Raw genomic sequence first — 57,671 nt, 5'->3', positions numbered from 1 at the left:
TGAAGATTTTCGTCACTCCACCAGCAATAATTTATAAAGCGGTTGATTCTCTTCAACCAAATCGGCAAGCGTGTAGTTATCCAGTTCCGTAAGAAAACTTTGCACGGCCTTAGAAAGTGCCTGTTTCAACCTACAGGCAGGTGTAATGTGGCAAAACTCACTGCTGCAATTCACCAGCGATAAGGGCTCCAGCTCGCGCACCACATCACCAATACGTATCGCACTCGCCGGTTTACCCAGGCGAATGCCGCCATTTTTTCCACGAACAGCAGTCACGTAGCCGGCACGACTAAGTTGATTGATTATTTTGACCATATGATTACGGGAGACGCCGTAGACGTCAGTCACTTCAGAAATACTGGTCATCCGCCCTTCTGGCAATGACGCCATGTAGATCAGCGCACGTAATCCGTAATCAGTGAAACTCGTTAACTGCACATCAACCTCAAAAGGGAAATCGGGAAAAAATACATTTATATTGATGATAAACCAGCCACAAGCTGTGTCGCTAATTTATTTCAGTTCGGGGAAGGAAAAAAGCGAGGATTTAACACTGTGTCGGATAGCGTAATGGCTTACCCGACACAGCAATGTATCACACTGTTCGCCCGGCAGGCAAAATATCTGCCAGGCGTACCAGAATTACGCGTCGAACGGGTCGCGCAGAATCATGGTTTCAGTACGATCCGGACCGGTAGAGATGATATCGATCGGCACACCAGTCAGCTCTTCAATACGCTTGATATAGTTCAGCGCCGCCTGCGGCAGGCCGCTACGATCTTTCACGCCGAAGGTGGATTCAGACCAGCCCGGCATGGTTTCGTAAATCGGCTCTACACCTTTCCAGTCGTCAGCTGCCAGCGGAGTGGTAGTCACTTCGCGACCATCCGGCATACGGTAAGCCACGCAGAGTTTAACCTCTTTCAGGCCATCCAGAACGTCCAGTTTAGTCAGGCAGAAGCCAGACAGGGAGTTCAGCTGTACCGCACGACGAACGGCAACGGTGTCCAGCCAGCCGGTACGACGACGACGCCCCGTAGTTGCGCCGAATTCGTTACCCTGCTTGCAGAGGAACTCGCCAGTTTCATCAAACAGTTCGGTCGGGAACGGACCTGCACCTACACGAGTGGAGTAAGCTTTGAGGATACCCAGAACGTAATCAACATAACGCGGGCCCAGGCCGGAACCGGTCGCCACGCCACCAGCAGTGGTGTTGGAAGAAGTTACGTACGGATAAGTACCGTGGTCGATATCCAGCAGCGTACCCTGCGCACCTTCAAACATGACGAAATCGCCACGCTGACGCGCCTGGTCGAGCAGGTCAGAAACGTCAACCACCATAGAAGTCAGGATGTCGGCAACAGCCATCGTATCATCCAGAACTTTCTGGTAATCAACCGCTTCAGCTTTGTAGTAGTTAACCAACTGGAAGTTGTGATATTCCATCACTTCTTTCAGTTTTTCAGCGAAGGTTTCTTTGTCGAAAAGGTCGCCAACACGCAGACCGCGACGTGCTACTTTATCTTCATAAGCAGGCCCGATACCACGACCGGTGGTGCCGATCGCTTTCGCGCCACGCGCTTTCTCACGCGCGTTATCCAGCGCAACGTGATAATCAAGGATCAGCGGACATGCTTCAGACAGCAGCAGACGCTCACGAACGGGGATGCCACGGTCTTCCAGTTCTTTCATCTCTTTCATCAGCGCGGCCGGAGACAGCACAACACCGTTACCGATGATGCTGGTTACATTCTCGCGGAGAATACCTGATGGAATAAGATGGAGAACGGTTTTTTCACCGTTGATTACGAGAGTATGGCCTGCGTTGTGACCGCCCTGGTAGCGTACAACATATTTAGCCCGTTCAGTCAGAAGATCGACGATCTTACCTTTACCTTCGTCACCCCATTGGGTGCCCAGTACGACGACGTTGTTACCCATTTTTCAAAATCACCGTTTGCTTAAAAATGGATTCTACCATCGCTTTTTCAGAGTTACAGCACTTTTTGCACTCAAAAATGACCTCGATCAGTCTGTTTTTTGTTCAGCCAATCGTTTTCCTCAACATGTAGTAGACCACAACGCCCGCAACCACAAGTCCACCGCCAAAACGACGTAAAATATTATCGGGCAAATTGGTCATCGCAGAGATCATCTTCTTCCATGCCTTCGGGTAAAGCATCGGCCCTAAACCTTCCAGTACCAAAACCAGGGCAAGCGCCAGCCAGATTGTCGAATTCATTCATTATCCTTATAGAAAAAGAAAACCACCGACATCCCTGAGGATGCGGTGGCTTTATTGACCTGTGCCGCAGTCGTTATATTAACGCGTTGCGGAAGTCGGCGTCTTCATGTAGCGGAAGAAATCGCTATCCGGGCTCATGACCATCACGTCCTGATTGCCAGAGAAGCTGTTCTCATAAGCACGCAGGCTACGGATGAATGCGTAGAAGTCCGGATCTTTACTGAATGCATCAGCAAACAGTTTGGCTGCTTCGGCATCGCCTTCACCACGCATGATGCGGCCCTGACGCTCAGCTTCTGCCAGCGTTCTGGTCACTTCATAGTCGGCAGTCGCGCGCAGTTTTTCCGCTTCTTCCTGACCTTGTGAACGGTGACGACGCGCTACCGCTTCACGCTCGGCGCGCATACGGTTGTAGATCGCTTCAGACACTTCGGTAGGCAGGTTGATCTGCTTAATTCGCACATCGACAACTTCAATACCCAGCGCCGCCATACTGTTCGGGTTGATGACCGGAACTTTGCCCTTCGTCTCAGCCGTTACGCGCTCTGCCGCTTCGGCAATGGCGTTATCTGCCGCCGGAGTAGTAACTTCATCTTCTGTACCCGCAGAACCGGAGTTCAGCGCGTCACGTACTTCGAGGGTCAGACGACCACGGGAATCGGTGACGATATCTTTCACGTCCAGGCGACCAATTTCAGAACGCAGACGGTCAGAGAACTTACGTTTCAACAGCACTTCCGCTTGCGAAATGTCGCCACCACCCGTTGCCAGGTAGTAACGGCTGAAATCGCTGATGCGCCATTTGATGTAAGAGTCGACGATCAGGTCTTTCTTCTCTTTGGTCACAAAGCGGTCGGCCTGGTTGTCCATGGTCTGAATACGTGCGTCGAGCATTTTCACCGTTTCAATGAACGGTATCTTGAAATGCAGACCCGGCTCATAAACCAGAGGTTTGTTGTCATCGTCACGCAGTACCTTACCAAAACGCAGCGTAATACCGCGCTCACCTTCTTTGACGACAAAGACAGACATGTAAAGCACTACCAGCACGATGATGATAATCGCGATAACTGACTTACGCATCGTTATTCCCCCTGACGCTGGTAGTCGTTACGCTGCGCGTTGGCGCGGCGTTGGTCCATAATATCGCCCTGACTGGTGGACGACGTGTTGCTTGCTCCACTGGTTGTGGAGGAAGAGGCTGGCGGCAGACGCAGCAGATTGCTGGCACCGTTATCGCTCTTCGCCGCAGGGGCGTTACCACCTTTCAGCATCTGGTCTAACGGCAGAACCATCAGGTTGCCACCTTTATCGTTAACCAGCACTTTGCGGGTGTTACCCAACACTTTTTCCATCGTCTCGATATACAGACGCTCGCGAGTAATTTCCGGCGCGGCTTTATATTCCGGCAGAAGTTTAGCAAAGCGCGCCACTTCACCCTGAGCTTCCAGGATGGTCTGGGCCTTGTACGCACGCGCCTCTTCGAGGATACGTTGCGCCTGACCGTTCGCACGCGGCTGAACTTCGTTGGTATACGCTTCTGCTTCACGAATGTATTGCTGTTCGTTTTCACGCGCGGCAATCGCATCGTCAAACGCCGCTTTTACTTCTTCCGGCGGACGAGCAGCCTGGAAGTTGACGTCCAGCAGCGTGATACCCATGTCATACGGACGAATCGTCTCTTCCAGTTCGCGCTGAGTATCGCTACGAATCACGGTACGACCTTCCGTCAGAATGCGGTCCATGGTGTATTTACCGATAACTCCACGCAGGGCGCTGTCGGTAGCCTGACGCAGGCTGTCATCCGGGCTGGTCACGCTATACAGATATTTTTCCGGATTGGTGACGCGGTACTGCACGTTCATCTCAACGCGCACTACGTTCTCGTCCGACGTCAGCATCACACCAGAAGCGGCCAGTTCACGCACGGCTTCCACGTTCACCGGTTTGACTTCGTCGATAAACGTCGGTTTCCAGTTCAGACCCGGCTCAACCAGATGGCTGAATTTACCAAAGCGTGTTACCACGCCGCGTTCGGCTTCTTTAATGGTATAGAAACCACTGGCCGCCCAGATAATGACAATCGCTGCCGCTGCGATGGTAACGACACGACCGCCAAGCTGCGGGCGCGGGCCTTGCGATGAACTGCCACCGCCAGATCCGGTGCCTTTACCGCCGCCCAGACCACCGAGCTTTTTGCTCAGTTTGCGGAAGATATCATCTAAATCAGGTGGCCCTTGATCGCGACCGCCTTTGTTTCCATTTCCCTCAGAGTTGCCGCCAGGTTTGCTGCTTCCCCACGGGTCGCGGTCTTGTCCGTTATTACCGGGCTGATTCCACGCCATGTTTGTGCTCCATATTTGTTATGCGGTGATCCCTGTTGTCTTTCGACGCCAGAGGATATGACTCCACGCTTCAGACGCTACGCCGTTAGATCAGGTAATCGATCAACGCCGGTTCTTGTTTACAGAGGCGACGCCAGTCAACGATCGGCATACGAACTTGCAGACTTACGCTGCCGTCCTCCTCCATCCACTCTTTTTCTATTGCCTGAAGCTGATAAAAACGACTTCTCAGACGCCCTTCCTGCGGTGGCAGACGCAATGTATGCTGCGCCACCTCGCCGGAAAGCCGCTCCGTCAAAGCCTGAAAAAGCTGTGGTATCCCCGCTCCGGTCTGTGCGGAAAGCCAGACACGGATCGGTTTGTTCTCTTCGTCCCGATCAATACGCGGTTCGAAATCTTCCAGCATATCGATCTTGTTCATCACCAGCAGGGTTGGGATCTCGTGAGCGTCGATCTCTTCAAGAACCGTATTCACCGCTTCGATGTTTTCTTGTACACGCACATCCGCCGCATCAATGACGTGCAGCAGTAATGTGGCTTGCCGCGTCTCTTGTAACGTGGCTTTAAATGCCGCCACCAGATCGTGCGGCAGGTGGCGAATAAACCCTACGGTATCTGCAAGTACGGTTTCACCGACATCTGCAACGTCAATACGCCGCAACGTCGGGTCGAGGGTGGCAAACAACTGGTCTGCCGCGTAGACCCGCGCTTCGGTGATGCGATTGAAAAGGGTAGATTTACCGGCGTTGGTATATCCCACCAGCGAAACAGTAGGAACGTCGGCTTTGATACGCGATTGCCGCCCCTGCTCACGCTGCTTTTCAACTCTTTCCAGGCGCGACTGTATCTGCACGATGCGATTACGCAACAAACGACGGTCGGTTTCGAGCTGGGTTTCACCCGGACCACGCAAACCTATCCCGCCTTTCTGTCTTTCAAGGTGGGTCCAGCCACGCACCAGGCGCGTAGCCAGATGGCGCAGCTGCGCCAGCTCAACCTGCAACTTACCCTCATGGGTACGCGCACGTTGGGCGAAAATATCTAAAATAAGGCCGGTGCGGTCGATAACACGACACTCGCACAAACGCTCCAGGTTACGCTCTTGCGCCGGGCTCAGGGCATGGTCAAAAAGAACGACCGAAGCACCCGTCGCTTTGACAGCTTCCGCAATTTCAACTGCTTTACCTTCACCTACAAAATACTTTGGGTGCGGCGCTTTACGGCTACCGGTAATCACCTGCAATGCTTCGACACCGGCGGAAGAGACCAGAGATTCAAACTCCTGGAGGTCTTCCATATCTTTGTCTTGCGTAAAATAGATGTGTACCAGTACCGCCTGCTCACCAGCATCATAACGGTCAAACAAGCGTATAACCCTCTAAATAGATCAGCGGGGAACGCAGGATCGCTGGCTCCCCGTGTAAAAAAACAGCCCGAAACCTTATTCGGTTTCTTCGCTGTCCTGTTGCGCGGAAGTATTCTGCGCGCTGCTACCATGATGGTAGTTACTGCTGGTACCGCCACCGGCGTTGTTACTGTGATGAGAAACCGGGCGAGACGGGACAACAGTAGAAATCGCGTGCTTGTAAACCATCTGGCTGACCGTGTTTTTCAACAGGATCACGAACTGATCAAAAGACTCGATTTGCCCTTGCAGCTTAATACCATTCACCAAATAAATAGAAACTGGAACACGTTCCCGACGCAGTGCGTTCAGGAACGGATCTTGTAAAGATTGCCCCTTAGCCATTCTCTCTTTTCCTTATATGCTTATTTGTACTTTGAACCTTTCGATTCTGAAAAAATTGCGCACGATACGTCTCAATTGTACACATTCAGCCTGCGATAGCACCAACAACCTGTAATACTTCGTCACGCGCCTGTTCTGGTTTTTCACTGTCAAGCCAGTGAACCCCTTCCCAACCACGCAGCCAGGTTATCTGCCGCTTCGCCAACTGTCTCGTGGCGCAAACACCTCGATAAACCATTTCATCGTATGAGATTTCGCCTTCAAGGTAAGACCACATCTGGCGATAACCCACGCAACGAATGGAAGGCAAGTCCGTATGCAAATCTCCTCGGGCAAAAAGCGCCCGGACTTCTGCTTCAAAACCTGAAGCCAACATCTGATGAAAACGCTGCTCAATGCGTTGATGGAGCAGTTCACGGCTCGCCGGGGCGATGGCGAACTGATGCACCTGATACGGTAGAGCGTCTCCTGACGTTTGCGTCAGTTCCGTTAAAGTTTTACCCGAAATGAAAAAAACTTCCAGTGCCCGGGAAAGCCTTTGTGGATCATTTGGATGAATCCTTGCTGCCGCAACCGGATCTACCTCCTGAAGTTGACGATGCAATGACTCCCAACCTTGCTCTGCCGCCTGTTGCTCAATTCTGGCCCGTACTTCCGGGTCTGCCGACGGTAGCGGCGACAACCCTTCCAGCAATGCCTTGAAATACAACATCGTACCGCCCACTAACAGTGGGATCCGCCCCGCCGCGGTGATATCGGCCATTTCCGCCAGCGCATCGCGGCGAAAATCAGCAGCCGAGTAAGCCTGCGACGGATCGCGAATATCCAGCAATCGGTGCGGCGCGGCGAGTAACTCTTCAGCGTTCGGCTTCGCCGTCCCGATATCCATCCCTTTGTAAATAAGGGCAGAATCAACGCTTATCAACTCTACTGGTAAAATTTTACGCAGCTCAATGGCTAACGCCGTTTTACCGGAGGCCGTCGGCCCCATCAAAAAAATCGCCTTAGGCAGGCTCGCCTTACTGATATCACTCATCTTTCAGGGCTTTTATCGCCGGATGTAAATCAACAGATTGTAACAGACCACCCGGCGGCGTTTTCACAAGTTGCGGACATAACCGTTCCACGTCCGCCAGCAGGGTTATGGCCTGTGCCATTGACCACTGCGCATGTTCGCTCATCAGATTTCGTGCAATCCACTGCGCAATATTGCCAGGTTCGAATACGGACTGCTTCGCCAGGTAGCCTATCAGTTCAGGAATCAAGATTTGTAAATTTTGTTGGCGTAAGGGTAAAGGCACTGCCCTGATGGTCACATGCTGTGCATCTGACTGGAAATCAATACCCAATTCCGCCAGGGCAGACTGCGCTTTTTCTAATGCCGATTTTTCTTCGGCAGAAACTTTTAGCCGCAACGGAATCAGCAGCGGCTGGGCGCAAACGGGCGCTTCACCCGGCGTCAATTGTGCCTGACGCAGCCAACGTTCTGCCACTGGCAAGGATAAAAGTGAAATGTTGCCGTCGCGCTCCAGCAACGCACAGTCGGAATGGACGATAGTCAGTACCCGACCAAAACTCTGACTGTTCGCCGCAAGTGCAGGTTCCTGCGGTTCCGGCGCTTTTAATTTTTGCATCGGCGCGGGCGTTTGCAAAAGCTGGCGATACACTTCACCTTGCTGTTTCTGGTAGCCTGGCTGCGCATTCGGCCAGGGGGCAGCCGGACGACTGCCTGATGCTGGCGCAGGAGTGTAGCGCGGAGCTACCGGCTCACGAGCTGCCGGTTCTGCAAAGTGATTGCGCCCCGCCGCCACGCGGTTTTCCGGAATGGAACGCGGTGCAGGTTGGGGTTCATCGTCCAGCGGTAGCGGCGTTTCCAGTTGCTGTTGTAGCACGCTCAGCACGCCCTGATAGATAAAATCATGCACCAGACGCGACTGATGGAAACGCACTTCGTGTTTGGCGGGGTGCACGTTGACGTCCACCTGATGTGGGTCGATCTCCAGATACAACACAAATGCCGGTTGCTGATCGGCCCCCAGTTTGTCTTCGCAGGCCTGGCGGATCGCGTGATTGATCAGGCGATCGCGCATCATGCGACCGTTCACGTAGCAATACTGAATTTCTGCCAGTGCGGGCGTGGTGTGATTTGGATCGGCCACCCAGCCGCGTAGCGTGAGATCGCCGTGTTGCCATTCAATCGCCAGCGCTTGTTCAAGAAAAGCGGTGCCGCAAATCGCGCCTAAGCGCCGTTCTTTTTGCCCGCCTTCCGGCACTGCGCGGTACTGACGCACAATTTTACCGTTATGCGACAGGTTGATCGTGACGTCGAAACGCGCCAGCGCAATGCGGCGGATGATCTCATCAATGTGGTTAAATTCGGTTTTCTCGGTGCGCAGGAATTTGCGCCGCGCCGGGGTGTTGTAGAACAGATCCAGCACCTCCAGCGTCGTCCCCACAGGATGCGCCGCCGGTTTTACCGTCACGTTCATATCGCGCCCTTCGGCATAGGCCTGCCAGGCTTCCTGCTGTTCTGCGGTGCGTGAAGTGAGCGTCAGGCGGGAAACCGAACTGATACTCGCCAGCGCCTCACCGCGAAAGCCCAGGCTGATAATGGCTTCGAGATCGTCCAGAGAGGCGATTTTACTGGTGGCATGACGAGCCAGCGCCAGCGCCAGCTCATCTTTTTTGATACCGCAGCCGTTATCACGAATGCGGATAAGTTTCGCCCCACCGCGTTCGATATCAATATCGATACGCGTCGCACCTGCATCGAGGCTGTTTTCCACTAGTTCTTTGACTACCGACGCAGGTCGCTCGACCACCTCACCTGCGGCAATCTGGTTCGCCAGTTGTGGCGGTAAGACCTGAATTGGCATCAATCGTCCTTAGTTTGGCAGCGTGCGATCTGGCGTCGTCACCGTACTGGCAGTTTGTGCCGTTGCACCCTGCGGCGCAGATTGCATCGGATGCGCAAGGAAGTAATTGCGCAGGCCTTTGTAAATGGCTTCTGCCAGCTGTTGTTGGTAATCGTCGCTCGCCAGCAAACGTTCTTCGCTGTTGTTGCTGATAAAACCGGTTTCGACCAGTACTGATGGGATATCCGGCGAGCGCAGAACGCCAAGGCTGGCGTGTTCTGGTCGACGTTTATGTATTTCGCCAATGCGTTGCAACTGACTGATCATACTGGTCGCTACATCATACCCTACCCGCTGGGAATGACCGAACTGTAAATCCAGCACCGCCTGGCTTAAATAGGGGTCAGACTGACTGTTCGCCAGCACATCACCCGCCCCACCCAGCAGCTCCGACTGTTTCTCGTGCTGCTCCAGCCAGCTGGCCATTTCACTGTTGGCGCGACGGTTAGAGAGCACCCATACGGAAGCGCCAGTCGCACTGCGGTTCGGTGCGGCATCAGCGTGAATCGACACGAGGAAATTGGCGTTTTGCTTACGTGCCACATCACTGCGCCCCATCACCGAGATAAAGTAATCCCCGTCACGGGTTAAAACGCCTTTAAACATCGGATCGTCATTGAGCAAAGTACGCAATTTACGCGCGATGGCGATGGTGACATTTTTCTCCCGCGTACCACCGGGGCCGATAGCGCCAGGGTCCTGACCGCCGTGTCCGGCATCAATAGCGATGATAATTTTATCGCCAGTGTTAGCCGTCGCGCGCGCTGCCGGACGCGTTACCGTATTACTGCTGATAACACCCGTAGTGCGGTTACTTTCCGTTTTAAACGGATTGCGCGCCGGTTCGCTGACGCGCGGTGCGACAACCGCAGGCGTTTCAACGCGTTTCGCAACCACGGGCGGCGGAGGAGGCGGTGGCGGCACATCGGCGTTAATCGTAAAGACGACAGTGTAATTGCTGCCATTCTGCCGCTTCACCGCTTCGGTTTTACCGTTTTCGGTAAGATCGACCACCAGCCGTAGCGTTTGTGCATCTTTAGGCGTTCCAGAGCGAATCGCCTTCACCAGATTATTGCCGCTGAACAACAACGGCAGTCCCTGAATCACGCCCGTTTGTTTGATATCGAGCGCCACGGTGCGTTTGCTTTGATGGCTAAACGCATAATCAGGATCGCCAATAAAACTCAACGTTATCCGCGCCTGTTGATTACCGTTAGAAACCTGAATATCAGAGAGCGTCGCGGCACCCACCGGCGTGCACAGCAGCAGCAGCGTCGCTACCAACCAATTTCTGATGCGATACATCATCCCGCCACCTTTCAAAGGTTAACCGGCTAAACGCGCCAGCAACAATTCACCCGCAGAGGAAACCGCACTCACGCGCGCCTCACGGCCTTGTGCCTGATAATCAATGTGTATTTCGACATCCGGGTCAGGAAGAACACCTGTACCTTGTTGTGGCCACTCCACCAGGCAGATGGCATCGTTGGCAAAATAATCGCGGATCCCCATAAACTCCAGCTCCTCGGGATCGGCAAGGCGGTACAAATCAAAGTGATAGACCATTAAGTTGTCGAGCGTATAGGGTTCGACCAGCGTATAAGTGGGGCTTTTGACATTACCCTGATGACCCAGAGCCTGTAAAAAGCCCCGGCTAAAGGTGGTTTTACCTGCGCCTAAATCGCCATACAGATAGATTACGGTTGCGCCATCGCAGGCTTTCGCTACCCGCTCGCCCAGGTCTAATGTTGCCTGCTCATCAGGGAGCGGAATTACTCGATTCATCATGGTTTTTATCAGTCACTTCCGGGTTAACAATACGCTGTAGCGTGGAAAAGAGATCGGTTGCCAGCATCCCGCGCGTTCCAAAACGCGCCGCCAGTACGTCAGCTGCCGCACCGTGCGCGACACAGCCTGCACAGGCTGCATCATACGGCGACAGTTTTTGCCCAAGCAATGCGCCAATAATACCAGAGAGCACATCGCCCATGCCGCCGCTCGCCATGCCTGCATTTCCGGCATCAATAATGCCTAAAGCGTCAGGATGGGCGGCGACCACGGTTCCGGCACCTTTCAGCACCGCTACGCCGCCATAACGTTGTACCAGACGTTTGGCGCAATGTAAGCGGTCACTTTCAATTTCAGCGACGGAACAGCCTAACAACCGTGCGGCCTCGCCAGGATGCGGCGTGATCACGCGATTGTGACGCTTATCGGGATTGATTGCCAGCAGGTTCAATGCATCGGCATCCCACAACATCGGTTTGCGAAAATTCTCAACTTTTTGCAGTGCTTTTTTCCCCCACTCTTGCTGGCCCAGACCGGGACCAATCACCACCACATCGGCCCATTCCAGGCTTTCGGTAAGAGAGTCCATCGTCAGTTCATGCACCATCAATTCCGGTCGTGCAGTCAGCAGCGGCGCAATGTTTTCACTGCGGGTCAGTACTCGGACTAAACCAGCACCAGCACGCAGCGCCGCTTCCCCCGTCATACGAATAGCCCCCGCCGTGCCGTGATCGCCACCGATAATTACCAGCCGCCCGTGATCGCCTTTATGCGAAGTCGGGCGACGCGGTTTTAGCCAGTGAGAAAGTTGTTCTGCTGAAAACCGCTGAATTTTCGTCTCCTGACCTGCCAGCCAACTATCCAGCCCCAGTGAGTCAAAATGCAGTTGTCCGGTAACATCCCGCGCTTTTCCAGTGAGCAAGCCTGGTTTCAGCGCAATAAAAGTGATGGTGTGATCGGCGTTGATCACCGCGCCTGGCGTAGCGCCAGTTTCAGCCAGCAGGCCGGAAGGGATATCAACCGCCACAATCGGCGCAGGATGGGAATTAGCGTGGTCGATTAACTGGCTAATGGATTCGCGGGGCGCTTGCCGCAAACCGGTACCGAGCAGCGCATCAACAATCAGATCTACCGATTCGAGCCAGACAATATTCGAAGCATGGATCTCGCCACCCGCGTTTAACCATGCTTCGCGTGCCAGCGCGGCCTCTTCCGGCAACGGTTTGTCGCTCTCCTGGGCCAACAACGTGACCTCAATGCCGACCGCTTTGGCCAGTCGCGCGACCACGTAGCCATCGCCGCCGTTATTACCATGACCGCACAGCACCAGCCAGTGGCGGGCGTCAGGATACGCCGAACGACACACCTGGAATGCGGCCTCGCCAGCGCGAAGCATCAGCTCATAGAGTGTGAGCCCCAGCACATCTGCCGCCTCGCGTTCTCCGCGGCGGATATCGTCGGCGTACCAGACGGTGTGTGGTATACTTACGGGGTTTTTCTTCATTGTATGGTCCGTCATGTCAGAGCCCCTCGATCTCAATCAGTTAGCGCAAAAAATTAAACAGTGGGGGCTGGAACTGGGCTTTCAGCAGGTAGGTATTACCGATACCGATCTCAGCGAGTCCGAGCCCAAACTGCAAGCATGGCTGGACAAACAATACCACGGCGAAATGGACTGGATGGCACGTCACGGTATGCTGCGCGCTCGCCCTCATGAGTTATTGCCCGGTACGCTGCGCGTGATCAGCGTGCGGATGAATTACCTTCCTGCTAACGCCGCATTTGCCAGCACGCTGAAAAACCCCAAACTCGGCTATGTTAGCCGTTATGCGCTGGGCCGTGACTATCACAAACTTCTGCGCAACCGACTCAAAAAGCTGGGCGAGATGATTCAGCAACATTGTGTTTCGCTGAATTTTAGACCGTTTGTCGATTCTGCGCCTATTCTCGAGCGCCCGTTAGCTGAAAAAGCTGGGCTCGGCTGGACAGGTAAGCACTCACTTATCCTCAATCGCGAGGCCGGTTCGTTCTTCTTTTTAGGCGAATTGCTGGTCGATATTCCGCTGCCCGTGGATCAACCAGTCGAGGAAGGATGCGGCAAATGCGTGGCCTGTATGACGATTTGCCCGACCGGTGCCATCGTCGAGCCATATACCGTCGATGCTCGCCGCTGTATCTCTTATCTCACCATCGAACTTGAAGGGGCGATCCCGGAAGAGTTGCGACCGTTAATGGGAAACCGTATTTACGGTTGCGATGACTGCCAGCTTATCTGCCCGTGGAATCGCTATTCACAACTCACCACAGAAGAGGATTTCAGCCCGCGTAAGCCGCTACACGCACCGGAACTCATTGAGTTATTCGCCTGGAGCGAAGAGAAGTTTTTAAAAGTCACGGAAGGATCGGCGATTCGTCGTATTGGTCACCTGCGTTGGCTGCGTAATATCGCCGTAGCATTAGGCAATGCCCCTTGGGATGAAACGATTTTGACAGCGCTGGAAAGTCGTAAAGGTGAGCACCCACTTCTCGATGAGCACATAGCGTGGGCGATTGCGCAGCAAATAGAGAGACGAAATGCGTGCATAGTCGAAGTGCAATTGCCGAAAAAACAGCGTCTGGTTCGGGTGATTGAAAAAGGGTTACCGCGTGACGCCTGATTCATCCACAGCTTGTGAATAAAAATAAAAACGCATTGCAATTCAAGACGAATAAAATCGTCAAGTGATCGACTCGACAAAACGGAATCTTAATTTTTAACTTATCTATCAATAGGTTAAAAAAATACTATTCACCGTGCGAAGTTTCTTTGAAATTAAGATTACAGCCTGAGGCTGTGGATAACTCTGTTTACAAGAGTTTGTCAGAGACAACAAAAACCAGCAATAACGCATCGCGTCGCTGTGGATATTTTATTGAGAGAAGAATTTGGAGCGGGAAACGAGACTCGAACTCGCGACCCCGACCTTGGCAAGGTCGTGCTCTACCAACTGAGCTATTCCCGCTTGGGTGGTCTGTGCCTTACAGCACTTTCAAATTTTGGAGCGGGAAACGAGACTCGAACTCGCGACCCCGACCTTGGCAAGGTCGTGCTCTACCAACTGAGCTATTCCCGCTTGGGTGGTCTGTGCTTTGCAGCACTTTTCAAATTTTGGAGCGGGAAACGAGACTCGAACTCGCGACCCCGACCTTGGCAAGGTCGTGCTCTACCAACTGAGCTATTCCCGCGTACTACTTAATTTTGCTTTCGTAATTTTCGCATTTCTGCGTCGTTACGGGAGGCGCATTATACGAGAAATCTTTCCCTCTGCAACCCCCCAAAAAAGTTTTTTTTGCGTTTTTATCTCAAGTGCTGAAATTATCAGCAAGACGTTCAATTTAGCGTCAAAATCACGCCGCCGCAAGTGGATTCCGGCGCTTACGTGACCAGGAAAAATTTTACAGCTTGATAAAATGCTCGCGGTAGTAAGCCAGCTCCGCCACCGATTCACGGATATCATCCATCGCCTGATGCGTCCCCTGCTTGGTAAAACCATCCAGAATTTCCGGCTTCCAGCGGCGCGCCAGCTCTTTCAGGGTGCTGACATCGAGATAACGGTAGTGGAAGTAGGCTTCCAGCTCCGGCATGTATTTAAACAGGAAACGACGGTCCTGACCGATGCTGTTACCGCAAATCGGCGATTTTCCCGCAGGCACCCACTGTTTTAAAAATTCGAGCGTTGCCAGTTCAGCTTCCCGATCGCCCATCGTGCTCGCTTTCACGCGCTCTACCAGCCCGCTGGCGGTATGGGTGCGCACGTTCCAGTCATCCATCAGCGCCAGCTGTTCATCAGACTGGTGTACTGCAATGGTCGGCCCTTCTGCCAGAATATTCAGGTTGGCATCGGTCACCAGCGTGGCAATCTCAATAATGCGATCGCGCTCGGGATCCAGACCGGTCATCTCAAGATCGATCCAAATCAGGTTGTTTTCATTGGCACTCATGCTATTTTCCACCCATTCACAGTGACTATATTGATCCACAATTGCGTGTATCATAGATGTTTTGCCCATCAGGGGCGACCAGGAGTCTGTACGATTGAGTAAAAATAAACTCTCCAAAGGCCAGCAGCGCCGCGTGAACGCCAATCACCAGCGTCGTCTTAAAACGTCTAAGGAGAAGCCCGACTACGACGACAATCTGTTTGGCGAGCCTGATGAAGGTATCGTCATCAGCCGCTTTGGTATGCACGCTGATGTGGAATCCGCCGATGGCGACGTTCACCGCTGCAATATTCGCCGTACCATCCGTTCGCTGGTAACCGGCGACCGCGTAGTCTGGCGTCCGGGTAAACCGGCGGCGGAAGGCGTAAATGTCAAAGGGATCGTGGAAGCGGTGCATGAGCGTACCTCGGTGTTGACGCGTCCGGATTTCTACGACGGCGTAAAACCTATTGCCGCCAACATCGACCAGATTGTCATTGTCTCCGCCATTTTGCCGGAGCTGTCGCTCAATATTATCGACCGTTACCTGGTGGCCTGCGAAACCTTGCAGATTGAGCCGATTATTGTGCTCAACAAGATAGACCTGCTGGACGACGAAGGCATGGCGTTCGTCAACGAGCAGATGGATATCTACCGCAATATCGGTTATCGCGTATTGATGGTTTCCAGCCATACTCAGGATGGGCTAAAACCGCTGGAAGAGGCGTTGACCGGGCGCATCAGCATTTTTGCCGGGCAGTCTGGCGTCGGCAAATCCAGCCTGCTGAATGCGTTGCTGGGGCTGCAAAAAGAGATCCTGACCAACGATATCTCTGACAACTCGGGGCTCGGTCAGCACACCACGACCGCCGCTCGGCTGTATCACTTCCCGCACGGCGGTGATGTGATTGACTCCCCAGGAGTGCGTGAGTTCGGCCTCTGGCACCTGGAGCCGGAACAAATCACTCAGGGCTTTGTCGAATTCCATGACTATTTAGGTCTGTGTAAATATCGCGATTGCAAACACGATACCGATCCGGGCTGCGCTATCCGGGAAGCGGTTGAGGAAGGGAAAATCGCGGAAACCCGTTTCGAAAACTATCACCGTATTCTGGAAAGCATGGCGCAGGTAAAAACGCGTAAAAACTTTTCTGATACGGATGACTGACAATTAAGCTAACCATCGTTAGAATCGTCCCCTTTTTTTCAGGATCCGGCATGTAGGCCGGATCAGGAACGACAAAACAATGGCCTGGAGGCTACCTTGTTAAATTCATTTAAACTTTCGCTACAGTACATTCTGCCGAAACTATGGCTTACTCGCCTGGCGGGTTGGGGCGCAAGCAAGCGGGCAGGATGGCTGACAAAACTGGTTATCGATCTGTTCGTTAAATACTACAAGGTCGACATGAAAGAGGCGCAAAAGCCGGACACCGCCAGCTACCGCACCTTTAACGAATTCTTTGTCCGTCCGCTGCGTGACGAAGTACGCCCAATCGATACCGATCCGAATGTACTGGTCATGCCTGCCGATGGCGTTATCAGCCAGTTGGGTAAAATCGAAGAAGATAAAATCCTGCAAGCCAAAGGCCACAACTACAGCCTCGAAGCCCTGCTGGCAGGCAACTATCTGATGGCGGACCTGTTCCGCAACGGTACGTTTGTGACCACTTACCTCTCCCCGCGTGACTACCACCGCGTACACATGCCGTGCAACGGTATTCTGCGTGAGATGATCTACGTGCCGGGCGATCTCTTCTCCGTTAACCATCTCACGGCTCAGAACGTGCCGAATCTGTTTGCCCGTAACGAACGCGTGATTTGCCTTTTCGATACCGAATTTGGCCCAATGGCGCAGATTCTGGTCGGAGCGACGATTGTTGGCAGCATTGAGACGGTCTGGGCGGGCACCATTACGCCGCCGCACGAAGGTATCATCAAGCGCTGGACCTGGCCTGCCGGGGAAAACGACGGTTCTGTGGCACTGCTGAAAGGCCAGGAAATGGGTCGCTTTAAACTCGGTTCCACCGTTATCAACCTGTTTGCACCGGGTAAAGTGAATCTGGTTGAGCAACTGGAAAGCCTGTCTGTCACGAAAATTGGCCAGCCGCTGGCAGTATCTACCGAAACCTTTGTTACGCCAGACGCTGAACCTGCCCCGCTTCCTGCTGAAGAGATCGAAGCAGAACACGACGCCAGCCCATTGGTTGACGACAAAAAAGACCAGGTCTAATCCATCAAAGGAAACGCTGACGTGCGCCTGATTATCACTTTTCTGATGGCCTGGTGCCTCAGTTGGGGGGCGTACGCCGCGACGGCCCCCGATAGCAAACAAATCACTCAGGAACTGGAGCAGGCAAAAGCGGCGAAACCCGCACAGCCGGAAGTCGTAGAGGCGCTCCAGTCTGCCTTAAATGCGCTTGAGGAACGAAAAGGTTCCCTTGAGCGCATCAAACAATATCAGCAAGTTATCGATAATTATCCGAAACTCTCCGCTACTCTGCGCGCACAATTAAACAACATGCGTGACGAGCCGCGCAGCGTGTCGCCGGGAATGTCTACCGACGCGCTGAATCAGGAAATTCTCCAGGTCAGCAGCCAGTTGCTGGATAAAAGCCGTCAGGCCCAGCAAGAGCAGGAGCGCGCCCGCGAGATTGCCGATTCGCTGAATCAACTGCCGCAACAGCAAACCGACGCCCGCCGTCAGTTAAATGAGATCGAGCGCCGCCTGGGAACGCTTACCGGCAATACTCCGCTCAATCAGGCACAAAATTTCGCGTTGCAGTCTGACTCTGCACGTCTTAAGGCGCTCGTTGATGAACTGGAGCTGGCGCAGCTGTCTGCCAATAACCGCCAGGAATTAGCGCGCTTACGCTCAGAGCTGGCGGAAAAAGAGAGCCAGCAACTGGATGCGTATTTGCAGGCCTTGCGTAATCAATTAAACAGCCAACGTCAGCTTGAGGCGGAGCGGGCGCTGGAAAGTACCGAATTGCTGGCAGAAAACAGCGCCGATTTGCCGAAAGATATCGTCGCGCAATTCAAAATTAACCGCGAACTATCGGCGGCTTTGAATCAACAGGCGCAGCGGATGGATCTCGTTGCCTCGCAACAGCGTCAGGCTGCCAGCCAGACGTTACAGGTCCGGCAGGCGTTGAATACGCTGCGTGAACAGTCGCAATGGCTGGGATCGTCCAATCTGCTCGGCGAAGCGCTGCGGGCGCAGGTGGCACGGCTGCCGGAAATGCCGAAACCACAACAGCTTGATACCGAAATGGCGCAGTTGCGTGTGCAACGGTTACGTTATGAGGATCTGCTTAATAAACAGCCGCTGCTACGGCAAATTCATCAGGCCGACGGTCAGCCGCTGACTGCCGAGCAAAACCGTATTCTGGAAGCACAACTGCGCACTCAGCGTGAGTTGCTGAACTCATTGTTGCAGGGTGGCGACACGCTACTATTGGAACTGACCAAGCTGAAAGTCTCCAACGGGCAACTGGAGGATGCGCTGAAAGAGGTGAACGAAGCAACGCACCGCTATCTGTTCTGGACCTCTGACGTGCGCCCGATGACCATCGCCTGGCCGCTGGAAATCGCCCAGGATCTGCGTCGTCTCATTTCGCTGGACACCTTCAGTCAGTTGGGCAAAGCCAGTGTGATGATGCTGACCAGCAAAGAGACAATTTTGCCGCTGTTTGGCGCGTTGATTCTGGTCGGTTGCAGTATTTACTCGCGCCGCTATTTCACCCGTTTTCTTGAACGTTCGGCGGCGAAAGTTGGCAAAGTGACTCAGGATCACTTCTGGCTGACGTTGCGCACTCTTTTCTGGTCGATTCTCGTCGCGTCACCGTTACCGGTGCTGTGGATGACGCTGGGTTACGGCTTGCGCGAGGCGTGGCCTTATCCGCTGGCGGTCGCGATTGGCGATGGTGTAACGGCCACCGTGCCGCTGCTGTGGGTAGTGATGATTTGCGCCACCTTTGCCCGCCCGAACGGCTTGTTTATCGCTCATTTTGGCTGGCCGCGCGAACGTGTTTCCCGTGGGATGCGCTACTACCTGATGAGCATCGGGCTTATTGTGCCGCTGATTATGGCGCTGATGATGTTCGATAACCTCGACGACCGTGAATTCTCCGGTTCGCTGGGACGGCTTTGCTTTATCCTCATTTGCGGTGCGCTGGCGGTGGTCACCCTCAGCCTGAAAAAGGCCGGGATTCCGCTGTATCTCAACAAAGAGGGCAGCGGCGACAACATTACCAACCATATGCTGTGGAACATGATGATTGGCGCGCCGTTGGTTGCCATTCTGGCGTCGGCGGTGGGTTATCTGGCAACGGCACAGGCGCTGTTAGCGAGGCTTGAAACCTCGGTTGCCATCTGGTTCCTGCTACTGGTGGTTTATCACGTTATCCGCCGCTGGATGCTGATCCAGCGCCGCAGGCTGGCGTTTGATCGGGCGAAGCATCGCCGGGCAGAGATGTTAGCGCAACGTGCGCGTGGCGAAGAGGAAGCGCATCATCACAGTAGCCCGGAAGGAGCAATTGAAGTCGATGAAAGCGAAGTCGATCTCGATGCCATCAGTGCGCAATCCTTGCGGCTGGTGCGCTCAATTTTGATGTTGATCGCCCTGCTTTCTGTCATTGTGCTGTGGTCAGAAATCCATTCCGCTTTCGGCTTCCTCGAAAATATTTCGCTGTGGGATGTCACCTCCACGGTACAGGGCGTAGAAAGTCTGGAGCCAATTACCCTCGGTGCGGTGCTGATTGCCATTCTGGTGTTTATCATCACCACGCAGCTGGTGCGCAACTTGCCCGCGCTGCTGGAACTGGCGATTTTGCAGCACCTGGATTTAACGCCGGGTACGGGTTACGCCATCACCACCATCACCAAATATCTGCTGATGCTGATTGGCGGGCTGGTCGGCTTCTCAATGATTGGTATTGAGTGGTCGAAATTGCAGTGGCTGGTTGCCGCGCTCGGTGTTGGTCTCGGTTTTGGTTTGCAGGAAATTTTCGCCAACTTTATCTCTGGTCTGATTATCCTGTTCGAAAAACCGATTCGCATTGGCGATACGGTGACAATTCGCGATCTCACCGGTAGCGTGACGAAAATTAACACCCGCGCCACCACCATCAGCGACTGGGACCGTAAAGAGATAATCGTGCCGAACAAGGCGTTTATTACCGAGCAGTTTATCAACTGGTCGCTCTCTGACTCGGTCACGCGCGTGGTGTTGACGATACCGGCCCCTGCCGATGCCAATAGCGAAGAAGTGACGGAAATCCTGCTCACCGCAGCGCGTCGCTGCTCGCTGGTGATCGACAACCCGGCACCGGAAGTCTTCCTGGTGGATCTGCAACAGGGGATTCAGATTTTCGAGCTGCGTATTTACGCCGCTGAGATGGGTCACCGTATGCCGCTACGCCATGAGATCCACCAGCTGATTCTGGCTGGCTTCCATGCCCACGGTATCGATATGCCATTCCCGCCCTTCCAGATGCGTCTGGAAAGCCTCAACGGTAAACAAACGGGGAGAACGCTGACGTCTGCGGGCAAAGGTCGTCAGGCGGGAAGTTTGTAAGTTTGTGTGCCGGATGAACCAATCCGGCTCACAAACAAAACTGATAGCGCAGAAAAAACTGCCACAGCCAGTAGCCGAAAATAGCCAGCGCGGTGGCGTACATAAACCAGCCGCGTTTTTTTCGCCACAAAGCGAACCAGAGAAAAGGGAAAAAGAGCGGTAACGTCATTATCACACCAACATCACGGGTATCGTCTTCTTCGAGATACATCAACACATCGCAGACGTTGTTAATCCCGCGTCCATCAATCATCCACTCTTTGTCCAGCGCGGAAGTGATGGTTATCCAGAGGAACGCCACAATAAACCAGATGCAGCATAAGACAAACATGCGCGCACTCATAAGGTAACCGGTCGCTTAATTTCGCTATAGCGCATACGAAACAAATCGCCGTATCCCACTAATTCCCCGCGAAAAACCAGACATCGGATAAGATAAGCGCAATAAATATCCGGCAGGTTTCCCCACCGTTTACCATCGCGATCTTTGAGGGTGTTAATGGTGCTACCCACCACCATCGCCACTTTACGGGTGTGGCAGGCATCGACAAAAGAGAGAATCGTCTGCTCTATTTCCGCTACATCCCCGGCAGAAAATTGCAGCGCCCTGATTTCATCTTCGGTTATTGCCGGGTCCCGGCTGGTGTCATCCATAACATTTCCTGTCTTTACGCCCTATCGTCAGGTAGACGATAGGGCATCGGGTTATTCCACCGCCCACTGCGGATTTTTTGCCACTCTGCTGCAATAGTTCTGGTAAATCGCCATCGCTAACAGCGAGAAGAAGACAGGGCCGCCAATCATCCACAATGTGCTGTCCCAGTCTCCGGCTTCAACCACAGGTTGAATGATGGTGAAGACGTTCGCAAATGTCACCACCAGTACGACAACCACTGTCGCAATCATTGCCGACAAATGCGTTTTGAAAATCACAAACGGTCTGTCGAGATCCTGACGTGCTTTAAAGAACGGGAAAGCCAGCGCGAGGAACAGGTAAGGAAGCGTCATAGACACGTTCGCCATCAGCGTCAGCTTGTTAAAGAACGCCGATGCGGTACCGCCACCAAACGAAACCAGCAGGATGAAGACAGTAACCAACCCGCACTGCATCCACATGGCGATAGACGGCATCCCCATCGCATTCAGGCGCGTCATCGGTTCCGGCCACAATGCTTTCGGCGTCCCCTGGATGATGGCTTTCAACGGTGAATAGCAAAGCGTAAAGAACGCACCGGTATAGGCGAGGAACATCGAAAGTCCGGTAATACGCGCAAACCATACGCCCAGCGACAATGACGCTTCAGGTGACAAATGCAGTGCGTTACCCAGCGTCACCCCGAGGCTCTTCATCAGCACATAGGTAATATTGCCGAGGTTAACGGAACCATTACTTAATACCTGCTGCCAGTTTGTGCTGACGCCCCATAAAAATATTGCCAGCGAATAACCGATTGAAATAACAATAGCGGCAAAAACAATACCTTTGGCAAAGTTCTTTTCTGGATTTTCCGTTTTATCGACCAGACCACCAACCGCTTCAATTCCGCCATAGGCAAAAATGGCAAATACCACAAACGATAGCATTGCCAGACCGGACTGATAACCCGGGTTCGGTGATGCAAGGAAATTAATATCCTGCGCGAAATGCCCACCATTTAATAACAAAATAGTAATGCTTACTAACAGCAATACTAAATTCAGACACATTACTGCAATACCGCCCACCGCAGTAATGCGGGCAATTTTATTAATCCCCTTAGAAGCAACGACGGTGACCAGAATCATCCATGCCACTGCCAGCAGACCAACCACCTGCGTAGGCTCCAGTCCGGCAATACGCCAGTGCTGGGTCATGTCGCTACCATAGAGGAATGTTGAGAACGGTACCCAAACTTTCGCGGAGGTACTCACCATCCAGATGATATAAGAGGAAAACCACATAAACGTACCAATGAAGGCAAAACGTGGTCCGACACTATTATTCATCCAGGAATAGATACCACCTTCTTCTTTGCGATAAGCAGCTCCCATTTCAGCCATCATTAAGGCGAATGGAATAAAGAATAACAATGCAGAAAATATATAAAAGGGAATCGCACTATAACCCATTAAGTAATAAGCCGATGGGCTATTGGCAAAACCAAATACGGAAGTAAAGATCATCAATATGAGTCCTATCAGACTCATTTTTTTTATCGTGTGAGGCATGAAACCATCCTTCATTTCAGCGCGTGTATAACACGTGCCCACTGAACTGCACTGCGCAACATTGAGCAGGCAGCGTAAAAACCAATACAGAATTGATACCTGGATGATATCAAATATCCAGTCTTAAATTGTGGCCTTTAGCGGAAAAATGAAAACATATGCTACAGAATGGCGCTTATTACGCCATTCTTCGCTGTTAATTCAGTAATTTTTCAGAATTATGCCCGGTCAACGCTAAAGGCGATGACTTCAGCCAGTGTCTCCGCGCCCAGCGCCAACATCACCAGACGATCAACACCTAATGCCACGCCGGAACAGTCAGGCATACCGACTTTCAAGGCGTCAATCAGATTCTGGTCAATGGGGTGCTGCGGCAAACCGCGCGCCGCGCGCTTACGGTTATCTTGTTCAAAGCGTTGTTGCTGCTCACGGGCATCCGTCAATTCATGGAAACCATTCGCCAGCTCAATACCTTTATAATAAACCTCAAAGCGTTCAGCGACCCGATGATCTTCGGTACTGATTTGCGCCAGTGATGCCTGGCTGGCTGGAAAGTGGTACACAAAGGTCGGTTTTTCTTTACCAATATTTGGCTCTACGCCAAAGGTAAACAGCAATTGTAGCAACGTGTCGCGGTCTTCTTCGGTATCAGCAACATTGCTCAAATCCAGTTTCGCTGCCACTTCCCGCAGTTGCGTTTTGTCGGCAGAGAGTGGGTCAATTTCCAGATAACGCAAGAAAGCTTGTTGATAAGAAAGGCTTTCTGCTGCAGGGCAGTCCAGCACCTGTTGTAAGAGATCGTCCACCTCGTTCATCAACCGGTACATATCATAGTGCGGTCGATACCACTCCAGCATAGTGAACTCAGGGTTGTGATAACGCCCCATCTCTTCATTACGGAAACTGCGGCACAGCTGGAATACCGGCCCACAACCGGCAACCAGCAGGCGTTTCATATGGTATTCCGGGCTGGTCATTAACCAGAGATTCATCCCCTGCGAATGCCCGGGGCCAACGAAACGTGTCTCAAACGGGACCAAATGAATATCGGTTACCGTCGCCTGGCTCATACAAGGCGTCTCCACCTCCAGCACTCCACGATCGGCAAAGAAACGACGGATCTCCGCCATAATCGCCGCGCGTTTTAATAAGTTAGGAATGGATGCGCTCGGCTGCCAGGATGCCGTTTCGCTCATAGTTAAATCTCCAGTTTTTGACAAGGGCACGAAGTCTACTCGCAACGCGACGGCGAGACAAATTTTACGCAGGAATCAAACAACGGTGGGCAGTGACTAAAAAAAGCACGATCTGATGGTTTAGTAATTAAATTAATCATCTTCAGTGATAATTTAGCCCTCTTGCGCACTAAAAAAATCGATCTCGTCAAATTTCAGACTTATCCATCAGACTATACTGTTGTACCTATAAAGGAGCAGTGGAATAGCGTTCGCAGACCGTAACTTTCAGGCACTTACCCTGAAGTACGGGGCTGTGGGATAAAAACAATCTGGAGGAATGTCGTGCAAACCTTTCAAGCCGATCTTGCCATTGTAGGCGCCGGTGGCGCGGGATTACGTGCTGCAATTGCTGCCGCGCAGGCAAATCCAAATGCAAAAATCGCACTAATCTCAAAAGTATACCCGATGCGTAGCCATACCGTTGCTGCAGAAGGGGGCTCCGCCGCTGTCGCGCAGGATCATGACAGCTTCGAATATCACTTTCACGATACAGTAGCGGGTGGCGACTGGTTGTGTGAGCAGGATGTCGTGGATTATTTCGTCCACCACTGCCCAACCGAAATGACCCAACTGGAACTGTGGGGGTGCCCATGGAGCCGTCGCCCGGATGGTAGCGTCAACGTACGTCGCTTCGGCGGCATGAAAATCGAGCGTACCTGGTTCGCCGCCGATAAGACCGGCTTCCATATGCTGCACACGCTGTTCCAGACCTCTCTGCAATTCCCGCAGATCCAGCGTTTTGACGAACATTTCGTGCTGGATATTCTGGTTGATGATGGTCATGTTCGCGGCCTGGTAGCAATGAACATGATGGAAGGCACGCTGGTGCAGATCCGTGCTAACGCGGTCGTTATGGCTACCGGCGGTGCGGGTCGCGTTTATCGTTACAACACCAACGGCGGCATCGTTACCGGTGACGGTATGGGTATGGCGCTAAGCCACGGCGTTCCGCTGCGTGACATGGAATTCGTTCAGTATCACCCAACCGGTCTGCCAGGTTCCGGTATCCTGATGACCGAAGGCTGCCGTGGTGAAGGCGGTATTCTGGTCAACAAAAATGGCTACCGTTATCTGCAAGATTACGGCATGGGCCCGGAAACTCCGCTGGGCGAGCCGAAAAACAAATATATGGAACTGGGTCCACGCGACAAAGTTTCTCAGGCCTTCTGGCACGAATGGCGTAAAGGCAACACCATCTCCACGCCGCGTGGTGATGTGGTTTATCTCGACCTGCGTCACCTCGGCGAGAAAAAACTGCATGAACGTCTGCCGTTCATCTGCGAACTGGCGAAAGCGTACGTTGGCGTCGATCCGGTTAAAGAACCGATTCCGGTACGACCGACCGCACACTACACCATGGGCGGTATCGAAACCGATCAGAACTGTGAAACCCGCATTAAAGGTCTGTTCGCCGTGGGTGAATGTTCCTCTGTTGGTCTGCACGGTGCAAACCGTCTGGGCTCCAACTCCCTGGCGGAACTGGTGGTCTTCGGCCGTCTGGCCGGTGAACAAGCGACAGAGCGTGCAGCAACTGCCGGTAATGGCAACGAAGCGGCAATTGAAGCGCAGGCAGCTGGCGTTGAACAACGTCTGAAAGATCTGGTTAACCAGGATGGCGGCGAAAACTGGGCGAAGATCCGCGACGAAATGGGCCTGGCAATGGAAGAAGGTTGCGGTATCTACCGTACGCCGGAACTGATGCAGAAAACCATCGACAAGCTGGCAGAGCTGCAGGAACGCTTCAAGCGCGTGCGCATCACCGACACTTCCAGCGTGTTCAACACCGACCTGCTCTACACCATTGAACTGGGCCACGGTCTGAACGTTGCTGAATGTATGGCGCACTCCGCAATGGCACGTAAAGAGTCCCGCGGCGCACACCAGCGTCTGGACGAAGGTTGCACCGAGCGTGACGACGTCAACTTCCTCAAACACACCCTCGCCTTCCGCGATGCTGATGGCACGACTCGCCTGGAGTACAGCGACGTGAAGATTACTACGCTGCCGCCAGCTAAACGCGTTTACGGTGGCGAAGCGGATGCAGCCGATAAGGCGGAAGCAGCCAATAAGAAGGAGAAGGCGAATGGCTGAGATGAAAAACCTGAAAATTGAGGTGGTGCGCTATAACCCGGAAGTCGATACCGCACCGCATAGCGCATTCTATGAAGTGCCTTATGACGCAACTACCTCATTACTGGATGCGCTGGGCTACATCAAAGACAACCTGGCACCGGACCTGAGCTACCGCTGGTCCTGCCGTATGGCGATTTGTGGTTCCTGCGGCATGATGGTTAACAACGTGCCAAAACTGGCATGTAAAACCTTCCTGCGTGATTACACCGACGGTATGAAGGTTGAAGCGTTAGCTAACTTCCCGATTGAACGCGATCTGGTGGTCGATATGACCCACTTCATCGAAAGTCTGGAAGCGATCAAACCGTACATCATCGGCAACTCCCGCACCGCGGATCAGGGTACTAACATCCAGACCCCGGCGCAGATGGCGAAGTATCACCAGTTCTCCGGTTGCATCAACTGTGGTCTGTGCTACGCCGCGTGCCCGCAGTTTGGCCTGAACCCAGAGTTCATCGGTCCGGCTGCCATTACGCTGGCGCATCGTTATAACGAAGATAGCCGCGACCACGGTAAGAAGGAGCGTATGGCGCAGTTGAACAGCCAGAACGGCGTATGGAGCTGTACTTTCGTGGGCTATTGCTCCGAAGTCTGCCCGAAACACGTCGATCCGGCTGCGGCCATTCAGCAGGGCAAAGTAGAAAGTTCGAAAGACTTTCTTATCGCGACCCTGAAACCACGCTAAGGAGTGCAACATGACGACTAAACGTAAACCGTATGTACGGCCAATGACGTCCACCTGGTGGAAAAAATTGCCGTTTTATCGCTTTTACATGCTGCGCGAAGGCACGGCGGTTCCGGCTGTGTGGTTCAGCATTGAACTGATTTTCGGGCTGTTTGCCCTGAAAAATGGCCCGGAAGCCTGGGCGGGATTCGTCGACTTTTTACAAAACCCGGTTATTGTGATCATTAACCTGATCACTCTGGCGGCAGCTCTGCTGCACACCAAAACCTGGTTTGAACTGGCACCGAAAGCGGCCAATATCATTGTAAAAGACGAAAAAATGGGTCCAGAGCCAATTATCAAAAGTCTCTGGGCGGTAACTGTGGTTGCCACCATCGTAATCCTGTTTGTTGCCCTGTACTGGTAAGGAGCCTGAGATGATCAATCCAAATCCAAAGCGTTCTGACGAACCGGTATTCTGGGGCCTCTTCGGGGCCGGTGGTATGTGGAGCGCAATTATTGCGCCGGTGATGATCCTGCTGGTGGGTATTCTGCTGCCGCTGGGGCTGTTTCCGGGTGATGCACTGAGCTACGAGCGCGTTCTGGCGTTCGCGCAGAGCTTCATTGGTCGCGTATTCCTGTTCCTGATGATCGTTCTGCCGCTGTGGTGTGGTTTACACCGTATGCACCACGCGATGCACGATCTGAAAATCCACGTACCTGCGGGCAAATGGGTTTTCTACGGTCTGGCTGCTATCCTGACAGTTGTCACGCTGATTGGTGTCGTTACAATCTAACGCATCGCCAATGTAAATCCGGCCCGCCTATGGCGGGCCGTTTTGTATGGAAACCAGACCCTATGTTCAAAACGACGCTCTGCGCCTTATTAATTACCGCCTCTTGCTCCACATTTGCTGCCCCCCAAAAAATCAACGATATTGTGCATCGCACAATTACCCCGCTTATAGAGCAACAAAAGATCCCCGGTATGGCGGTGGCGGTAATTTATCAGGGTAAACCTTATTACTTTACCTGGGGCTATGCGGACATCGCCAAAAAGCAGCCCGTCACACAGCAAACGTTGTTTGAGTTAGGTTCGGTCAGCAAAACATTTACGGGCGTGCTTGGTGGCGACGCTATTGCTCGAGGGGAAATCAAGTTAAGCGATCCCGCAACAAAATACTGGCCTGAACTTACCGCTAAACAGTGGAACGGGATCACACTATTACATCTCGCAACCTACACCGCTGGCGGCCTGCCATTGCAGGTGCCGGATGAGGTGAAATCCTCAAGCGACTTGCTGCGCTTCTATCAAAACTGGCAGCCTGCATGGGCTCCAGGAACACAACGTCTGTATGCCAACTCCAGTATCGGTTTGTTCGGCGCACTGGCTGTGAAGCCGTCTGGTTTGAGTTTTGAGCAGGCGATGCAAACACGTGTCTTCCAGCCACTCAAACTCAACCATACGTGGATTAATGTACCGCCCGCAGAAGAAAAGAATTACGCCTGGGGATATCGCGAAGGCAAGGCAGTTCATGTTTCGCCAGGGGCGTTAGATGCTGAAACTTATGGTGTGAAGTCGACCATTGAAGATATGGCCTGCTGGGTACGAAGCAATATGAATCCCCGTGATATCAACGACAAAACACTTCAGCAAGGGATACAACTGGCACAATCTCGCTACTGGCAAACCGGCGATATGTATCAGGGCCTGGGCTGGGAAATGCTGGACTGGCCGGTAAATCCTGACAGCATCATTAACGGCAGTGGCAATAAAATTGCACTGGCAGCACGCCCCGTAAAAGCGATTACGCCCCCAACTCCTGCAGTACGCGCATCATGGGTACATAAAACAGGGGCAACCGGCGGATTTGGTAGCTATGTCGCGTTTATTCCAGAAAAAGAGCTGGGTATAGTGATGCTGGCTAACAAAAACTATCCCAATCCAGCGAGAGTCACCGCCGCCTGGCAGATTCTCAACGCTCTACAGTAAAATTTCATCGGGTCCGAATTTTCGGACCTTTTCTGCGCTTTTCCTTGCTGTCATCTACACTTAGAAAAAAACCAGTAAGGAAACATTTATGCGCCTGCTCCCTCTCGTTGCCGCAGCGACAGCTGCATTTCTGGTCGTTGCCTGCAGTTCTCCTACGCCGCCGCGTGGCGTGACAGTAGTGAATAATTTCGACGCTAAACGCTATCTCGGTACCTGGTATGAGATTGCCCGTTTTGATCACCGTTTTGAACGTGGACTGGAAAAAGTCACCGCAACATACAGTCTGCGTGATGACGGCGGCCTGAATGTCATTAATAAAGGCTATAACCCTGACAGAGGAATGTGGCAACAGAGTGAAGGGAAAGCGTACTTTACCGGCGCACCAACTCGCGCTGCGCTGAAAGTGTCATTCTTTGGTCCTTTCTATGGCGGTTATAACGTCATTGCACTTGATCGGGAATACCGCCATGCGCTGGTTTGCGGCCCGGACCGCGACTACCTGTGGATACTCTCCCGCACGCCAACCATTTCTGACGAAGTGAAACAGGAGATGCTGGCAGTCGCGACCCGGGAAGGGTTTGATGTCAGTAAGTTTATTTGGGTACAGCAGCCCGGTAGTTATTGAGTGCTGAGTTTCAGACCAATAATCCCCAATACGATTAACGCCAGACTCGCCAGGCGCATCGGGTTAGCGGACTCACCGAGCAGTACAATGCCGGTGATGGCCGCGCCGACTGCGCCAATACCCGTCCACACGGCATAAGCCGTCCCTACTGGTAACGATTTCATCGCCCAGGCAAGTAGCGCCATACTGACAATCATCGCCGTCACAGTAATAACACTCGGCGTCAAACGACTAAAGCCGTGGGTATATTTCAGGCCAACGGCCCATACCACTTCCAGCAGACCAGCAATAACTAAGATAATCCAGGACATATCAGGCTCCGGAGAATTGGGGCCGTCCCCGGTGAAAAGAGGCGTTTGCAGGTCGTCCTGCAAAGCTGATGGTTGAACGGATATTTTGCCAGGTGGCAGGGGAATTTCAACTATTACCTTTATGACTATCACAGAAAAAACAAACGGCACGACACAGCTGTCGTACCGTTATTGCTTATTGCTGCGCTTTCGTTGCTGCGCCAGAAATCGCGTTACCGCCATCAGAAATGTCTTCACCAACGCCACGCGTGGTGTTGCAGGCAGTTAATACTGTTGAAAGCACCAGAACAGAAAAGATCGCTGCAATTGTCTTCTTCACCATAACGTCTTCCTTTTAGGTAATGTTATTTATGTTTGCCTATAGCAAATTAATAATAGACAACATCACCAAAAATGATGGAAATCTGATGATTTTTCGGAAGAGAAGAAAAATTAGCTGGCAGCGCGGGAGATGGAGTTGCCGAGATGTTTGATGTCTTCGCCGAAACCGCGAGCGGTGTTACAGCCCGTGAGCAGCGTGCTGGCAAGCAAAACAAGAACGATAAGGCGTTTCATCATCTCTGACCTGAATAAGTGATGGTGCAGCCTGCAGGCCGCACCACAACCGCATTACTTAACGCGAGAGACGTATTCACCAGAGCGGGTATCCACTTTGATGACTTCGCCGATTTGTACAAACAGCGGAACTTTAACCACAGCGCCAGTAGACAGGGTAGCCGGTTTGCCGCCAGTACCTGCGGTATCACCTTTCAGGCCCGGATCGGTATCAACGATTTCCAGTTCAACGAAGTTCGGCGGAGTAACGGAGATCGGCTGACCATTCCACAGAGTTACGATACACTCTGCCTGATCCAGCAACCATTTAGCGTTATCGCCAATTGCTTTTGCATCAGCAGACAGCTGCTCGAAAGTTTCGTTGTTCATGAAGTGCCAGAACTCACCGTCGTTGTACAGGTAAGTCAGGTTCATATCGACAACATCAGCGCCTTCAGCGGAATCAGTAGATTTGAAGGTTTTTTCTACGCGAGTACCGGTCAGCAGACGACGCAGTTTAACGCGAGCAAATGCCTGGCCTTTACCCGGTTTTACGAATTCACTCGCTTCAACCGCGTAAGGTTCGCCGTCTAACATGATTTTAAGACCAGCACGAAAATCGTTGCTATAGTACGTTGCCATAAGGCCCTCTGAAATTTGTTAATTGGTAGCTAAGCCACAAAATGGCGCATATTGTAACCCTAAATACCCCATCCAGAGAAGATTGGTTAACGCAACTTGCCGATGTTGTGACCGATCCTGATGAACTTCTGCGTCTTTTGAATATAGACGCGGACGAAAAACTGTTGGCCGGACGCAGCGCCAAAAAGCTGTTTGCCCTGCGTGTGCCCCGCTCATTTATCGATCGTATGGAGAAAGGCAATCCGGACGATCCTCTTTTGCGTCAGGTACTTACCTCGCAAGATGAGTTTGTCGTCGCGCCCGGATTCTCCACCGACCCGCTGGAAGAACAGCACAGCGTAGTGCCTGGTTTGTTGCATAAATACCACAACCGGGCGCTTTTGCTGGTCAAAGGCGGCTGCGCGGTAAATTGCCGTTATTGCTTCCGTCGCCATTTCCCCTATGCCGAAAATCAGGGCAACAAGCGTAACTGGCAAACTGCACTTGAGTATGTTGCTGCACATCCGGAACTGGACGAGATGATTTTCTCCGGCGGCGATCCGCTGATGGCGAAAGATCACGAGCTGGACTGGTTGCTCACGCAACTGGAAGCCATCCCGCATATCAAACGTCTGCGGATTCACAGCCGTCTGCCGATTGTGATCCCGGCACGCGTCACTGATGCGCTGGTTGAACGCTTTTCACATACTACGCTGCAAATCTTGCTGGTGAATCACATCAACCATGCCAATGAGGTAGATGAAACATTCCGTCAGGCAATGGCTAAGTTGCGCCGGGTAGGCGTTACTTTGCTGAACCAGAGTGTTCTGTTACGTGGCGTGAACGATAACGCGCAAACACTGGCAAACCTGAGTAATGCGTTGTTCGATGCCGGCGTGATGCCGTATTACCTGCATGTGCTCGATAAAGTACAGGGCGCGGCGCATTTTATGGTGAGTGATGACGAAGCACGGCAGATTATGCGTGAGTTGCTGACACTGGTGTCGGGATATCTGGTGCCGAAACTGGCGCGTGAAATTGGTGGCGAACCCAGCAAAACGCCGTTGGATCTCCAGCTACGCCAGCAGTAACTGATTAAACAGGGAAGTTAAACATTAAAATTGCCTGATGCGCTACGCTTATCAGGCCTACATCGTGCATTGAAATTGAATGGATTTGCAATGAACTGTAGGCCGGATAAGGCGTTTACGCCGCATCCGGCAAGAGCAACAAACGCAAGTACAGCAACCTGTCATTAAACTGAGAAATTTAATCTTTGCACGTTGCATAACCTTTAATTATTCATATGCATTGCTGTTGTTACTTTTTATATAGCTAACACCAATAATTAACCTTTCTTTTCTGTTTATATAGAGTGAGCACGGCTATTTATGTTATTTTAACAACTATTACTACCAAGCCCATTTATCTGGCTTATAAATTAAAATTAATTATTTAATTGAGAAATGGTTAGGGAGAACCTACATGGCCATAAGCATCAAGGGTGTTAATACCGGTGTTATTCGCAAGAGTAATAATTTCATTGCACTGGCGCTGAAAATTAAAGAACCTCGCAATAAAGAATCGTTGTTCTTTATGTCTGTCATGGAACTGCGCGACCTGCTGATTGCGCTGGAAAGTCGTCTGCATCAAAAGCATAAACTGGATGCTGCTGCACGCCTTCAGTATGAGCAAGCTCGCGATAAAGTCATTAAGAAAATGGCAGAAAACATCCCAGAAATTCTGGTTGATGAGCTTAAAAATGCCGATATTAATCGTCGGGTTAACACGCTGGAACTTACCGATAATCAAGGCGAAAATCTTACCTTCGTATTAACGCTACATGACGGTAGCAAATGTGAGTTAGTCGTCAATGAGTTGCAGATTGAAATGCTGGCGCGAGCAATCATTTATGCAATTAATAATGCGGAAATGCGTGAACTGGCATTACGTATTACCTCACTGTTAGATTTCCTGCCGTTATATGACGTTGACTGCCAGGAAAATGGCAATCTGGAATATGACACCTATTCCCAACCGGAATGGAAACATAACTTGTTCGACCATTATCTGGCGGTGCTTTACCGCTTTAAAGATGAAAGTGGCAAAGAACAATTTAGCGGCGCAGTGGTGAAAACGCGTGAAGCAACGCCGGGTAAAGAAATAGAGGCGATCACTCGCCGAATGCTTGATTTCAGCCCACGACTGAAAAAACTCGCGGGTGTGCCATGTCAGGTCTATGTTCGCACCGTAGCGGCGAATAACGCCCAACCGCTAACCCAGGATCAATGCTTACGCGCGCTGCATCACTTACGTGTTCAATCCACCAGCAAAACTGCACCACAGGCGAAATAATCTCATCTTTGCTAATGCGAGGCTGGAGCCATCCAGCCTGAAATGACTGATAACGTGATCGTTGGTCATGCCGGATGCGGCGTAAACGCCTTATCTGGCCTACAAATTCTCAAGCATTCAATCAGTTGCAATGCCTGCTGTAGGCCTGATAAGCGAAGCGCATCAGGCAATAATACGTTTGTCACCCAGCCTCTGGATCACATCAGTTCGGGCACTTATAAACCTGACCGATAATCTGGCTATCCGTCGGGACAAAACTGGACAACATTCCCTGCGACGGGCTGCTGATGCCATAAATCACGTTACCGCCCATTGCAGCCGCCTGGTTGCGCAGATCGTTTGCTGCGCCGCGCATAGAACCGCCCTCTTCTCCGTGTTGCCCGGAAAGCCAGTTGCTTTGCTTACCTGTCGCAGTACCAATCAGCTGGCACTCTGCGCCTGGCTGCTCGTCCACAATGCGTACACTCTGACCGGCAGCACTCAATTCGTTGCTGGAGCTACAACCCGCCATCAGTAGCGCGGCACCGACAATCCCTGCTAAGTATTTTACGTGCATGTTATTCCCCATAATCAATGAGCTGGACGCCACTCGCGTCGTCCGTGTCTGAATCTTATACTAGAAAGATGACCAAAAGAAAAACCCCCAGACATTTCTGCCCGGGGGTTTGTTTATTTCTGCGAGGTGCAGGGCAATTACATCATGCCGCCCATGCCACCCATGCCGCCCATACCGCCAGCAGCGCCTAAGTCAGCTGCATCATTTTTCGGCAGGTCGGTAACCATGCACTCGGTGGTGATCATCAGGCCAGCCACAGAAGCCGCGTACTGCAGAGCAGAACGGGTTACTTTGGTTGGGTCCAGGATACCCATGTCGATCATGTTGCCGTATTCTTCGGTTGCTGCGTTGTAACCGTAGTTGCCGTCGCCGCCTTTAACGGTGTTAGCAACAACAGACGGTTCTTCGCCGCAGTTCAGGACGATCTGACGCAGCGGAGCTTCCATTGCACGCAGTGCAACTTTGATACCCACGTTCTGGTCTTCGTTCTGACCACGCAGGTCAGCCAGTTTAGACGCTACGCGGATCAGCGCAACACCACCACCAGCAACCACGCCTTCTTCTACCGCAGCACGGGTCGCGTGCAGGGCGTCTTCAACGCGTGCTTTTTTCTCTTTCATTTCAACTTCGGTAGCAGCACCTACTTTGATAACTGCAACGCCGCCTGCCAGTTTCGCTACGCGTTCCTGCAGTTTTTCACGGTCGTAGTCAGAAGTTGCTTCTTCAATCTGCTGACGGATCTGAGCAACACGGCCCTGGATTGCAGCTTCTTCACCCACGCCATCGATGATAGTGGTGGTGTCTTTGTTGATCACAACACGTTTAGCCTGACCCAGGTCTTCCAGGGTTGCTTTTTCCAGTTCCATACCGATCTCTTCAGAGATCACGGTACCGCCAGTCAGGGTTGCGATATCCTGCAGCATAGCTTTACGACGATCGCCGAAGCCCGGAGCTTTAACTGCAGCAACTTTCACGATGCCACGCATGGTGTTAACAACCAGAGTTGCCAGCGCTTCGCCTTCTACATCTTCAGCGATGATCAGCAGCGGTTTGCCTGCTTTGGCAACGGCTTCCAGAACCGGCAGCATTTCGCGGATGTTGGAGATTTTCTTGTCAGCCAGCAGGATGAACGGGCTTTCCAGTTCTACTGCGCCAGTTTCCGGCTTGTTGATGAAGTAAGGAGACAGGTAGCCACGGTCGAACTGCATACCTTCAACCACGTCCAGTTCGTCCTGCAGACCGGTACCGTCTTCAACGGTGATAACGCCTTCTTTACCGACTTTGTCCATCGCTTCTGCGATCAGTTTACCTACGGTTTCGTCGGAGTTAGCGGAGATGGTACCAACCTGAGCAATCGCTTTAGAATCAGAGCACGGTACGGACAGCGCTTTCAGTTCTTCAACTGCAGCGGTAACCGCTTTGTCGATACCACGTTTCAGGTCCATCGGGTTCATGCCCGCAGCAACAGCTTTCAGACCTTCAGTGATGATAGCCTGAGCCAGTACGGTTGCAGTGGTGGTACCGTCGCCTGCAGCGTCGTTCGCTTTGGAGGCAACTTCTTTCACCATCTGCGCACCCATATTTTCGAACTTGTCTTCCAGTTCGATTTCACGAGCAACGGAAACACCATCTTTGGTGATGGTCGGTGCACCGAAAGATTTATCCAGAACTACGTTACGGCCTTTCGGACCGAGGGTAACTTTCACTGCATCTGCCAGTACGTTTACGCCGCGCAGCATTTTCACACGAGCGTCGTTACCGAATTTTACGTCTTTAGCTGCCATTATCTTTATTCCTTAAATTCGTATGTTCAGTGTCGTGCGCGGATTACGCTTCAACAATTGCCAGAATGTCGCTTTCGGACATGATCAACACTTCTTCATTGTCGATCTTCTCAGATTTCACACCGTAGCCATCGTTGAAAATAACGATGTCGCCAACTTTCACATCCAGCGGCTTCACTTCGCCATTTTCAAGGATACGGCCATTGCCGACAGCCAGCACTTCGCCACGGGTGGATTTAGCCGCTGCAGAGCCGGTCAGAACGATGCCGCCAGCAGATTTAGTTTCAACTTCTTTACGCTTGACGATCACGCGATCATGCAATGGACGAATATTCATTGATAACTCTCCTTTGAGAAAGTCCGTATCTGTTATGGGTGACGCCGGAGCTTACGTGGTTTCCCGGCTGGTGACCAGAGAAATGGGGATGAGGCTTCGCCCCTTCAAGGGGGAAAAAGAAAAAAAATTCTGATCAGCACAAAATCGGGTGAAAACCCTGATTCACCTCACATTTCATCGCAATTTCTTCATCACCGTCATAAGCGAATCTGATTGTGCTACCATCGAAAATCTACGCAGTTGCCCAAAATTTGGGCGCAATCGGACATCAACCCATGAGTGGACTCAAACAAGAACTGGGGCTGGCCCAGGGCATTGGCCTGCTATCGACGTCATTATTAGGCACTGGCGTGTTTGCCGTTCCTGCGTTAGCTGCGCTGGTAGCAGGCAATAACAGCCTGTGGGCGTGGCCCGTTTTGATTATCTTAGTGTTCCCGATTGCGATTGTGTTTGCGATTCTGGGTCGCCACTATCCCAGCGCAGGCGGTGTCGCGCACTTCGTCGGTATGGCTTTTGGTTCGCGGCTTGAGCGAGTCACCGGCTGGTTGTTTTTATCGGTCATTCCCGTGGGTTTGCCTGCCGCGCTACAAATTGCTGCCGGATTCGGCCAGGCAATGTTTGGCTGGCATAGCTGGCAACTGTTGTTGGCAGAACTCGGTACGCTGGCGTTGGTGTGGTATATCGGTACTCGCGGTGCCAGTTCCAGTGCAAATCTACAAACCGTTATTGCCGGACTTATCGTCGCGCTGATTGTCGCTATCTGGTGGGCGGGCGATATCAAACCTGCGAGTATCCCCTTCCCTGCGCCAGGAAATATCGAACTTACCGGGTTATTTGCTGCGTTATCAGTGATGTTCTGGTGTTTTGTCGGTCTGGAAGCATTTGCCCATCTTGCCTCGGAATTTAAAAATCCAGAGCGTGATTTTCCTCGTGCTTTGATGATTGGTCTGCTGCTGGCAGGATTAGTCTACTGGGGCTGTACGGTAGTTGTCTTACACTTCGACGCCTATGGTGAACAAATGGCCGCGGCAGCATCGCTTCCAAAAATTGTAGTGCAACTGTTCGGTGTAGGAGCGTTATGGATTGCCTGCGTAATTGGCTATCTGGCCTGCTTTGCCAGTCTCAACATTTATATACAGAGCTTCGCCCGCCTGGTCTGGTCGCAGGCGCAACATAATCCTGACCACTACCTGGCACGCCTCTCTTCTCGCCATATCCCGAATAATGCCCTCAATGCGGTGCTCGGCTGCTGCGTGGTGAGCACGTTGGTGATTCATGCTTTAGAGATCAATCTGGACGCTCTTATTATTTATGCCAATGGCATCTTTATTATGATTTATCTGTTATGCATGCTGGCAGGCTGTAAATTATTGCAAGGACGTTATCGACTACTGGCGGTGGTTGGCGGGCTGTTATGCGTTCTGTTACTGGCAATGGTCGGCTGGAAAAGTCTCTATGCGCTGATCATGCTGGCGGGGTTATGGCTGTTTCTGCCAAAACGAAAAACGCCGGAAAATGGCATAACCACATAATCCGGCGTTTCGACATTAATCCTGGCGATCGTCTTTATGATCAAGGCGGTCGCGCTCATCATCCTTTCGCTGGTACTCACCATCAAAAGTATTACCGCCACCGGTCCCGGCGCTAAAACCGCCGCCTGGCATACGAGAAAAGCGCAAATGCGGCATCAACTTCACTGTCAGATGCTTTTGCACCGGCGGTAATAAAAGCAGAAGACCGAGGAAGTCGGTGAAAAAGCCCGGTAATAAAAGCAGCAAACCGGCAATGATCAGCGAAACACTTTTAATCATCTCCGCCGCTGGGTTTTCACCCGCCGCCATTTTTTGCTGCATCAGCACGAAATTCTTAAAGCCCTGGTTACGTACCAGTGACATCCCGATAACTGACGTGAATATAACCAGCACGAGGGTCAGCAATACCCCCAATACATGGGCAACCTGAATAAAGATTGAAATCTCAATATAGACATAAAGGAAAATGGCAATAAAAGGTAACCAGCGCAAAGGTTTCTCCTGTAATAGCAGCCGGTAAAACCCGGCTACCTGAATGGGTTGCGAATCGCGTTCAGCTTATATTGTGGTCATTAGCAAAATTTCAAGATGTTTGCGCAACTATTTTTGGTAGTAATCCCAAAGCGGTGATCTATTTCACAAATTAATAATTAAGGGGTAAAAACCGACACTTAAAGTGATCCAGATTACGGTAGAAATCCTCAAGCAGCATATGATCTCGGGTATTCGGTCGATGCAGGGGATAATCGTCGGTCGAAAAACATTCGAAACCACATATATTCTGTGTGTTTAAAGCAAATCATTGGCAGCTTGAAAAAGAAGGTTCACATGTCAAACAACATTCGTATCGAAGAAGATCTGTTGGGTACCAGGGAAGTTCCAGCTGATGCCTACTATGGTGTTCACACTCTGAGAGCGATTGAAAACTTCTATATCAGCAACAACAAAATCAGTGATATTCCTGAATTTGTTCGCGGTATGGTAATGGTTAAAAAAGCCGCAGCTATGGCAAACAAAGAGCTGCAAACCATTCCTAAAAGTGTAGCGAATGCCATCATTGCCGCATGTGATGAAGTCCTGAACAACGGAAAATGCATGGATCAGTTCCCGGTAGACGTCTACCAGGGCGGCGCAGGTACTTCCGTAAACATGAACACCAACGAAGTGCTGGCCAATATCGGTCTGGAACTGATGGGTCACCAGAAAGGTGAATATCAGTACCTGAACCCGAACGACCATGTTAACAAATGTCAGTCCACTAACGACGCCTACCCGACCGGTTTCCGTATCGCAGTTTACTCTTCCCTGATTAAGCTGGTAGATGCGATTAACCAACTGCGTGAAGGCTTTGAACGTAAAGCTGTCGAATTCCAGGACATCCTGAAAATGGGTCGTACCCAGCTGCAGGACGCAGTACCGATGACCCTCGGTCAGGAATTCCGCGCTTTCAGCATCCTGCTGAAAGAGGAAGTGAAAAACATCCAACGTACCGCTGAACTGCTGCTGGAAGTTAACCTTGGCGCAACAGCAATCGGTACTGGTCTGAACACGCCGAAAGAGTACTCTCCGCTGGCAGTGAAAAAACTGGCTGAAGTCACTGGCTTCCCATGCGTACCGGCTGAAGACCTGATCGAAGCGACCTCTGACTGCGGCGCTTATGTTATGGTTCACGGCGCGCTGAAACGCCTGGCTGTGAAGATGTCCAAAATCTGTAACGACCTGCGCTTGCTCTCTTCTGGCCCACGTGCCGGCCTGAACGAGATCAACCTGCCGGAACTGCAGGCGGGCTCTTCCATCATGCCAGCTAAAGTAAACCCGGTTGTTCCGGAAGTGGTTAACCAGGTATGCTTCAAAGTCATCGGTAACGACACCACTGTTACCATGGCAGCAGAAGCAGGTCAGCTGCAGTTGAACGTTATGGAGCCGGTCATTGGCCAGGCTATGTTCGAATCCGTTCACATTCTGACCAACGCTTGCTACAACCTGCTGGAAAAATGCATTAACGGCATCACTGCTAACAAAGAAGTGTGCGAAGGTTACGTTTACAACTCTATCGGTATCGTTACTTACCTGAACCCGTTCATCGGTCACCACAACGGTGACATCGTGGGTAAAATCTGTGCCGAAACCGGTAAGAGTGTACGTGAAGTCGTTCTGGAACGCGGTCTGTTGACTGAAGCGGAACTTGACGATATTTTCTCCGTACAGAATCTGATGCACCCGGCTTACAAAGCAAAACGCTATACTGATGAAAGCGAACAGTAATCGTACAGGGTAGTACAAATAAAGAAGGCACGTCAGATGACGTGCCTTTTTTCTTGTGAGCAGTAACTTAAAAATAACAACCTAATATCAACTTGTTAAAAAACAAGGAAGGCTAATATGCTAGTTGTAGAACTCATCATAGTTTTGCTGGCGATCTTCTTGGGCGCCAGATTGGGGGGAATAGGTATTGGTTTTGCAGGCGGATTGGGGGTGCTGGTTCTTGCCGCTATTGGCGTTAAACCCGGTAACATCCCGTTCGATGTCATTTCCATTATCATGGCGGTTATCGCCGCTATTTCTGCCATGCAGGTTGCTGGCGGTCTGGACTATCTGGTTCATCAGACAGAAAAGCTGCTGCGCCGTAACCCGAAATACATCACGATCCTCGCACCGATCGTGACCTATTTCCTGACTATCTTTGCTGGTACTGGCAACATCTCTCTGGCGACACTGCCAGTTATCGCTGAAGTTGCGAAGGAACAAGGCGTCAAACCTTGCCGTCCGCTGTCTACTGCAGTGGTATCCGCGCAGATTGCGATCACCGCATCGCCAATCTCAGCGGCAGTGGTTTACATGTCTTCCGTGATGGAAGGTCATGGCATCAGCTACCTCCATCTGCTCTCCGTGGTCATCCCGTCCACCCTGCTGGCGGTTCTGGTGATGTCCTTTCTGGTCACTATGCTGTTCAACTCCAAACTCTCTGACGATCCGATTTATCGCAAGCGTCTGGAAGAGGGCCTGGTTGAACTGCGCGGTGAAAAGCAGATTGAAATCAAATCCGGTGCAAAAACGTCCGTCTGGCTGTTCCTGCTGGGCGTAGTTGGCGTGGTTATCTATGCAATCATCAACAGCCCAAGCATGGGTCTGGTTGAAAAACCGCTGATGAACACCACCAACGCAATCCTGATCATCATGCTCAGCGTTGCAACTCTGACCACCGTTATCTGTAAAGTCGATACCGACAATATCCTCAACTCCAGCACCTTCAAAGCAGGTATGAGCGCCTGTATTTGTATCCTGGGTGTTGCGTGGCTGGGCGATACTTTCGTTTCCAACAACATCGACTGGATCAAAGATACCGCTGGTGAAGTGATTCAGGGTCATCCGTGGCTGCTGGCCGTCATCTTCTTCTTTGCTTCTGCTCTGCTGTACTCTCAGGCTGCAACCGCAAAAGCACTGATGCCGATGGCTCTGGCACTGAACGTTTCTCCGCTGACCGCTGTTGCTTCTTTCGCTGCGGTGTCTGGTCTGTTCATTCTGCCGACCTACCCGACGCTGGTTGCTGCGGTACAGATGGATGACACGGGTACTACCCGTATCGGTAAATTCGTCTTCAACCATCCGTTCTTCATCCCGGGTACTCTGGGTGTTGCCCTGGCCGTTTGCTTCGGCTTCGTGCTGGGTAGCTTCATGCTGTAATGACCAATCGCGGGGCGTTCACGCCCCGCTTTCTTTCCCGCCGACTAACATCCTTCCCCCGTCCGTTGTATAGTGACCTCTCTCTTGCGGTTCCATCTGTTCTTGCGAGGTGTTTATGCTTGATGAAAAAAGTTCGAATACCGCGTCTGTCGTGGTGCTATGTACCGCACCGGATGAAGCGACAGCCCAGGATTTAGCCGCCAAAGTGCTGGCGGAAAAACTGGCGGCCTGCGCGACCTTGATCCCCGGCGCTACCTCTCTCTATTACTGGGAAGGTAAGCTGGAGCAAGAATACGAAGTGCAGATGATTTTAAAAACTACCGTATCTCACCAGCAGGCACTGCTGGAATGCCTGAAGTCTCATCATCCATATCAAACCCCGGAACTTCTGGTTTTACCTGTTACACACGGAGACACAGATTACCTCTCATGGCTCAACGCATCTTTACGCTGATCCTGCTACTTTGCAGCACTTCCGTTTTTGCCGGATTATTCGACGCGCCGGGACGTTCACAATTTGTCCCAGCGGATCAAGCCTTTGCTTTTGATTTTCAGCAAAACCAACATGACCTTAATCTGACCTGGCAGATCAAAGACGGTTACTACCTCTACCGTAAACAGATCCGCATTACGCCGGAACACGCGAAAATTGCCGACGTGCAGCTGCCGCAAGGCGTCTGGCATGAAGATGAGTTTTACGGCAAAAGCGAGATTTACCGCGATCGGCTGACGCTTCCCGTAACCATCAACCAGGCGAGTGCGGGAGCGACGTTAACTGTCACCTACCAGGGCTGTGCTGATGCCGGTTTCTGTTATCCGCCAGAAACCAAAACCGTTCCGTTAAGCGAAGTGGTAGCCAACAACGCAGCGTCACAGCCTGTGTCTGTTCCGCAGCAAGAGCAGCACACCGCGCAATTGCCCTTTTCCGCGCTCTGGGCGTTGTTGATCGGTATTGGTATCGCCTTTACGCCATGCGTGCTGCCAATGTACCCACTGATTTCTGGCATCGTGCTGGGTGGTAAACAGCGGCTCTCCACTGCCAGAGCATTGTTGCTGACCTTTATTTATGTGCAGGGGATGGCACTGACTTACACGGCGCTGGGTCTGGTAGTTGCCGCCGCAGGGTTACAGTTCCAGGCGGCGCTACAGCACCCATACGTGCTCATTGGCCTCGCCATCGTCTTTACCTTGCTGGCGATGTCAATGTTTGGCTTGTTTACTCTACAACTCCCCTCTTCGCTGCAAACACGTCTCACGTTGATGAGCAATCGCCAACAGGGCGGCTCACCTGGCGGTGTGTTTGTTATGGGGGCGATTGCCGGACTGATCTGTTCACCATGCACCACCGCACCGCTTAGCGCGATTCTGCTGTATATCGCCCAAAGCGGGAACATGTGGCTGGGCGGCGGCACGCTTTATCTCTATGCGTTGGGCATGGGCCTGCCGCTGATGCTAATTACCGTCTTTGGTAACCGCTTGCTGCCGAAAAGCGGCCCGTGGATGGAACAAGTCAAAACCGCGTTTGGTTTTGTGATCCTCGCACTGCCGGTCTTCCTGCTGGAGCGAGTGATTGGTGATGTATGGGGATTACGCTTGTGGTCGGCGCTGGGTGTCGCATTCTTTGGCTGGGCCTTTATCACCAGCCTACAGGCTAAACGCGGCTGGATGCGCGTGGTGCAAATAATCCTGCTGGCAGCGGCATTGGTTAGCGTGCGCCCACTTCAGGATTGGGCATTTGGTGCGACGCATACCGCGCAAACTCAGACGCATCTCAACTTTACACAAATCAAAACGGTAGATGAGTTAAATCAGGCGCTCGTTGAAGCCAAAGGCAAACCGGTGATGTTAGATCTTTATGCCGACTGGTGCGTCGCCTGTAAAGAGTTTGAGAAATACACCTTCAGCGACCCGCAGGTGCAAAAAGCGTTAGCAGACACGGTCTTACTTCAGGCCAACGTCACGGCCAACGACGCACAAGATGTGGCGCTGTTAAAGCATCTTAATGTCCTTGGCCTACCGACAATTCTCTTTTTTGACGGACAAGGCCAGGAGCATCCACAAGCACGCGTCACGGGCTTTATGGATGCTGAAACCTTCAGCGCACATTTGCGCGATCGCCAACCGTGAACGACACTTGCAGTGGGAAAGACGGAGGAAAATAGCGTGCAACGTGAAGATGTACTGGGAGAAGCCCTGAAATTATTAGAATTACAAGGGATTGCCAACACCACGCTGGAGATGGTTGCTGAACGTGTGGATTATCCACTGGACGAGCTACGCCGCTTCTGGCCAGACAAAGAGGCAATCCTCTACGATGCGCTGCGTTATCTTAGCCAACAGATAGATGTCTGGCGTCGTCAGCTGATGCTGGACGAAACGCAAACCGCCGAACAAAAGCTGCTGGCACGTTATCAGGCGTTATCGGAGTGCGTTAAAAACAACCGCTATCCGGGCTGTCTATTTATCGCTGCCTGTACGTTTTATCCCGATCCTGGCCACCCTATTCATCAACTGGCCGATCAGCAAAAAAGCGCGGCCTACGATTTCACCCACGAACTGTTAACCACACTGGAAGTTGACGATCCGGCGATGGTAGCAAAGCAGATGGAACTGGTGCTGGAAGGCTGTTTAAGCCGAATGCTGGTGAATCGTAGCCAGGCGGATGTCGACACTGCACATCGGCTGGCGGAAGATATCCTGCGCTTCGCCCGCTGCCGCCAGGGTGGTGCATTGACCTGACAGAAACACAGAAAAGAAGCGATTTGCCGCAATCTTAAGCAGTTGAATCGCTTTTACTGAAATTAGGTTGACGAGATGTGCAGATTACGGTTTAATGCGCCCCGTTGCCCGGATAGCTCAGTCGGTAGAGCAGGGGATTGAAAATCCCCGTGTCCTTGGTTCGATTCCGAGTCCGGGCACCAAATTCATATAAACGGATCTCCACGGAGGTCCGTTTTTCGTTTCAGGACGCCACGATTTAAGCGTTCTGCCTCCAAATCAATTCTCCCGAACTCAACCAGATTCTCCCCACATCACCAGCAATTTGCGGGCATATCCCAATTCGGGAAAATTTGTTCCTGAGCGATAGCACTAACTGACGTGAAATGTCGTGCGGCCCCGTGATGTTGTTGAACGTCAAATGACGTCATCAGGAGCGTAACGCATCCATAAAGCACAACACCGGTCTGAACGCCGACTGATGAGATTTTCTGAATGAGAACAAAGAGAAATGTATCAGTCCGCTTGCTCATGCAAAGACTAACAATCCATTAAAATAGTAAGCGCTCCGGACAATTTTCCATGGATTATTTTCTGAACATTTTTCTTTGGCAAAGATGATGAATTTTGATGGTAAGGAATATTACTTCTGGTTCTCAGTAAAATCCTTTCTTAATACCATGTAATCAAGAAGTTTATGGCTGGTAAAAATAACGTCTTGCATTCACCAATAATATGTAAATAAACCCATCTATAGATGGTAAAAATAGGTTGTGGCAATTATCATTGCATCATTCCCTTTTCGAATGAGTTTCTATTATGCAACAACCTGTAGTTCGCGTTGGCGAATGGCTTGTTACTCCGTCCATAAACCAAATTAGCCGCAATGGGCGTCAACTTACCCTTGAGCCGAGATTAATCGATCTTCTGGTTTTCTTTGCTCAACACAGTGGCGAAGTACTTAGCAGGGATGAACTTATCGATAATGTCTGGAAGAGAAGTATTGTCACCAATCACGTTGTGACGCAGAGTATCTCAGAACTACGTAAGTCATTAAAAGATAATGATGAAGATAGTCCTGTCTATATCGCTACTGTACCAAAGCGCGGCTATAAATTAATGGTGCCGGTTATCTGGTACAGCGAAGAAGAGGGAGAGGAAATAATGCTATCTTCGCCTCCCCCTATGCCAGAGGCGGTTCCTGCCACAGATTCTCCCTCCCACAGTCTTAACATTCAAAACACCGCAACGCCACCTGAACAATCCCCAGTTAAAAGCAAACGATTCACTACCTTTTGGGTATGGTTTTTTTTCCTGTTGTCGTTAGGTATCTGTGTAGCACTGGTCGCGTTTTCAAGTCTTGATACACGTCTTCCGATGAGCAAATCGCGTATTTTGCTCAATCCACGCGATATTGACATTAATATGGTAAATAAAAGTTGTAACAGCTGGAGTTCCCCGTATCAGCTCTCTTACGCGATAGGCGTGGGTGATTTGGTGGCGACATCACTTAACACCTTCTCCACCTTTATGGTGCATGACAAAATCAACTACAACATTGATGAACCGAGCAGTTCCGGTAAAACATTATCTATTGCGTTTGTTAATCAGCGCCAATACCGTGCTCAACAATGCTTTATGTCGATAAAATTGGTAGACAATGCAGATGGTTCAACCATGCTGGATAAACGTTATGTCATCACTAACGGTAATCAGCTGGCGATTCAAAATGATTTACTGGAGAGTTTATCAAAAGCGTTAAACCAACCGTGGCCACAACGAATGCAGGAGACGCTCCAGCAAATTTTGCCTCATCGTGGTGCGTTATTAACTAATTTTTATCAGGCACATGATTATTTACTGCATGGCGATGATAAATCATTGAACCGTGCCAGTGAATTATTAGGTGAGATTGTTCAATCATCCCCAGAATTTACCTACGCGAGAGCAGAAAAAGCATTAGTTGATATCGTGCGCCATTCTCAACATCCTTTAGATGAAAAACAATTAGCAGCACTGAACACAGAAATAGATAACATTGTTACACTACCGGAATTGAATAACCTGTCCATTATATATCAAATAAAAGCGGTCAGTGCTCTGGTAAAAGGTAAAACAGATGAGTCTTACCAGGCGATAAATACTGGCATTGATCTTGAAATGTCCTGGCTAAATTATGTATTGCTTGGCAAGGTTTATGAAATGAAGGGGATGAACCGGGAAGCGGCTGATGCATATCTCACCGCCTTTAATTTACGCCCAGGGGCAAACACCCTTTACTGGATTGAAAATGGTATATTCCAGACTTCTGTTCCTTATGTTGTACCTTATCTCGACAAATTTCTCGCTTCAGAATAAGTAACTCCCGGGTTGATTTATGCTCGGCAATATTTGTTGTTGAGTTTTTGTATGTTACTGTTGGTATAATATGTTGCGGTAATTTATTTGCCGCATAATTTTTATTACATAAATTTAACCAGAGAATGCCCCGCAATTTATTGTAAACATTGAATGTTTATCTTTTCATGATATCAACTTGCGATCCTGATGTGTTAATAAAAAACCTCAAGTTCTCACTTACAGAAACTTTTGTGTTATTTCACCTAATCTTTAGGATTAATCCTTTTTTCGTGAGTATTCTTAGCGCCAGTTTGGTCTGGTCAGGAAATAGTTATACATCATGACCCGGACTCCAAATTCAAAAATGAAATTAGGAGAAGAGCATGAGTTCTGCCAAGAAGATCGGGCTATTTGCCTGTACCGGTGTTGTTGCCGGTAATATGATGGGGAGCGGTATTGCATTATTACCTGCGAACCTAGCAAGTATCGGTGGTATTGCTATCTGGGGTTGGATTATCTCTATTATTGGTGCAATGTCGCTGGCGTATGTATATGCCCGACTGGCAACAAAAAACCCGCAACAAGGTGGCCCAATTGCTTATGCCGGAGAAATTTCCCCTGCATTTGGTTTTCAGACAGGTGTTCTTTATTACCATGCTAACTGGATTGGTAACCTGGCGATTGGTATTACCGCTGTATCTTATCTTTCCACCTTCTTCCCAGTATTAAATGATCCTGTTCCGGCGGGTATCGCCTGTATTGCTATCGTCTGGGTATTTACCTTTGTAAATATGCTCGGCGGTACCTGGGTAAGCCGTTTAACCACTATTGGTCTGGTGCTGGTTCTTATTCCTGTGGTGATGACTGCTATTGTTGGCTGGCATTGGTTTGATGCGGCAACTTATGCAGCTAACTGGAATACTGCGGATACCACTGATGGTCATGCGATCATTAAAAGTATTCTGCTCTGCCTGTGGGCCTTCGTGGGTGTTGAATCCGCAGCAGTAAGTACTGGTATGGTTAAAAACCCGAAACGTACCGTTCCGCTGGCAACCATGCTGGGTACTGGTTTAGCAGGTATTGTTTACATCGCTGCGACTCAGGTGCTTTCCGGTATGTATCCATCTTCTGTAATGGCAGCTTCCGGTGCTCCGTTTGCAATCAGTGCTTCAACCATCCTCGGTAACTGGGCTGCGCCGCTGGTTTCTGCATTCACCGCCTTTGCGTGCCTGACTTCTCTGGGCTCCTGGATGATGTTGGTAGGCCAGGCAGGTGTACGTGCCGCTAACGACGGTAACTTCCCGAAAGTTTATGGTGAAGTCGACAGCAACGGTATTCCGAAAAAAGGTCTGCTGCTGGCTGCAGTGAAAATGACTGCCCTGATGATCCTCATCACTCTGATGAACTCTGCCGGTGGTAAAGCATCTGACCTGTTCGGTGAACTGACCGGTATCGCAGTACTGCTGACTATGCTGCCGTACTTCTACTCTTGCGTTGACCTGATTCGTTTTGAAGGCGTTAACATCCGCAACTTTGTCAGCCTGATCTGCTCTGTACTGGGTTGCGTGTTCTGCTTCATCGCGCTGATGGGCGCAAGCTCCTTCGAGCTGGCAGGTACCTTCATCGTCAGCCTGATTATCCTGATGTTCTACGCTCGCAAAATGCACGAGCGCCAGAGCCACTCAATGGATAACCACACCGCGTCTAACGCACATTAATTAAAAGTATTTTCCGAGGCTCCTCCTTTCATTTTGTCCCATGTGTTGGGAGGGGCCTTTTTTACCTGGAGATATGACTATGAACGTTATTGCAATATTGAATCACATGGGGGTTTATTTTAAAGAAGAACCCATCCGTGAACTTCATCGCGCGCTTGAACGTCTGAACTTCCAGATTGTTTACCCGAACGACCGTGACGACTTATTAAAACTGATCGAAAACAATGCGCGTCTGTGCGGCGTTATTTTTGACTGGGATAAATATAATCTCGAGCTGTGCGAAGAAATTAGCAAAATGAACGAGAACCTGCCGTTGTACGCGTTCGCTAATACGTATTCCACTCTCGATGTAAGCCTGAATGACCTGCGTTTACAGATTAGCTTCTTTGAATATGCGCTGGGTGCTGCTGAAGATATTGCTAATAAGATCAAGCAGACCACTGACGAATATATCAACACTATTCTGCCTCCGCTGACTAAAGCACTGTTTAAATATGTTCGTGAAGGTAAATATACTTTCTGTACTCCTGGTCACATGGGCGGTACTGCATTCCAGAAAAGCCCGGTAGGTAGCCTGTTCTATGATTTCTTTGGTCCGAATACCATGAAATCTGATATTTCCATTTCAGTATCTGAACTGGGTTCTCTGCTGGATCACAGTGGTCCACACAAAGAAGCAGAACAGTATATCGCTCGCGTCTTTAACGCAGACCGCAGCTACATGGTGACCAACGGTACTTCCACTGCGAACAAAATTGTTGGTATGTACTCTGCTCCGGCAGGCAGCACCATTCTGATTGACCGTAACTGCCACAAATCGCTGACCCACCTGATGATGATGAGCGATGTTACGCCAATCTATTTCCGCCCGACCCGTAACGCTTACGGTATTCTTGGTGGTATCCCACAGAGTGAATTCCAGCACGCTACCATTGCTAAGCGCGTGAAAGAAACACCAAACGCAACCTGGCCGGTACATGCTGTAATTACCAACTCTACCTATGATGGTCTGCTGTACAACACCGACTTCATCAAGAAAACACTGGATGTGAAATCCATCCACTTTGACTCCGCGTGGGTGCCTTACACCAACTTCTCACCGATTTACGAAGGTAAATGCGGTATGAGCGGTGGCCGTGTAGAAGGGAAAGTGATTTACGAAACCCAGTCCACTCACAAACTGCTGGCGGCGTTCTCTCAGGCTTCCATGATCCACGTTAAAGGTGACGTAAACGAAGAAACCTTTAACGAAGCCTACATGATGCACACCACCACTTCTCCGCACTACGGTATCGTGGCGTCCACTGAAACCGCTGCGGCGATGATGAAGGGTAATGCTGGTAAGCGTCTGATCAACGGTTCCATTGAACGTGCGATCAAATTCCGTAAAGAGATCAAACGTCTGAGAACGGAATCTGATGGCTGGTTCTTTGATGTTTGGCAGCCGGATCATATCGATACGACTGAATGCTGGCCGCTGCGTTCTGACAGCACCTGGCACGGCTTCAAAAACATCGATAACGAGCACATGTATCTTGACCCGATCAAAGTCACCCTGCTGACTCCGGGGATGGAAAAAGACGGCACCATGAGCGACTTTGGTATTCCGGCCAGCATCGTGGCGAAATACCTCGACGAACATGGCATCGTTGTTGAGAAAACCGGTCCGTATAACCTGCTGTTCCTGTTCAGCATCGGTATCGATAAGACCAAAGCACTGAGCCTGCTGCGTGCTCTGACTGACTTCAAACGTGCGTTCGACCTGAACCTGCGTGTGAAAAACATGCTGCCGTCTCTGTATCGTGAAGATCCTGAATTCTATGAAAACATGCGTATTCAGGAACTGGCTCAAAATATCCACAAACTGATTGTTCACCACAATCTGCCGGATCTGATGTATCGCGCATTTGAAGTGCTGCCGACGATGGTAATGACTCCGTATGCTGCGTTCCAGAAAGAGCTGCACGGTATGACCGAAGAAGTTTACCTCGACGAAATGGTAGGTCGTATTAACGCCAATATGATCCTTCCGTATCCGCCGGGAGTTCCTCTGGTAATGCCGGGTGAAATGATCACCGAAGAAAGCCGTCCGGTTCTGGAGTTCCTGCAGATGCTGTGTGAAATCGGCGCTCACTATCCGGGCTTTGAAACCGATATTCACGGTGCATACCGTCAGGCTGATGGCCGCTATACCGTTAAGGTATTGAAAGAAGAAAGCAAAAAATAATTAGCTCGTACAAGGGAAGTGGCTTGCCACTTCCCTTTTTTGCTCATAAGGAGAACACATGAAAACACCCTCACAGCCGCGCGCGATATACTATATCGTGGCGATCCAAATCTGGGAGTACTTCAGTTTTTACGGCATGCGTGCCTTACTCATTCTCTATCTCACCCATCAGCTTGGTTTTGATGATAACCATGCCATCAGCCTGTTCAGCGCATATGCTTCTCTGGTTTACGTTACCCCTATTCTCGGCGGCTGGCTTGCCGACCGCCTGCTCGGCAACCGCACTGCAGTGATTGCCGGCGCGCTGTTAATGACCCTTGGCCATGTGGTGCTGGGTATTGATACAAATTCAACCTTTAGCCTGTATCTGGCGCTGGCAATCATTATTTGTGGCTACGGTTTATTCAAATCAAACATCAGCTGTTTGCTTGGCGAGCTCTACGACGAGAACGATCATCGACGTGATGGCGGTTTTTCGCTGCTGTATGCTGCGGGCAATATCGGTTCTATCGCCGCCCCAATCGCCTGCGGCCTGGCTGCTCAGTGGTATGGATGGCATGTTGGCTTTGCCCTTGCGGGTGGCGGCATGTTTATCGGTTTGTTGATTTTCTTAAGCGGGCATCGTCATTTCCAGTCCACGCGTAGTATGGATAAAAAAGCGCTCACTAGCGTGAAATTTGCCTTACCGGTATGGAGCTGGTTAGTGGTGATGCTCTGTTTAGCCCCAGTATTTTTTACCCTGCTGCTGGAGAACGACTGGTCCGGATATTTGCTGGCGATCGTTTGCCTCATTGCCGCACAAATCATTGCCCGCATGATGGTCAAATTCCCCGAACACCGCCGTGCTCTTTGGCAAATTGTATTGTTGATGTTTGTCGGGACATTGTTCTGGGTACTGGCACAACAGGGCGGCAGTACCATCAGCTTGTTTATCGATCGCTTTGTGAATCGTCAGGCATTCAATATTGAAGTACCTACAGCACTATTCCAGTCGGTGAATGCAATTGCGGTGATGCTCGCTGGGGTTGTACTGGCCTGGCTGGCGTCGCCAGAAAGCCGCGGCAACTCAACATTGCGCGTCTGGCTGAAGTTTGCCTTTGGCTTACTGCTGATGGCTTGTGGCTTTATGTTGTTGGCATTTGATGCCCGACATGCAGCGGCTGACGGTCAAGCGTCAATGGGCGTGATGATATCCGGGTTGGCGCTAATGGGCTTTGCCGAACTCTTTATTGACCCGGTGGCGATTGCGCAAATCACGCGTCTGAAAATGTCTGGCGTATTAACCGGGATTTATATGCTGGCAACAGGCGCGGTCGCCAACTGGCTGGCAGGCGTAGTGGCACAGCAGACGACAGAGTCGCAAATTAGCGGTATGGCAATTGCAGCTTACCAGCGATTCTTTTCTCAGATGGGAGAGTGGACGTTGGCTTGTGTCGCGATCATCGTCGTATTGGCCTTTGCTACCCGTTTTCTGTTTAGCACGCCGACGAATATGATACAGGAGAGTAACGATTAACTGTCGTAAAAACAATTGGTTATGAATAAATTAACTTTCAGTTTATCACACTAGTAAATCGAGATTAATAAGTCATTTAAACCATTTTGATGGTTATTTATTAGTGATATCAACTTGAGGTAAGCGTTAGTTTCGATAAGATAAACTGAGTTATTAATAGTCGAGGCAGATAATACAGTGTACCGATCTGTCTCTTTATCTACGCTAAATTGAAAGCTGGATTTAGAGGAACCAAAATGTCTGAACAAGAAACACGGGGAGCCAATGAGGCTATTGATTTTAACGATGAACTGAGAAATCGCCGCGAAAAACTGGCGGCACTACGTCAGCAAGGTGTGGCGTTTCCCAATGATTTTCGCCGCGACCATACCTCTGACCAGTTGCACGAAGAGTTTGATGCGAAGGATAACCAGGAACTGGAATCCTTAAACATTGAAGTCTCGGTTGCTGGCCGAATGATGACCCGTCGTATCATGGGGAAAGCCTCCTTTGTAACGTTGCAGGATGTCGGTGGCCGTATTCAACTGTACGTTGCACGAGATAGCCTGCCAGAAGGTGTTTATAACGATCAGTTTAAAAAATGGGATCTGGGTGACATTATCGGTGCCCGCGGTACGCTGTTTAAGACGCAAACGGGTGAGCTTTCCATTCACTGTACTGAGCTGCGCCTGCTGACTAAAGCACTACGTCCTTTACCAGATAAATTCCATGGTCTGCAGGATCAGGAAGTCCGTTATCGTCAACGTTATCTGGACCTCATCGCTAACGATAAATCCCGTCAAACGTTTGTTGTCCGTTCAAAAATTCTGGCCGCTATCCGTCAATTCATGGTCGCGCGCGGCTTTATGGAAGTAGAAACCCCGATGATGCAGGTAATTCCAGGTGGGGCATCTGCTCGCCCGTTTATTACCCATCATAATGCTCTGGATTTAGATATGTATCTGCGTATCGCGCCGGAGCTGTATCTGAAACGTCTGGTTGTAGGCGGTTTTGAACGGGTATTCGAAATCAACCGTAACTTCCGTAATGAAGGTATTTCTGTTCGCCATAATCCTGAGTTCACAATGATGGAACTCTACATGGCGTATGCGGATTACCACGATTTGATTGAACTGACAGAGTCACTGTTCCGCACCCTGGCACAAGAGGTTCTGGGTACCACTAAAGTCACTTATGGCGAGCATGTGTTTGATTTCGGCAAACCGTTTGAAAAACTCACCATGCGCGAAGCAATCAAAAAATATCGTTCAGAAACCGATATGGCCGACCTGGATAATTTTGATGCTGCTAAAGCATTAGCTGAATCTATCGGTATTACGGTAGAGAAAAGCTGGGGGTTGGGACGTATTGTCACAGAGATCTTTGATGAAGTGGCAGAAGCACATCTGATTCAGCCAACCTTTATTACGGAATATCCGGCAGAAGTGTCCCCGCTGGCACGCCGTAATGATGTTAACCCGGAAATCACCGACCGTTTTGAATTCTTCATCGGTGGTCGTGAAATCGGTAATGGTTTTAGCGAATTAAACGACGCAGAAGATCAGGCTGAACGTTTCCAGGAACAGGTTAATGCTAAAGCTGCAGGTGACGACGAAGCCATGTTCTATGACGAAGATTACGTGACTGCGCTGGAATATGGTCTGCCGCCAACCGCTGGTCTGGGTATTGGTATCGACCGAATGATTATGCTGTTTACTAACAGCCATACTATTCGCGACGTTATTCTCTTCCCGGCGATGCGCCCACAGAAATAAATTTCACTTTAATGAACGAAGCAGTCAGGCGACTGCTTCGTTCATCGTTCCGCAAATCCAGTTTTGAGGAGAGACGCTTCGTTTCACGATAACCAGCGGGTCCACTCAACTACAGCTCCTAAAAGAGAGAAAAAAGTAATGCCACAGGCAGACTCATTGGCCAGGTTATTCCGACCAGGAATGCACTAAGTAAACGAATATGTGTTTTCTCATGTGAGATAAACCAGATAATGACAAAGGATATGTTCACACCAATCACATAAAAAATTAATATTTTAGAGAATAGTGCCATTTTTTATGTTCTTCTTATCCTTCCTGGCTACTTGTAAAACTGACGGAAATAGTCATCAACTGTCATAATGTTGAGGTCAAAATCAATATCCGGTAAGTCTAAGCATTTGAGCCTGATTAAATCTTCGATTTCACTTGCGGCTAACGATGTCGTTATTGCGAAGGAGTTTTCATTCAATTGTCGTGGTATCCCATATTCATCAGCCACGATAGAGGAGAAATTCATATCATACATCAATGATCTTAATCTTAAGAACACTGAGGAATAAGATGATGGATAATCAAAAGAAACAACATAAGTATTGAACTTGTTTTTACCTTCCATAATATGACTCCTATCAATATTAAACGCTCTGGGGACGCAAAACTTATTAACCCCGATTGATGATTCTCATATAGGAGATATTCTTTTTTTTGCTCAGTAAAGGGGATGACTTGGGACAAAAAAACGCGCTCTCTGCCCATTCTTTGTGCATCCCCCTACCCTTCAGATGCTCTCCTGCATCACATCGCGGAGAGAATGAAAAATATCGTGACTCTGTACTCTCCCATCAACTGCGAATATCATCATACTCCCGCGTTTTATCAAATTCATGTTTCGCAAATGGGCATAATGGGATAATTTTTCGTTTTTCCCGACGCATTTTTTCCACGACTTTCGCAACCAGCTGTTTACCAATCCCTTGCCCTTTCAGGCTTTCATCGACATCGGTATGTTCGATAATCGCTAAATTCTCTCCGGTCGGCACAAAGACAATTTCAGCGATTTGCTTGCCTTGTTTGTCATTAATGTAAAATTTATTGTGGCCTTCGCGTATTTCCATTTTACCCTCGCTTATTTATGACGGTATTTCAGCGCGCCGCTCGGGCACGTATCAATCACTTTAACCACAGTGGCGACGTCGACTTCATCCGGCATGATCCACGGCTTTCGTTTGAGATTAAATAACTTGCCGTTGCCACGTACGCAATTGCCAGAATGCTGACATATCGCAGTGTTGAAATAGACATCGATCTTTTCGCCGGTATAACAGCGATAACCCCCGTCCAGTAGCGCCTGACCCATGACCTTCCCTCTCTCATCAGTATGATTATCGCTATAAGCATAGCCCCGGAATCTTCATACAGCACTGGCAGTTTCCGTTGCCAGAGTCTCTTCCCCTATATAGCCAATCATTCTTACTCCCTTTGAATTACCCGCCTCATCAGAGATAATGCTTAAGAAATTTGTCACACAAGGAAGCTGATGAGACATTCATTGCCCTACCGCATGTTACGCAAACGTCCGATGAAATTGAGTACCACAGTGATCTTAATGGTCAGTGCGGTACTGTTCTCGGTGCTATTGGTGGTGCATCTGATTTACTTCTCGCAAATCAGTGATATGACGCGAGATGGGCTAGCCAACAAGGCACTGGCAGTGGCGCGTACCCTCGCCGACTCGCCGGAAATCCGTCAGGGCTTGCAGAAAAAACCGCAGGAGAGTGGCATCCAGGCCATCGCGGAAGCCGTACGCAAACGCAACGATCTGCTGTTTATTGTCGTTACCGATATGCAAAGTCTTCGCTACTCGCATCCTGAAGCCCAGCGTATTGGTCAGCCATTTAAAGGTGATGACATCCTTAAAGCGCTGAATGGCGAAGAAAATGTCGCTATCAATCGCGGTTTTCTGGCGCAGGCTTTACGCGTATTTACCCCCATCTACGATGAAAATCATAAACAAATTGGCGTGGTGGCGATCGGCCTTGAGTTAAGCCGTGTGACCCAACAGATCAATGACAGTCGCTGGAGCATTATCTGGTCGGTATTATTTGGCATGCTGGTCGGACTGATTGGCACCTGCATTCTGGTTAAGGTACTGAAAAAAATCCTTTTCGGCCTGGAACCCTACGAAATCTCCACGCTGTTTGAGCAACGCCAGGCCATGTTGCAGTCTATCAAAGAAGGCGTCGTTGCCGTGGACGATCGCGGCGAGGTCACGCTGATCAACGATGCCGCACAAGAATTGCTGAATTACCGTAAGTCGCAGGACGATGAGAAACTGTCGACGCTAAGCCACTCATGGTCACAGGTGGTAGATGTCTCGGAAGTGTTACGCGACGGTACCCCGCGCCGCGACGAAGAGATTACGATTAAAGACCGGCTATTACTGATCAACACCGTTCCGGTGCGCAGTAATGGCGTTATCATCGGTGCCATTTCAACCTTCAGGGACAAAACTGAAGTACGTAAACTGATGCAGCGACTCGACGGTCTGGTCAACTATGCTGACGCACTTCGTGAACGATCCCACGAATTTATGAATAAATTGCATGTGATTCTCGGATTATTGCATCTGAAGAGTTATAAGCAGTTGGAAGATTACATTCTCAAAACAGCCAATAACTATCAGGAAGAGATTGGCTCTCTGCTGGGTAAGATCAAATCTCCGGTTATCGCTGGTTTTTTAATCAGCAAGATTAACCGCGCGACCGATTTAGGCCATACGCTGATTTTAAACAGTGAAAGCCAGCTGCCAGACAGCGGCAGTGAGGACCAGGTCGCGACGCTGATTACCACGTTGGGAAATCTGATAGAAAACGCGCTGGAGGCATTAGGGCCGGAACCCGGAGGCGAAATTAGCGTAACATTGCACTACCGTCACGGCTGGCTGCACTGTGAAGTTAATGATGATGGACCGGGGATCGCACCCGATAAAATCGATCACATTTTTGACAAAGGTGTCTCGACAAAAGGAAGCGAGCGAGGCGTCGGTTTAGCACTTGTCAAACAACAGGTAGAAAATCTCGGCGGCAGCATCGCCGTGGAATCGGAACCCGGGATTTTCACACAATTTTTTGTCCAGATACCCTGGGACGGGGAGAGGTCGAACAGATGATCAATGTATTAATTATCGATGACGACGCAATGGTCGCGGAGCTGAATCGCCGATACGTAGCACAAATCCCAGGCTTTCAATGCTGTGGAACAGCCTCGACGCTGGAGAAAGCCAAAGAGATTATCTTCAATAGCGATACGCCTATCGACCTGATATTGCTCGATATCTATATGCAAAAAGAGAACGGGCTCGATTTACTGCCTGTCCTGCATAACGCGCGTTGCAAAAGTGATGTGATTGTCATCTCCTCCGCAGCCGATGCGGCAACCATTAAAGATTCGCTGCATTACGGTGTCGTGGATTACCTGATCAAACCCTTCCAGGCTTCCCGCTTTGAAGAGGCGCTCACCGGCTGGCGGCAAAAGAAAATGGCGCTGGAAAAACATCAGTATTATGACCAGGCCGAGCTTGATCAGCTAATCCACGGCAGCAGCTCCAACGAGCAGGATCCTCGTCGCTTGCCAAAAGGCTTAACGCCGCAGACGTTACGCACGCTGTGCCAGTGGATTGACGCGCATCAGGACTATGAGTTTTCAACCGACGAGCTGGCTAACGAGGTTAACATCTCGCGTGTTTCCTGCCGTAAATACCTCATCTGGCTGGTCAACTGCCACATCTTGTTCACCAGTATCCATTATGGCGTCACGGGGCGTCCGGTTTACCGTTACCGTATTCAGGCAGAACACTACTCACTACTGAAACAATATTGCCAATAACGGATCGCTGGTTATCTGTAAGTAATAATTATTGGTAATGACTCCAACTTACTGATAGTGTTTTATGTTCAGATAATGCCCGATGACCTTGTCATGCAGCTCCACCGATTTTGAGAACGACAGTGACTTCCGTCCCAGCCTTGCCAGATGTTGTCTCAGATTCAGATTATGTCGCTCAATGCGCTGAGTGTAACGCTTGCTGATAACGTGCAGCTTTCCCTTCAGGCGTGATTCATACAGCGGCCAGCCATCCGTCATCCATACCACGACCTCAAAGGCCGACAGCAGGCTCAGAAGACGCTCCAGTGTGGCCAGAGTGCGTTCACCGAAGACGTGCGCCACAACCGTCCTCCGTAT

General features: G+C 50.7%; 55 protein-coding genes, 4 tRNA genes and 2 pseudogenes. 27 read left to right on the top strand and 34 right to left on the bottom strand.

Going from position 1 to position 57,671, the window contains the following annotated elements; all coding sequences use genetic code 11:
* Positions 1-12: 12 nt before the first annotated feature.
* The 12 genes from nsrR to nnr form a co-directional block, all read right to left on the bottom strand.
* A complete protein-coding gene (gene nsrR / locus K0778_RS06505; protein ID WP_001177639.1) occupies positions 13-438 on the bottom strand; it encodes a nitric oxide-sensing transcriptional repressor NsrR in 426 nt (141 codons plus the stop codon).
* A 204-nt stretch (positions 439-642) separates the two neighbouring features.
* Positions 643-1,941: an adenylosuccinate synthase gene (gene purA / locus K0778_RS06500; RefSeq protein ID WP_000527955.1), complete on the bottom strand. Its 1,299-nt coding sequence runs from the start codon at positions 1,939-1,941 to the stop codon at positions 643-645.
* 103 nt (positions 1,942-2,044) lie between these two features.
* Positions 2,045-2,242 carry a DUF2065 domain-containing protein gene (locus K0778_RS06495; protein WP_001089295.1) on the bottom strand — a complete coding sequence of 66 codons (198 nt, stop codon included), beginning with the start codon at positions 2,240-2,242 and terminating at the stop codon, positions 2,045-2,047.
* 81 nt (positions 2,243-2,323) lie between these two features.
* The gene (hflC, locus tag K0778_RS06490) at positions 2,324-3,328 is read right to left on the bottom strand and encodes a protease modulator HflC (protein WP_001232412.1); all 1,005 of its coding nucleotides are present in this window, start codon (positions 3,326-3,328) and stop codon (positions 2,324-2,326) included.
* A 2-nt stretch (positions 3,329-3,330) separates the two neighbouring features.
* The gene (gene hflK / locus K0778_RS06485; protein WP_000312488.1) at positions 3,331-4,590 is read right to left on the bottom strand and encodes an FtsH protease activity modulator HflK; all 1,260 of its coding nucleotides are present in this window, start codon (positions 4,588-4,590) and stop codon (positions 3,331-3,333) included.
* Positions 4,591-4,675: 85 nt separating this feature from the next.
* Positions 4,676-5,956 (bottom strand): ribosome rescue GTPase HflX, encoded by a 1,281-nt coding sequence (gene hflX / locus K0778_RS06480; protein WP_000460360.1) that lies wholly within the window; start codon positions 5,954-5,956, stop codon positions 4,676-4,678.
* Between the two features lie 75 nt (positions 5,957-6,031).
* Positions 6,032-6,340, bottom strand: coding sequence for an RNA chaperone Hfq (gene hfq / locus K0778_RS06475; protein ID WP_001051883.1), 309 nt, complete (start codon positions 6,338-6,340; stop codon positions 6,032-6,034).
* An 85-nt stretch (positions 6,341-6,425) separates the two neighbouring features.
* Positions 6,426-7,376, bottom strand: a complete 951-nt coding sequence (miaA, locus tag K0778_RS06470) for a tRNA (adenosine(37)-N6)-dimethylallyltransferase MiaA (RefSeq protein WP_001280345.1) — start codon at positions 7,374-7,376, stop codon at positions 6,426-6,428.
* Entirely contained in the window at positions 7,369-9,216 is a 1,848-nt protein-coding gene (gene mutL / locus K0778_RS06465) for a DNA mismatch repair endonuclease MutL (protein WP_001122505.1), read from the bottom strand. The genes miaA and mutL overlap by 8 nt, the downstream gene beginning before the upstream one ends.
* A 9-nt stretch (positions 9,217-9,225) precedes the next feature.
* Positions 9,226-10,563 (bottom strand): N-acetylmuramoyl-L-alanine amidase AmiB, encoded by a 1,338-nt coding sequence (gene amiB / locus K0778_RS06460; RefSeq protein ID WP_000990333.1) that lies wholly within the window; start codon positions 10,561-10,563, stop codon positions 9,226-9,228.
* An 18-nt stretch (positions 10,564-10,581) separates the two neighbouring features.
* Complete coding sequence (tsaE, locus tag K0778_RS06455) at positions 10,582-11,043, bottom strand: tRNA (adenosine(37)-N6)-threonylcarbamoyltransferase complex ATPase subunit type 1 TsaE (RefSeq protein ID WP_000981977.1); 462 nt, start codon at positions 11,041-11,043, stop codon at positions 10,582-10,584.
* The gene (gene nnr / locus K0778_RS06450) at positions 11,015-12,562 is read right to left on the bottom strand and encodes a bifunctional ADP-dependent NAD(P)H-hydrate dehydratase/NAD(P)H-hydrate epimerase (protein WP_153449065.1); all 1,548 of its coding nucleotides are present in this window, start codon (positions 12,560-12,562) and stop codon (positions 11,015-11,017) included. Before nnr ends, tsaE begins: the two co-directional genes overlap by 29 nt.
* Here nnr and queG point away from each other — a divergent pair.
* Positions 12,561-13,700, top strand: a complete 1,140-nt coding sequence (gene queG / locus K0778_RS06445; protein WP_001294219.1) for a tRNA epoxyqueuosine(34) reductase QueG — start codon at positions 12,561-12,563, stop codon at positions 13,698-13,700. The two genes, nnr and queG, sit on opposite strands and share 2 nt — an antisense overlap.
* On the opposite strand, the gene K0778_RS06440 is transcribed toward queG, so the two are convergent.
* From K0778_RS06440 to orn, 5 genes are all read right to left on the bottom strand, one after another.
* Positions 13,683-13,736, bottom strand: coding sequence for a hypothetical protein (locus K0778_RS06440; protein WP_010723271.1), 54 nt, complete (start codon positions 13,734-13,736; stop codon positions 13,683-13,685). The two genes, queG and K0778_RS06440, sit on opposite strands and share 18 nt — an antisense overlap.
* Positions 13,737-13,969: 233 nt before the next feature.
* Positions 13,970-14,045: transfer RNA gene (locus K0778_RS06435), tRNA-Gly, on the bottom strand.
* A 35-nt stretch (positions 14,046-14,080) separates the two neighbouring features.
* A tRNA-Gly gene (locus K0778_RS06430) sits at positions 14,081-14,156 on the bottom strand.
* 36 nt (positions 14,157-14,192) lie between these two features.
* Positions 14,193-14,268: transfer RNA gene (locus K0778_RS06425), tRNA-Gly, on the bottom strand.
* A gap of 210 nt (positions 14,269-14,478) precedes the next feature.
* Positions 14,479-15,024, bottom strand: a complete 546-nt coding sequence (gene orn / locus K0778_RS06420) for an oligoribonuclease (RefSeq protein WP_001295188.1) — start codon at positions 15,022-15,024, stop codon at positions 14,479-14,481.
* Positions 15,025-15,118: 94 nt separating this feature from the next.
* On the opposite strand from orn, the gene rsgA reads away from it, so the two are divergent.
* From rsgA to mscM, 3 genes are all read left to right on the top strand, one after another.
* Entirely contained in the window at positions 15,119-16,171 is a 1,053-nt protein-coding gene (rsgA, locus tag K0778_RS06415; RefSeq protein ID WP_000041964.1) for a small ribosomal subunit biogenesis GTPase RsgA, read from the top strand.
* 96 nt (positions 16,172-16,267) lie between these two features.
* On the top strand, positions 16,268-17,236 hold the full coding sequence (gene asd, locus K0778_RS06410) for an archaetidylserine decarboxylase (RefSeq protein WP_063084809.1): 969 nt from the start codon (positions 16,268-16,270) through the stop codon (positions 17,234-17,236).
* Positions 17,237-17,257: 21 nt separating this feature from the next.
* Positions 17,258-20,581: a miniconductance mechanosensitive channel MscM gene (gene mscM / locus K0778_RS06405; protein WP_001236847.1), complete on the top strand. Its 3,324-nt coding sequence runs from the start codon at positions 17,258-17,260 to the stop codon at positions 20,579-20,581.
* Positions 20,582-20,609: 28 nt separating this feature from the next.
* Here the strand turns inward: mscM and K0778_RS06400 are convergent, their stop codons facing one another.
* The 4 genes from K0778_RS06400 to epmA all read right to left on the bottom strand — a co-directional run bounded on the left by K0778_RS06400 (position 20,610) and on the right by epmA (position 23,985).
* On the bottom strand, positions 20,610-20,924 hold the full coding sequence (locus tag K0778_RS06400; protein ID WP_001276180.1) for a YjeO family protein: 315 nt from the start codon (positions 20,922-20,924) through the stop codon (positions 20,610-20,612).
* Positions 20,921-21,235 carry a protein YjeN gene (gene yjeN, locus K0778_RS06395; RefSeq protein WP_000342867.1) on the bottom strand — a complete coding sequence of 105 codons (315 nt, stop codon included), beginning with the start codon at positions 21,233-21,235 and terminating at the stop codon, positions 20,921-20,923. The genes K0778_RS06400 and yjeN overlap by 4 nt, the downstream gene beginning before the upstream one ends.
* Positions 21,236-21,286: 51 nt before the next feature.
* Positions 21,287-22,789 (bottom strand): glutamate/gamma-aminobutyrate family transporter YjeM, encoded by a 1,503-nt coding sequence (gene yjeM, locus K0778_RS06390; protein ID WP_001399652.1) that lies wholly within the window; start codon positions 22,787-22,789, stop codon positions 21,287-21,289.
* 218 nt (positions 22,790-23,007) lie between these two features.
* Positions 23,008-23,985: an elongation factor P--(R)-beta-lysine ligase gene (gene epmA, locus K0778_RS06385; RefSeq protein ID WP_000004770.1), complete on the bottom strand. Its 978-nt coding sequence runs from the start codon at positions 23,983-23,985 to the stop codon at positions 23,008-23,010.
* A gap of 324 nt (positions 23,986-24,309) precedes the next feature.
* Between epmA and frdA the strand changes: the two genes are divergently transcribed.
* From frdA to blc, 6 genes are all read left to right on the top strand, one after another.
* The gene (gene frdA / locus K0778_RS06380) at positions 24,310-26,118 is read left to right on the top strand and encodes a fumarate reductase (quinol) flavoprotein subunit (protein ID WP_001192973.1); all 1,809 of its coding nucleotides are present in this window, start codon (positions 24,310-24,312) and stop codon (positions 26,116-26,118) included.
* Positions 26,111-26,845 carry a fumarate reductase iron-sulfur protein gene (frdB, locus tag K0778_RS06375; RefSeq protein ID WP_000829498.1) on the top strand — a complete coding sequence of 245 codons (735 nt, stop codon included), beginning with the start codon at positions 26,111-26,113 and terminating at the stop codon, positions 26,843-26,845. The genes frdA and frdB overlap by 8 nt, the downstream gene beginning before the upstream one ends.
* A 10-nt stretch (positions 26,846-26,855) precedes the next feature.
* Positions 26,856-27,251, top strand: a complete 396-nt coding sequence (gene frdC / locus K0778_RS06370) for a fumarate reductase subunit FrdC (protein WP_000208757.1) — start codon at positions 26,856-26,858, stop codon at positions 27,249-27,251.
* Positions 27,252-27,261: 10 nt separating this feature from the next.
* Positions 27,262-27,621 (top strand): fumarate reductase subunit FrdD, encoded by a 360-nt coding sequence (gene frdD / locus K0778_RS06365; protein ID WP_000609663.1) that lies wholly within the window; start codon positions 27,262-27,264, stop codon positions 27,619-27,621.
* Positions 27,622-27,683: 62 nt separating this feature from the next.
* Entirely contained in the window at positions 27,684-28,817 is a 1,134-nt protein-coding gene (locus K0778_RS06360; protein ID WP_001300820.1) for a BlaEC family class C beta-lactamase, read from the top strand.
* Between the two features lie 88 nt (positions 28,818-28,905).
* The gene (gene blc, locus K0778_RS06355) at positions 28,906-29,442 is read left to right on the top strand and encodes a lipocalin Blc (protein WP_001238379.1); all 537 of its coding nucleotides are present in this window, start codon (positions 28,906-28,908) and stop codon (positions 29,440-29,442) included.
* On the opposite strand, the gene sugE is transcribed toward blc, so the two are convergent.
* The 4 genes from sugE to efp all read right to left on the bottom strand — a co-directional run bounded on the left by sugE (position 29,436) and on the right by efp (position 30,929).
* Positions 29,436-29,753: a quaternary ammonium compound efflux SMR transporter SugE gene (sugE, locus tag K0778_RS06350; RefSeq protein WP_000118483.1), complete on the bottom strand. Its 318-nt coding sequence runs from the start codon at positions 29,751-29,753 to the stop codon at positions 29,436-29,438. The genes blc and sugE overlap by 7 nt on opposite strands.
* 175 nt (positions 29,754-29,928) lie before the next feature.
* A complete protein-coding gene (gene ecnB / locus K0778_RS06345) occupies positions 29,929-30,075 on the bottom strand; it encodes a lipoprotein toxin entericidin B (RefSeq protein ID WP_000239596.1) in 147 nt (48 codons plus the stop codon).
* Between the two features lie 110 nt (positions 30,076-30,185).
* On the bottom strand, positions 30,186-30,311 hold the full coding sequence (ecnA, locus tag K0778_RS06340) for a lipoprotein antitoxin entericidin A (protein ID WP_000977757.1): 126 nt from the start codon (positions 30,309-30,311) through the stop codon (positions 30,186-30,188).
* Between the two features lie 51 nt (positions 30,312-30,362).
* The gene (gene efp, locus K0778_RS06335) at positions 30,363-30,929 is read right to left on the bottom strand and encodes an elongation factor P (protein ID WP_000257278.1); all 567 of its coding nucleotides are present in this window, start codon (positions 30,927-30,929) and stop codon (positions 30,363-30,365) included.
* A 41-nt stretch (positions 30,930-30,970) separates the two neighbouring features.
* Here efp and epmB point away from each other — a divergent pair, with 41 nt between their 5' ends.
* Positions 30,971-31,999, top strand: a complete 1,029-nt coding sequence (gene epmB / locus K0778_RS06330; RefSeq protein ID WP_000940522.1) for an EF-P beta-lysylation protein EpmB — start codon at positions 30,971-30,973, stop codon at positions 31,997-31,999.
* 394 nt (positions 32,000-32,393) lie between these two features.
* Positions 32,394-33,263 (top strand): YjeJ family protein, encoded by an 870-nt coding sequence (locus K0778_RS06325; RefSeq protein WP_063084810.1) that lies wholly within the window; start codon positions 32,394-32,396, stop codon positions 33,261-33,263.
* A gap of 202 nt (positions 33,264-33,465) precedes the next feature.
* Here K0778_RS06325 and K0778_RS06320 read toward each other — a convergent pair whose 3' ends face one another.
* The 3 genes from K0778_RS06320 to K0778_RS06310 all read right to left on the bottom strand — a co-directional run bounded on the left by K0778_RS06320 (position 33,466) and on the right by K0778_RS06310 (position 35,940).
* On the bottom strand, positions 33,466-33,819 hold the full coding sequence (locus tag K0778_RS06320; protein WP_000558209.1) for a DUF4156 domain-containing protein: 354 nt from the start codon (positions 33,817-33,819) through the stop codon (positions 33,466-33,468).
* 137 nt (positions 33,820-33,956) lie between these two features.
* Positions 33,957-35,603 carry a chaperonin GroEL gene (gene groL, locus K0778_RS06315; protein WP_000729117.1) on the bottom strand — a complete coding sequence of 549 codons (1,647 nt, stop codon included), beginning with the start codon at positions 35,601-35,603 and terminating at the stop codon, positions 33,957-33,959.
* Positions 35,604-35,646: 43 nt separating this feature from the next.
* Complete coding sequence (locus K0778_RS06310; protein WP_001026276.1) at positions 35,647-35,940, bottom strand: co-chaperone GroES; 294 nt, start codon at positions 35,938-35,940, stop codon at positions 35,647-35,649.
* A gap of 275 nt (positions 35,941-36,215) precedes the next feature.
* On the opposite strand from K0778_RS06310, the gene yjeH reads away from it, so the two are divergent.
* Complete coding sequence (yjeH, locus tag K0778_RS06305) at positions 36,216-37,472, top strand: L-methionine/branched-chain amino acid transporter (RefSeq protein ID WP_000015852.1); 1,257 nt, start codon at positions 36,216-36,218, stop codon at positions 37,470-37,472.
* A 15-nt stretch (positions 37,473-37,487) separates the two neighbouring features.
* Here the strand turns inward: yjeH and K0778_RS06300 are convergent, their stop codons facing one another.
* On the bottom strand, positions 37,488-37,964 hold the full coding sequence (locus K0778_RS06300; RefSeq protein ID WP_001267448.1) for an FxsA family protein: 477 nt from the start codon (positions 37,962-37,964) through the stop codon (positions 37,488-37,490).
* A gap of 336 nt (positions 37,965-38,300) precedes the next feature.
* Here K0778_RS06300 and aspA point away from each other — a divergent pair, with 336 nt between their 5' ends.
* The 12 genes and pseudogenes from aspA (at position 38,301) to lysS (ending at position 53,429) form a co-directional block, all read left to right on the top strand.
* Entirely contained in the window at positions 38,301-39,737 is a 1,437-nt protein-coding gene (aspA, locus tag K0778_RS06295) for an aspartate ammonia-lyase (RefSeq protein ID WP_000069437.1), read from the top strand.
* A gap of 117 nt (positions 39,738-39,854) precedes the next feature.
* Entirely contained in the window at positions 39,855-41,156 is a 1,302-nt protein-coding gene (dcuA, locus tag K0778_RS06290; RefSeq protein ID WP_000961959.1) for an anaerobic C4-dicarboxylate transporter DcuA, read from the top strand.
* Positions 41,157-41,271: 115 nt separating this feature from the next.
* Positions 41,272-41,610, top strand: a complete 339-nt coding sequence (cutA, locus tag K0778_RS06285) for a divalent cation tolerance protein CutA (protein ID WP_000883400.1) — start codon at positions 41,272-41,274, stop codon at positions 41,608-41,610.
* Entirely contained in the window at positions 41,586-43,283 is a 1,698-nt protein-coding gene (dsbD, locus tag K0778_RS06280; RefSeq protein ID WP_000068928.1) for a protein-disulfide reductase DsbD, read from the top strand. Before cutA ends, dsbD begins: the two co-directional genes overlap by 25 nt.
* Positions 43,284-43,319: 36 nt before the next feature.
* Entirely contained in the window at positions 43,320-43,895 is a 576-nt protein-coding gene (locus K0778_RS06275; RefSeq protein ID WP_001188520.1) for a transcriptional regulator, read from the top strand.
* Positions 43,896-44,001: 106 nt separating this feature from the next.
* Positions 44,002-44,077 (top strand) — tRNA-Phe (locus K0778_RS06270).
* Positions 44,078-44,274: 197 nt separating this feature from the next.
* Positions 44,275-44,434 (top strand): annotated as a pseudogene (locus tag K0778_RS28300) (integrase); the annotation flags it as partial.
* Positions 44,435-44,693: 259 nt separating this feature from the next.
* On the top strand, positions 44,694-46,232 hold the full coding sequence (cadC, locus tag K0778_RS06265; RefSeq protein WP_063084811.1) for a lysine decarboxylation/transport transcriptional activator CadC: 1,539 nt from the start codon (positions 44,694-44,696) through the stop codon (positions 46,230-46,232).
* A gap of 365 nt (positions 46,233-46,597) precedes the next feature.
* Positions 46,598-47,932, top strand: coding sequence for a cadaverine/lysine antiporter (gene cadB / locus K0778_RS06260; RefSeq protein ID WP_000092909.1), 1,335 nt, complete (start codon positions 46,598-46,600; stop codon positions 47,930-47,932).
* 79 nt (positions 47,933-48,011) lie between these two features.
* Positions 48,012-50,159, top strand: coding sequence for a lysine decarboxylase CadA (gene cadA / locus K0778_RS06255; protein ID WP_001295383.1), 2,148 nt, complete (start codon positions 48,012-48,014; stop codon positions 50,157-50,159).
* 58 nt (positions 50,160-50,217) lie between these two features.
* Positions 50,218-51,675 carry a dipeptide/tripeptide permease DtpC gene (gene dtpC / locus K0778_RS06250; RefSeq protein WP_000856841.1) on the top strand — a complete coding sequence of 486 codons (1,458 nt, stop codon included), beginning with the start codon at positions 50,218-50,220 and terminating at the stop codon, positions 51,673-51,675.
* A 236-nt stretch (positions 51,676-51,911) separates the two neighbouring features.
* Positions 51,912-53,429, top strand: coding sequence for a lysine--tRNA ligase (gene lysS, locus K0778_RS06245; protein WP_063084812.1), 1,518 nt, complete (start codon positions 51,912-51,914; stop codon positions 53,427-53,429).
* A 118-nt stretch (positions 53,430-53,547) separates the two neighbouring features.
* On the opposite strand, the gene ghoT is transcribed toward lysS, so the two are convergent.
* From ghoT to yjdI, 4 genes are all read right to left on the bottom strand, one after another.
* Entirely contained in the window at positions 53,548-53,721 is a 174-nt protein-coding gene (ghoT, locus tag K0778_RS06240) for a type V toxin-antitoxin system toxin GhoT (protein WP_001173343.1), read from the bottom strand.
* Positions 53,722-53,748: 27 nt separating this feature from the next.
* The gene (gene ghoS / locus K0778_RS06235; RefSeq protein WP_000398619.1) at positions 53,749-54,045 is read right to left on the bottom strand and encodes a type V toxin-antitoxin system endoribonuclease antitoxin GhoS; all 297 of its coding nucleotides are present in this window, start codon (positions 54,043-54,045) and stop codon (positions 53,749-53,751) included.
* Positions 54,046-54,271: 226 nt separating this feature from the next.
* On the bottom strand, positions 54,272-54,544 hold the full coding sequence (locus K0778_RS06230; RefSeq protein WP_000405651.1) for a GNAT family N-acetyltransferase: 273 nt from the start codon (positions 54,542-54,544) through the stop codon (positions 54,272-54,274).
* A gap of 11 nt (positions 54,545-54,555) precedes the next feature.
* Positions 54,556-54,786, bottom strand: a complete 231-nt coding sequence (gene yjdI / locus K0778_RS06225) for a 4Fe-4S mono-cluster protein YjdI (RefSeq protein WP_063084813.1) — start codon at positions 54,784-54,786, stop codon at positions 54,556-54,558.
* A gap of 180 nt (positions 54,787-54,966) precedes the next feature.
* Here yjdI and K0778_RS06220 point away from each other — a divergent pair, with 180 nt between their 5' ends.
* Together K0778_RS06220 and dcuR are read left to right on the top strand one after the other, a co-directional pair.
* A complete protein-coding gene (locus K0778_RS06220) occupies positions 54,967-56,598 on the top strand; it encodes a sensor histidine kinase (protein ID WP_001216477.1) in 1,632 nt (543 codons plus the stop codon).
* Complete coding sequence (dcuR, locus tag K0778_RS06215; protein WP_000611288.1) at positions 56,595-57,314, top strand: two-component system response regulator DcuR; 720 nt, start codon at positions 56,595-56,597, stop codon at positions 57,312-57,314. The genes K0778_RS06220 and dcuR overlap by 4 nt, the downstream gene beginning before the upstream one ends.
* A gap of 48 nt (positions 57,315-57,362) precedes the next feature.
* Here dcuR and K0778_RS06210 read toward each other — a convergent pair.
* Positions 57,363-57,671: pseudogene (locus tag K0778_RS06210) on the bottom strand (IS1-like element IS1X2 family transposase); the annotation flags it as partial.

The organism is Escherichia sp. XD33 (assembly GCF_019375075.1).
Lineage (GTDB): Bacteria > Pseudomonadota > Gammaproteobacteria > Enterobacterales > Enterobacteriaceae > Enterobacter > Enterobacter flexneri_A.
The sequence above is the reverse complement of the archived record's forward strand: the minus strand, read 5'-3'. Positions and strand labels throughout refer to the sequence as shown.

Bases quoted from the DNA above. Each gene is read 5' to 3' on its own strand.
- purA (WP_000527955.1), bottom strand. From the start codon at position 1,941: ATGGGTAACAACGTCGTCGTACTGGGCACCCAATGGGGTGACGAAGGT.
- K0778_RS06495 (WP_001089295.1), bottom strand. From the start codon at position 2,242: ATGAATTCGACAATCTGGCTGGCGCTTGCCCTGGTTTTGGTACTGGAA.
- hflC (WP_001232412.1), bottom strand. From the start codon at position 3,328: ATGCGTAAGTCAGTTATCGCGATTATCATCATCGTGCTGGTAGTGCTT.
- hflK (WP_000312488.1), bottom strand. From the start codon at position 4,590: ATGGCGTGGAATCAGCCCGGTAATAACGGACAAGACCGCGACCCGTGG.
- hfq (WP_001051883.1), bottom strand. From the start codon at position 6,340: ATGGCTAAGGGGCAATCTTTACAAGATCCGTTCCTGAACGCACTGCGT.
- miaA (WP_001280345.1), bottom strand. From the start codon at position 7,376: ATGAGTGATATCAGTAAGGCGAGCCTGCCTAAGGCGATTTTTTTGATG.
- mutL (WP_001122505.1), bottom strand. From the start codon at position 9,216: ATGCCAATTCAGGTCTTACCGCCACAACTGGCGAACCAGATTGCCGCA.
- amiB (WP_000990333.1), bottom strand. From the start codon at position 10,563: ATGATGTATCGCATCAGAAATTGGTTGGTAGCGACGCTGCTGCTGCTG.
- tsaE (WP_000981977.1), bottom strand. From the start codon at position 11,043: ATGATGAATCGAGTAATTCCGCTCCCTGATGAGCAGGCAACATTAGAC.
- queG (WP_001294219.1), top strand. From the start codon at position 12,561: ATGTCAGAGCCCCTCGATCTCAATCAGTTAGCGCAAAAAATTAAACAG.
- nnr (WP_153449065.1), bottom strand. From the start codon at position 12,562: ATGACGGACCATACAATGAAGAAAAACCCCGTAAGTATACCACACACC.
- orn (WP_001295188.1), bottom strand. From the start codon at position 15,024: ATGAGTGCCAATGAAAACAACCTGATTTGGATCGATCTTGAGATGACC.
- K0778_RS06400 (WP_001276180.1), bottom strand. From the start codon at position 20,924: ATGAGTGCGCGCATGTTTGTCTTATGCTGCATCTGGTTTATTGTGGCG.
- yjeN (WP_000342867.1), bottom strand. From the start codon at position 21,235: ATGGATGACACCAGCCGGGACCCGGCAATAACCGAAGATGAAATCAGG.
- yjeM (WP_001399652.1), bottom strand. From the start codon at position 22,789: ATGCCTCACACGATAAAAAAAATGAGTCTGATAGGACTCATATTGATG.
- epmA (WP_000004770.1), bottom strand. From the start codon at position 23,985: ATGAGCGAAACGGCATCCTGGCAGCCGAGCGCATCCATTCCTAACTTA.
- frdB (WP_000829498.1), top strand. From the start codon at position 26,111: ATGGCTGAGATGAAAAACCTGAAAATTGAGGTGGTGCGCTATAACCCG.
- frdC (WP_000208757.1), top strand. From the start codon at position 26,856: ATGACGACTAAACGTAAACCGTATGTACGGCCAATGACGTCCACCTGG.
- frdD (WP_000609663.1), top strand. From the start codon at position 27,262: ATGATCAATCCAAATCCAAAGCGTTCTGACGAACCGGTATTCTGGGGC.
- K0778_RS06360 (WP_001300820.1), top strand. From the start codon at position 27,684: ATGTTCAAAACGACGCTCTGCGCCTTATTAATTACCGCCTCTTGCTCC.
- blc (WP_001238379.1), top strand. From the start codon at position 28,906: ATGCGCCTGCTCCCTCTCGTTGCCGCAGCGACAGCTGCATTTCTGGTC.
- sugE (WP_000118483.1), bottom strand. From the start codon at position 29,753: ATGTCCTGGATTATCTTAGTTATTGCTGGTCTGCTGGAAGTGGTATGG.
- ecnB (WP_000239596.1), bottom strand. From the start codon at position 30,075: ATGGTGAAGAAGACAATTGCAGCGATCTTTTCTGTTCTGGTGCTTTCA.
- ecnA (WP_000977757.1), bottom strand. From the start codon at position 30,311: ATGATGAAACGCCTTATCGTTCTTGTTTTGCTTGCCAGCACGCTGCTC.
- efp (WP_000257278.1), bottom strand. From the start codon at position 30,929: ATGGCAACGTACTATAGCAACGATTTTCGTGCTGGTCTTAAAATCATG.
- epmB (WP_000940522.1), top strand. From the start codon at position 30,971: ATGGCGCATATTGTAACCCTAAATACCCCATCCAGAGAAGATTGGTTA.
- K0778_RS06325 (WP_063084810.1), top strand. From the start codon at position 32,394: ATGGCCATAAGCATCAAGGGTGTTAATACCGGTGTTATTCGCAAGAGT.
- K0778_RS06320 (WP_000558209.1), bottom strand. From the start codon at position 33,819: ATGCACGTAAAATACTTAGCAGGGATTGTCGGTGCCGCGCTACTGATG.
- groL (WP_000729117.1), bottom strand. From the start codon at position 35,603: ATGGCAGCTAAAGACGTAAAATTCGGTAACGACGCTCGTGTGAAAATG.
- K0778_RS06310 (WP_001026276.1), bottom strand. From the start codon at position 35,940: ATGAATATTCGTCCATTGCATGATCGCGTGATCGTCAAGCGTAAAGAA.
- yjeH (WP_000015852.1), top strand. From the start codon at position 36,216: ATGAGTGGACTCAAACAAGAACTGGGGCTGGCCCAGGGCATTGGCCTG.
- aspA (WP_000069437.1), top strand. From the start codon at position 38,301: ATGTCAAACAACATTCGTATCGAAGAAGATCTGTTGGGTACCAGGGAA.
- dcuA (WP_000961959.1), top strand. From the start codon at position 39,855: ATGCTAGTTGTAGAACTCATCATAGTTTTGCTGGCGATCTTCTTGGGC.
- cutA (WP_000883400.1), top strand. From the start codon at position 41,272: ATGCTTGATGAAAAAAGTTCGAATACCGCGTCTGTCGTGGTGCTATGT.
- dsbD (WP_000068928.1), top strand. From the start codon at position 41,586: ATGGCTCAACGCATCTTTACGCTGATCCTGCTACTTTGCAGCACTTCC.
- cadC (WP_063084811.1), top strand. From the start codon at position 44,694: ATGCAACAACCTGTAGTTCGCGTTGGCGAATGGCTTGTTACTCCGTCC.
- cadB (WP_000092909.1), top strand. From the start codon at position 46,598: ATGAGTTCTGCCAAGAAGATCGGGCTATTTGCCTGTACCGGTGTTGTT.
- cadA (WP_001295383.1), top strand. From the start codon at position 48,012: ATGAACGTTATTGCAATATTGAATCACATGGGGGTTTATTTTAAAGAA.
- dtpC (WP_000856841.1), top strand. From the start codon at position 50,218: ATGAAAACACCCTCACAGCCGCGCGCGATATACTATATCGTGGCGATC.
- lysS (WP_063084812.1), top strand. From the start codon at position 51,912: ATGTCTGAACAAGAAACACGGGGAGCCAATGAGGCTATTGATTTTAAC.
- ghoT (WP_001173343.1), bottom strand. From the start codon at position 53,721: ATGGCACTATTCTCTAAAATATTAATTTTTTATGTGATTGGTGTGAAC.
- ghoS (WP_000398619.1), bottom strand. From the start codon at position 54,045: ATGGAAGGTAAAAACAAGTTCAATACTTATGTTGTTTCTTTTGATTAT.
- K0778_RS06230 (WP_000405651.1), bottom strand. From the start codon at position 54,544: ATGGAAATACGCGAAGGCCACAATAAATTTTACATTAATGACAAACAA.
- yjdI (WP_063084813.1), bottom strand. From the start codon at position 54,786: ATGGGTCAGGCGCTACTGGACGGGGGTTATCGCTGTTATACCGGCGAA.
- K0778_RS06220 (WP_001216477.1), top strand. From the start codon at position 54,967: ATGAGACATTCATTGCCCTACCGCATGTTACGCAAACGTCCGATGAAA.
- dcuR (WP_000611288.1), top strand. From the start codon at position 56,595: ATGATCAATGTATTAATTATCGATGACGACGCAATGGTCGCGGAGCTG.